Below are 57671 nucleotides of genomic sequence, written 5' to 3'. Positions count from 1 at the left end.
TTCTTGGTGGTGTAGCCCACCAAGCGGTTTTGGGCGGGCAGCAACTGCACCATCGAGCCTTTATCAAAAGCATCGAGTACCACGTAGGCGCAGTCGGTGCGCGGAAACGTGAAGCGGAAGCGGGCGGCCCGCTCGGTGGGCGCTATTTCGGTTACTACATCATAGTCAGCCAGGTACACACTGTAGTAGTAAGGGCGGGCCACCTCCGTTTTGTGCGAAAACCAACTGGCGCGCTCGTCCTCCCCCACCTTGGTGCGGCCGGTGCCCGGCATCAGGGCAAACTGGCCGTAGTCGTTCATCCAGGGCGAGGGCTGGTGGGTTTGCTTGAAGCCGCGGATTTTATCGGCACCGTACTGGTAGGCCCAGCCGTTGCCCATTTTGCCGGTTTGCGGCATCCAGCAGTTCATGCCCCAGGGCCGGGCGATGGCGGGGTAGGTATTGCCATTCGAGAGGTCGGGCTTGGAATCGGTGCCCATCAAGGGGTCTACCAAATCGGCCGGATTGAGGACTTGGGCAGCCACTGGCTGCTGCGCAAACACGGCGCTGGCCAAGAGCAAAGCTGCGCCTAATAGGTTCTTTTTCATGGTGAAATACTACGATTATCCCTTGCTCCTCCCTACCCCCTCCTACTCACTGAAGCCCATTTTTCAACAAAAAGCCTGGCTCTACGCGGGGTAAAGCCAGGCTTTTGCACGCAGTGCCAGCGGGCCGCGGCACTGCGACATTACAAGCAGGGCTTAGCGGCCAAAGTCGTCTTGCACCCGCACGATGTCGTCTTCGTCCGAAGGCTTATCCGCGTCGGTATGCTGCCAGATTTCGGCGACCACGCCCCAGCCGCCCAGGCCCACGAGGCGGTGGCGCTGGCCCTGGGTAAGCATTATTTGCTCGCCGGGCTGGTAGTCTTTCACCTCGCCCTCGGTGTCGGTGTCGCTGATGGCGATGCCCACGGGGCCTTCTACTACGCGCCAGATTTCGGCGCGGCGGTAGTGGTATTGCCACGAAAGGCGCTGGTGCGGCGCTACGAGCAAAATCTTGGGGCTGAGCTTGCCCGAAATGCGCAGTTTATCAACCGACAAACCGCTGAAATAGGCATCGGCAAAGGCCTGAGCTTGGCTTTCATCAAGCACAAAAAAGCCGCCCCAGGGCCGCGATTGGTCTTCTTGCACCACGGTGAAGCCTTGCTGGTGCAGCCGCTGGGCTATTTCTTCAAAAAGGGCTTGTTTTTTAACGGAGGCGTTCGCCATATTTTGCAGGGGGTTCTTAAAGTAAATTGACGTAATAATAGCAGGCGGCGGCCCTACCCCACCCCTCAGGGCTGGCGGTAGAGCACGCCGCCTTTCAGCACGAGGCGCACTTGGCGCAGGGTTTCGACTTGGTGGGTGGGGTCGCCGGCGACGGCTACCAGGTCGGCGAGCAGGCCGGGGGCCACGCGGCCGCGGTCGGGCAGGTGCAGTACTTGCGCGTTGCCGCTGGTAGCGGCGCGCAGCACTTCGAGCGGGCTTAGGCCGTAGTCTTGCACCAGCAGCTCCAGTTCGCGGGCGTTGTCGCCGTGGGCAAATACGCCCACGTCGCCGCCCATCACCAGCGTCACGCCGGCTTGGCGGGCGGCTTGCACGGCGCGGTGCTTGTCGGCCACGCGCGGGGGGGTAGGGTCCTGGCCTTTTTTCCAGCCTTTATACTGCGAGGTGGCGTCGGTGGCAGCCACCGTGGGGCAAAGCGCTACCCCGCGCTGCTTCATGAGGCGAAATACTTCCGGGGTGCCGCCGTCGCCGTGCTCAATAGTTTCGACGCCGGCCAGCACGGCGCGGCGCATGCCCTCGGCGGTGCTGGCGTGGGCCACTACCCCCCGCCCCGCCGAGCGGGCCGTTTGCACGATGAGAGTAAGTTCTTCCTGCGAAAAGGTGGGTTGCGCAGTGCCGCCCAGGCCCCAGCGGTAGTCGGCGTACACTTTGATAACGTCGGCGCCGTGGCCGATTTGCTCGCGCACGGCCCGCACCAGGCCATCTACCCCATCGGCTTCCTGGGCGCCCTGGGGCAGGTTTTCGACGCCCGCCAGGTGCGGCCCGTAGCTGCCGGTAGCTACCAGCGCCCGGGTAGCCACCAGCAGCCGCGGGCCGGGAATAATGCCTTGGTCAATTGCTTGTTTAATACCCACATCGGCGTAGTCGGCGCCTTCGGTGCCAAGGTCGCGGGCGGTGGTGAAGCCGGCCAGCAGCGTGCGCTGGGCGTGCACGGTGGCGCGGGCCACGCGCAAGGCTAGCGGCTCGGTGAGCACCTGGTCGTTCCAGCTGGTTTCGTTGTAGGGGTGCAGCAGCAGGTGCGAATGCCCTTCGATGAGGCCCGGCAGCAGCGTAAGGCCCGGCAGCTCCAGGGTGCGCGCGCCAGCCGGAGCTTTCAGCTGGTCGGCCGGGCCCGCGGCAGTGATTTTGGTGCCTTCTACCAGCACGGCCCAACCGGGGTGCAGGTCCTGGCCGTCGAACACGGCGGCGGGGCGCAGCAGCAGAGCCGCGGGTGGGGCTTGGGCGCGGCTAGCTAAGGGGGGTAGTAGCAGGCAGCAAAAGCCCAGGATGCGGCTGATTTTCATGTAGTCAATTACTTTTAAACCTTGTCATACGGACGAAGGAAGCAGCTTCTCAGGTTCGCTCAGTCGGGCAGATGAGGCGACCAAGATGCTTCCTTCGTCCGCATGACGCGCTTTTTTGCTACCCTTTCACGCTCACTTTTTCAGCCCCTACTCGCCGGGGTGGTAGGTGCGCTCGGCGTGCTTCTGCACATCCTCAGGGTAAAATAGCACGTCTTTAAACTGGCCTTCGCAATACAGCGGTGCCTGGTCGGTGAAGTGCGGCGAGTCGGGCCGGCTGGCCTGGCCGCCCGTCACGACGGAGCGGGCCACCACGCGGGGGCCAAACTCCACCACCGCCACAAAGCTGTTGCCTACCCCCCCGTAGCGCTTCTTGGTGCCGGGGTAGGTGTGCGCGCCAAACGCCGCCAGCGAGCCCCAAGCCGACGACGTGAACGCCACCGGCCTGCTCGGCTGCTGGTCGTCAAACGTTTCGTTGATGCGGCCCGTCAGGCGCTGGTAGCGGTTTACCTCGCCCCAGGGCAGCTGCCAGCGGCCAAAGTCGCGGGTGAGCTCGGCCTGGGTTTCGGCCAGCGCGTTGAGCTTTTCTTCGGGGGTAGTGTGGGCGATGGTGAATGCCGTGAGGCTCAAGTAATCTAGCGCCTGGCCGGCCGGCACACGGCTGCGCGCCAGCCGCTGCACGCGCTCGCCCCAATAAATGGCCAGCGTTTGGGCCACTGAAGTAGTACTGTAGTTCAGGTCCCAATTGCGCAAGATTTCAATAGCTGGCCCTACCCCCCGGGGCACCTCGCCGCCCGCCGCATCGAGCGTGGTTTGATAATCGGCAAACAGCGCGGGCAATAGCTCCTCAAAGCCCGCCAGGTGCGGGTCGTTGGCCGCGGCGATGAGCGTATCGAGGGTAAACGCCTTTTTGCGGCTCAGCACCCGCACCGCGTTTAGGCCGCGGTAGTTTTCGGCATCGGGCGCCATGTAGCTGGGGTACTGCTTTTTATCGGGGCTGCTACCCCCCCCTGCTACGGTGAAGGGCGTCGAGTTACAATTTTGGATAAAGCCGCTGGCCGGGTTGCGCACCTGCACCAGTTCCTCCACTTTGTGCAGGCCCTGCCACTCGGTGGCGGCGGTGCTGCCGTCCACGGGCTGGCTATAGTCGTAGCCGGCCGGGCGGCGGGGCATAAAATTGCCGTGCCAGTAGGCAATAGTGCCCGTGGCATCGGCAAAAACGGTGTTGTTCGAGGCGTTGCCGTTCAGGCGCATCACCTCCCGAAAACTGGCGTAGTCGTGGGCTTTGGTGCGCAGGTACGACTGCTCCAGGGCTTGCAGCGGCGTGTCCATCATCTTCACCGTCAGCCACTTTTCGCCCACTTTGCCCACCACTGGGCCGTGCGGCGTGCGGTAGGTGGTGAAGCGCCGCCGCAGCCGCTGCCCATCCTTCAGGTAGCGCAGCGAGAGCGTATCGGTGAGTACTGGCAGCTGCTTGCCCGCATACTGGTAAAAGAACTTGCCGCCCTGTTCGCTCACCGTCTCCAGGTACTCATCCATCGAGTCGGCTTGGCTGGAAGTATGCATCCAGCCGCATTTCTCGTTAAAGCCTTGGTAAACAAAAAACTGCCCCCACGTTACGGCGCCGTAGGCGTTGAGGCCCGCGGCGCTCGTCATCTGCACTTCGGAGCGGAAGTAGAACGACGTATGCGGGTTGATGAGCAGCAGCGCGTGGCCGCTGGCACTTTTGGTGGGCGCAATGGCGAAGCCGTTGGAGCCCACCGGCTCGCGCTCGGCCTGTTCAAAATCGGGCCGCTGCCACGACGTGCCTTTTTGCTGGCTATAAAACGCCTTGAGGCGCTCGAGCGGCACTACGCTCACGTTGCCGCCAATGCTACCCTCGCTAAACAGCAGCGGCATCCAGGGCTGAAACCGGCGCAGCAGCCGCGGCTGCACCGTGGGGTGCGTGGCCAGGTAGTAGTTGGTGCCATCGGCGAAGGCATTCAGTAAGTCCTTCATCCAGCGCGGGCTACGGGCGTAGGTGGCCACGGCGCGCGTCGAATCCATGAACAGACGCTGGCGCAAATCCTGGTACAGCAGGGCCTCGCCGTCTACCTCAGCCTGGCGGCCCAGGGCGTTGATGTAGTTGTCCTCGACGCGCGCAAAATCGTCTTCGCACTGCGAGTAGAGCAGGCCAAACACGGCATCGGCATCGGTTTTGCCCGTTATGTGCGGCACGCCCCAGTTGTCGCGCACAATACTGACGCGCTGGGCCTGCTGCCGCCAGCGGGTTACTTCAGCCGGGCTAAAGTATTGGGCCTGAGCCTGGCTCCCGGCCAGCAGCCATAACAGTAGATACAAGTGTCGCATCAGGTAGCGGGCCGTTTACTTCCTTTTGGCAAAGGCCGGTCCTGGCGCAAGTTAAGATGCGCGGGCTACTCTTGGCAGCGCCCAATTTGCAGCGCAGCGCAGGCCCTGCGCGCCCGCGCTACTACCAGCTAGCTCCTTCTGGGCGCAGCCAGCAAGTTCTTTTTAATGTAGGCGGCGCTTTGGGCGATGCTCTGGTAGGCATTCATTGCAAAGTTTTCTTGCTCCATAAACACGTGCTTCAGCCCGGCCACCCCCGCGTAGGCCATCAGCTTTCGGTAGTCAATCGAGCCTACCCCCACCTCGGTGTTCAACTCGGGGTGGGCCTTGTCCATGTCTTTAATATGCCACAGCGGAAAGCGCTTAGGGTGGGCTTGCAGCAGCTTTACGGGGTCCTGCCCGGCCCGCACTACCCAGTACACATCCATCTCAAAATCCACCAAAGCGGGGTCGGTTTCTTTCAGCATGACGTCGTACAAGGTGGTGCCGCCCAGCACCTTAAATTCAAAGTCGTGGTTATGATACGCCAGCTTCAGGCCCGCCGCTTTGCACAGCGCCCCCGCCCTGTTGAGCCGGGCCGTCACGGTTAGGAAGTCGGCGGCAGTGGCGCGCACGTTTTCATCGAGGTGCGGCACCACCACATACGTTTGCCCGCAGGCCCGGGCCGCTTCGATAATCGGCTGGAGGCTCGCCTCGTTGCCGTCGTGCATAAACGCCCCAAATTCATAATGCCCGCTGGTAGTGCGCAGGCCGTTGGCCGCCAGCACCGCCTTAAACGCGGCGGGCGTCAAGCCCCAGAAGTGCTTTTTAGGGCTGTAGCCGTAAGTTTCTACCTCTTTGTAGCCGGCACGGGCCACTTTAGCCAGCACGCCCTTCACATCCTGGCCAATGTACTCGCGCAGGGTGTAGAGCTGCAGGCCCACTGGCAGGGGGGTAGGCGCGGCTAGTAGCCACGCTGGCTGGGCCCAAGCAACGGTAGAAAGCAGCCCTATTTGCTTCAGAAAATCGCGGCGTTGTGGCATGGTTATCAATATTTTGACAAGATAGCTGGGCACGGCGGGCGGCGCCTTACCCCCTCGGCAAAAGGCAAGGGGGTAGGGCTGCTACAGGTTTTGCTTTTTGAGTTCGCCCACGGCGTGGTCCACGGCGCGGGCCGTGAGGGCCATGTAAGTCAGCGAGGGGTTTTGGGTGGAAGTCGAAGTCATGCACGCGCCATCCGTGACGTACACGTTAGGGCAGGCGTGCAGCTGGTTCCACTGGTTGAGCAGCGACGTTTTGGGGTCGCGGCCCATGCGCACGCCGCCCATCTCGTGGATGTCGAGGCCCGGCGCCTGGCCCGTGTCACGGGCCTCTATATTGGTGAAACCCGCCTGGGTAAACATGTCGGTAAATTGCTCGAAGAAGTCCTGCTTCATCTTGGCATCGTTATCGTCATAAGCTACTGATACCGACAGCAAAGGCATCCCCCATTCGTCTTTGCGCGCAGGGTCGAGGCGCACGTAGTTGGTTTCCTTCGGAATGGTTTCGCCCATCATGCCCGCAGATATTTTCCAGGGGCCCAGGGCCGGCCGCTCCAACTGCTGCTTGAGGCTGGCGCCCAGGCCGTGCCCGGGCTGCACCGACCCGCGCGAGGCGCCAAAACTGGTAGCGTAGCCGCGCAAAAAGTCCGTTTCTTGCTTAAATACGTTGCGAAACCGGGGCAGGTAGCCGCCGCCCGCCGGGCTACGCCCATCGGTGGTGAAGTTTTGCAGGCCCTCATACTCCGCGTTCATCTTGGCGCTGTAGTTATGAAAGGCCACGAATTTGCCCAGCATCCCGCTGTCATTGCCCAAGCCCGCGGGGAAGCGGTGCGAAGTAGAATTCAGCAGCAACAAGTTGGTATTCAGCGCACCCGCATTCACAAATAATATGGGCGCATAATATTCCGTCGTCGCTTTGGTATGCGCATCCACCACCCGAATGCCCGTGGCCCGGCCCTGCTGTTCATCAAACAAAATGGTCTGCACCACTAAGTTAGGGGCCAACGTGAGGTGGCCCGACTTCAGCGCCCACGGAATGGTAGACGAATTGCTGCTGAAATACCCGCCGAATGGGCAGCCCCGCTGGCACAGCACCCGGTTTTGGCACTGCACCCTACCCTGCTCATAATGAATGGGCTGGGGCTTCGACAAGTGCGCGCAGCGCGCACTGATGACGTGGCGGCCGGGGTGGCTTTTCTGCAGCTGCTGCCGAAAATGGTCTTCCACGGCATTGAGGGGGTAGGCGGGCAAAAATTCGCCGTCGGGCAGCTCGGCCAAGCCATCTCGGTGGCCACTAATGCCGGCAAACTTCTCGACGTGGCTGTACCAGGGCGCCAGGTCGGCGTAACGAATGGGCCAGTCTACGGCAAACCCGTCGCGGGCCGGGCCCTCAAAATCAAACGCGCTCCAGCGCTGGGTTTGGCGGGCCCACAGCAGCGACTTGCCGCCCACCTGGTAGCCCCGAATCCAGTCAAACGGCTTTTCTTGCACGTAGGGGTGCTCGCCATCCTTCACCACAAAATGCATGGCGTCCTCCTTAAAGACGTAGCAGCGGCTCGCGATGGGATTGGCGGCTTGCACATCGGTGGGCACTTTGCCGCCGTGCGCAAATTCCCAGGGCCGGAGGTTGGTGGTGGGGTAGTCTTTGTTGTGCTGCACGTTGGGGCCACGCTCCACCACCAGGGTTTTCAAGCCTTTGTCGGTAAGCTCTTTCGCGGCCCAGCCCCCACTCATGCCCGAGCCAATCACGATGGCGTCGAAGGTGCGCGCTTTCACGCTATCGATGTTAAGATTGGCCATGGCTCGGCTTTGCTACGCGTAGGTTGCTCACGGGAAAATAGCCGTTGTAGCGGCCCGGCACCAGCTCATACACCACTTGCTTGGTCATGAAATACTTGCTGCCGGTGTAACCGTCGATGGTTAGTTGCCGCGCCGAGCGGTAAAAACCTACCACTTCTTTCGAGAACTGTTGTGGCTGCTGGTCAATGCGTTGCAGCAGGGCCAAGCGCTGCGGCGCGGTACCTTCCCCGAAGGCCTGCCCCATTTGCTGCTGGCAGGTCTCCTCCAGCTGCCGCAAGCCAGCCAAAAAGAGTTGCTGCTCCTTAGCCGGCGTGCAGTCATCAAGCATTTTCAGTACGTAGCGGTGCAGGCCCAAGTCTTTTGCCCCAGGCGTATCGGTCTTAGGAATAAGGGTTTCGCATACCTCCGCCAACAGTTGCTCTTCGGGGGCGCTCACCGCCACGTGCTTGAGGGATACCGTAGCTGCTTGGTCCGATTTGGTTTGCGACAGGCAGGCGGGCAGCAGGGTGGCTGCGCCAACCAGCAGCGAGAGGTTTTTAACAGCTAAGCGCCGGTTCATACTACGGTGGGGAAAGAGAGCGTAGCGCAAATTACAGTTTTTTCTGTATTTTGAAATACCCAGCACCGGGCGCCCCCAACCATTTTCTCCCTTCGCAACTGGTAGCTATTCGCCCTGAAAACCAGCGCAAACCAAGCGTTCTCATGCGCCGCTGGCCATGCCCCACCCCCACCAAGCAGCCTCAGCCAGCTCGTTAGGCAGGCAGCTTGTATCCGTTTTAGTAGGGGCAATACCTCTCAAAAAGTTAAGCTTTAACCCGGCAGAAAGGCACCTATAAAACCAGCATACTGGCAGTAGGCGCTACTTTTACCCTTCCTTATTGGGCGCCGTAAGCTTCGGCAAGGTGTTATTAGCTTACCCGCGGGGCATGAAAAAAGACCTATCCCAGAGGGATAGGTCTTTCCAACCAAAACACCTTAAAAAACTATTCTTTCACGGATGCACTAACAAGCTTAGAGGCAAAAAATTCCGTACTTTTCATAAAATAATTAATAGATTTTTACAACAAACTGATTTTCAAAGGCGAAAAAGTCTCAGTATGTCTTTAGATTCCCCTCAGCCTAATCCGGCGTTCATGCGCGAAGCCATCCAGCTATCGCTCGAAAAAATGCAAGCTGGTTTTGGCGGCCCCTTCGGTGCAGTCATTGTTAAGGATGGCCAGATTATCGCCCGTGGCTTCAACCAGGTCACCAGCACCCTCGACCCTACCTGCCACGCCGAGGTCGATGCCATCCGCAAGGCCTGCCAGGTGCTCGGCACGTTTCAGCTCGACGGCTGCGACCTCTACACTAGCTGCGAGCCGTGCCCCATGTGCCTAGGGGCCATTTATTGGGCCCGCCCAGCCCGTGTGTTCTACGCCAATACCAAGGCCGACGCGGCCGCTATTGGCTTCGACGACCAATTCATCTACGATGAAATTGATAAGCCGCTGCCCGAGCGGCGCCTACCTATGCAGCAGTTCCTGCGCGACGAAGCCCTGGTATCATTCGAGGCCTGGCGCGCCAAAGAAAGCCGCACCGATTACTAGACCCCGGAGTAGCGCGGATTTTTTAGTCGGCAAAAAATGGCCGCTACTTACCTGTCACAACGAAAAAGGCCACCCTATTGGGTGGCCTTTCTTGCGTACACAAAATCCGTAGAATCCGCGGTCTTACACGTCGAGCTTAGCGTACTTGGCGTTCTGTTCGATAAAGTCGCGACGGGGAGCTACTTCATCGCCCATCAGCATCGAAAAGAGGTGGTCGGCCTCAGCTGCCGAGTCTACCGTTACGCGCTTCAGGGTGCGGGTTTCGGGCTGCATGGTGGTAGTCCAGAGCTGCTCGGCGTTCATCTCGCCCAGGCCTTTATAGCGCTGCACGTTCACGGTTTCGGGGCGGCCGCGGCCTAGCTCGTCGGTAGCGGCGGCGCGGTCGTCCTCGGTCCAGCAGTAGCGCTCCTCCTTGCCCCGCTTCACGAGGTAGAGGGGGGGTAGGGCAATGTAGATGTAGCCGTTGTCGACTAGCGCCCGCATGTAGCGGAAGAAGAACGTGAGGATGAGCGTGCGGATGTGCGAGCCGTCAATATCAGCATCGGTCATGATGATGATTTTGTGGTAGCGCAGCTTATCAAAGTTCAACGGGCCGGTTTCGTTGCCCTCGTCATCGGTGCCAAACGCCAACGACTTGCGCTCGTTGAACGTGACCCCGAGCGCGGTAATCATGTTCTTGATTTCCTCGTTTTCCAGAATCTTGTGCTCCTGGGCTTTCTCTACGTTCAGGATTTTACCGCGCAGCGGCAAGATGGCCTGAAACGCCCGGTTGCGCCCTTGCTTGGCGGTGCCACCGGCCGAGTCGCCTTCGACCAAGTACAGTTCGCACACTTCGGGGTCCGAATCGGAGCAGTCGGCCAGCTTGCCGGGCAAGGAGTTAGAGCCCAAGATATTCTTGCGCTGCACCATGTCCTTAGCCTTGCGGGCCGCCATGCGCGCCTTAGCCGCCAGAATCACTTTATCCATGATTCGATTGGCCTGGTTGGGGTTTTCCTCTAGGTACTGCGCCAAAATCTCACCTACCACCGAGTTCACGGCGCCACTCACTTCGGAGTTGCCCAGCTTGGTTTTGGTTTGGCCCTCAAACTGCGGCTCCTGCACTTTTACCGAGATAACGGCCGTGAGGCCCTCGCGGAAGTCGTCGCCGGTGATTTCTACCTTGGCTTTTTCAAACAGCTTGCTCTTGTCGCCGTAGGCCTTCAGCACCCGCGTCACGGCCGAGCGGAAGCCCGCCACGTGCGTGCCCCCCTCGATGGTGTTGATGTTGTTGACGTACGAATAGACGTTTTCCTGGTACGAGGTATTGTACTGCAAGGCCACCTCTACCGGCGTGCCGCCCTTCTCGCTTTCCACGTAAATGGGCTCGGCGAGCAGCGAGGGACGCTCGGTGCCATCGAGGTACTTCACGAAATCGCGCAGACCGCCCTCCGAGAAGAACTCCTCGTAGCGGAAGCCCTCGGCGTTGACGTGGCCCGCGGCGCCGTCGCCCACCGGCTTTTCGCGGCGGTCGGTGAGGGTAATGCGAATGCCTTTATTGAGGAACGACAAGTCGCGCAAGCGCCCCGCGATGGTGGCGTAGCGATACTCCGTTTCGGAGAAAATAGTGGGGTCGGGCAAAAACTGCACCTGCGTGCCATGCTCTTCGGTATCACCAATTTCTTTTACCGGGTAGAGCGGCTGGCCAATGCTGTATTCTTGCTCGTAGAGGTGGCCTTTGCGGCGCACGTTCACCTTGAGGTCGATGCTCAGCGCGTTTACGCAGCTCACGCCTACCCCGTGCAAACCGCCCGACACTTTGTAGCTGTCTTTGTCGAACTTGCCACCGGCGTGCAGCACGGTCATCACCACTTCGAGGGCCGAGCGGCCTTCCTTAGCGTGCCAGTCCACGGGAATACCGCGGCCATTGTCGCGGACGGTAATGGAATTGTTTTCGTTAATGGTAACCTGAATTAGGTCGCAATGGCCAGCCAGGGCCTCATCAATAGAGTTGTCAACCACTTCCCATACCAAGTGGTGCAGGCCTTTGATACCCGTGTCGCCGATGTACATGCTGGGGCGCTTGCGCACCGCCTCCAGCCCTTCCAGCACCTGGATGCTATCGGCCGAGTAATCGGCAGGGGCTTTCTTTTCTATTACTTCACTCATGCGAGAGGGGGTTAAACTGACTGAAAAACCAGTCAGGAAGAGAACATCCAAAAGTACCTTTTTTATTCCATTTAGCCTACCATTTGCCCAGTTTTTTACTGGTATTTTAACGTATTAAAAAAGCCTTTGCCAGCACTGGCAGAGGCTTTTTTTTGGACTAGTAACCCAGTTTTTAGACCCAAAAAAAATACCCCTACTTTTATTCCTTTGAGTAGTTTTAAAACGCTTAATAAGTTTTAATCAATTCACTACGAACCTTATACCTTTTTAACACTACGCCTACTAGAGGCGATTTTTGCACCATCAGTCGCTTATTAACTAGTTATGAATCAATGTGTAATAATTCTAAAGCAACATAAATTTGAAGCATGTATCTTATTTTCATAATGTTATCTATTCGCCCGCTAGCCGCTCCCTCGTGAATTTTTTAGTATTTGCTCAACCTGCCGGGGTTGCCAAATAAGGGTGGCAACCCCGGAATTTACGGCGCTTATCGTTCTACAAGCCAGGCTCCTACATTCCGTGCTGGCACGGATGCGGGCTGCCGACTAAGGAATCATCTTGCGCATGTCTACAAGGCAGGGTTACTGACTGGCGCTGGCGCCTGCCGAAGCCCTTTACTTGCCTGGTATTCGCTCGTCAACCTCGCTACAGTATGTCTCCCTTGCTCGCTCGTCTGGCTTTCCTGCTGCTGGCTTTGGCTTGGATTAGTGCGGCCGCTCAAACCGCGCTCACCTTCACTGCCTCCGGTACCCATCAGATGGCGGACGCTACGGCATGGGCTACTGCCAAGACCAACGCTACTTCTACATGGTAGGGGCGGCAGTCCCGTCACGGCCTACACCAATGAGCTTTTTCGCTACGACCCCCTGACTAACAGCTGGGGCGGCGGGCCCCTGAGCAGCGGGCAGATGGGGGCACACCGCCTAGGCACAGCGGCGCTGCTCAGTCCCGTTTTGGGTGCCAGCTCGCTTTACGTGCTCAACGGGGCTACCAGCACCGGGCCGCTGCTAACTATGCCCAGCCTGCGCCCGAGCGATGGGGTACTGGCAACCAATTTCAGCAACCCCCTACCCGCCGCCTCGGCGGCGGTAGCTGTTTGGAATGGCCTGCTCTACGCCTACGGCGGGCAGCTGGCCAGCGGCGCCTACACCGACCAGCTCCGGGTTTTCAACCCCACGACCAGCACCTGGACGACCCTGGCCCCCGCCCGAGGCGAAGACCACGTACGGAGCCGCCGTCAACGGCAAGCTCTACGCCATTGGTGGCTACAACGGGGTGGTGAACTCGGCGCGCGTGGATGCCTACGACCTGGCCACCAACCAATGGCAGGCGCTGGGCACGCTGCCCACCACCGTTTCTAACCAAGCCGTAGTGGCCCAGGGCGAGTGGCTGTGGCTAGTCGGAGACTTCACCAACCAAGGTTACCTAGCTGCTTACAATACCCGCACCGGCCAGCTGCGCTCGTTCACGTCCAACCTGCCGCCACGCCGCAATGCAGCAGCCGCTATTTATAACAATAACCTCTATGTGTGGGGCGGCAACACGGCCGCGTCCAATGCCTCTACGCTGGCCGACATGTGGGTGGCCAACGTGAGCACGGTGTTGGCAGTGGACCCGGGCAGCGCCTCCCCGCAGGTGCACATCTACCCTAACCCTAGCTCCAAGGGCCTCGTAACGCTGGCGCTGCCCGCTGAGGCCCAGCAGGTAAGGGTACTTGACGGCCTAGGCCGGCTACTGAAGCTGGCGCCGCTCCCGGCCGGGCTCACGCGCTACGCCTTGGATTTGCGGGAACAGCCGGCGGGCCTGTACGTGGTGCAAGTACAGACGAAGAGCGGCCGCGTGGCAACGTGCCGGCTCGTGCAGCAGTAAGGCTTGGCCAAAGCTTTTTAGAACCCACTGCTTAAGCTGGCAAATCGGGCTTTTCACCTCAATAGCAAGAGCCCACTGCTACCGAAACCGATACCGGCGAAAAGCTTGCGCGCTGTAGCGCTCGGCCCATTTTGCTGGGTAATGAAGCAAAAGTGAAAAAATAAGTTGCTTTTCTGAAAAAGCGGCCCTTACCTTTGGCGAACCAACCCCCTGCTGACGACAGGATGGTTTTTATACAGAGGCGCGGAGAGACAGGCTCGATGAACCGCCGGCAACCCCCACCGTGTGGAATGGTGCCAAGTCCTGACCATATAAAAACAAGCTGCCGTGGATACTATCCTACTCCCCCAAGTTTCGCCTACCCCCCTGGTTACGCTGCGGCCGTGTTGTCGGCCGCTGGCTGGCGCATGTATGCGCTAGGCAAACCGGAGGTGTAGAGCGTCGTCTGTTTTTCATTTCGGGTTTGCCGTTTTTCGCGCTTCAGCTAGTTTGGCTAGCTGCAGTGCGCCTGCGTCGTGCAGGCAAGTAGCTGCTAGCTAAGATGTTTCGTCCGAAGCAGTAGCGTCCTTTTTTTGCGGGTAGACTCCTAAGCCCAGCCGGCTGCTTGTGCACGAGCGGCGTCGGGGGATGCGTCCGCCTGCTTTTTTCAACTGGTCTGGTCCCTCGCAAGCGGGCTAAGGAGTGCTGCTGTAGCAACCCGGGCCACGCCTTGCCTAGCCCACGCCGATTGCCGGCGCGGCCAGCATTCAACCCTTTTGGCTTTATGAAAAAAACTACCCTTTCCCTGGGGCGGGCAGCTGTGCTGGCCCTCTGCCTGGGCCAGGCTAGCCTCGTGGCGGCCCAAACTACCGGGGCGCCCCCGGCCGCTGGCACCGTCACCGACGGCGACAGCCATACCCCGCTACCGGGGGCTACGGTGGTGGTAAAAGGCACCACCCAAGGCGCTTCGACCGATGCCGATGGACGCTTTTCGCTGCCTGGCGTGGCCCCCGGAGCCACCCTGATTATCAGTGCGGTAGGCTATGCCAAGCGCGAAGTGAAGGTGGGGGCCGGTCCGCTCGACGTGACGCTACCCACCGACGTGCAGCAACTCAACGAAGTAGTGGTAACGGGCTACAGCGAACAGAACCGCCGCACGCTTACCAGCGCCATTTCGACCGTGAAGGGCGATGCGCTCAAGGACGTTCCGGCCGCCAGCGCCGACCAGCTCTTGCAGGGCCGCGCGCCGGGCGTGCAGGTATCGGCCAACTCCGGCGTGCCAGGCGGCGGCATCTTTATCCGTATCCGGGGTAGCAACTCGGTGAACGCCAGCAACGACCCGCTCTACGTGGTCGATGGGGTGTTTATCAATAACACCAACCTGGTGGCTACCGGCCTGGGCAACCAGGTGTCGTCGAATCCCATTGCCGATATCAATCCGGCGGATATTCAAAGCATTGAAATCCTGAAGGACGCCAACGCCACGGCTATTTACGGCTCGCGCGGGGCCAACGGGGTAGTGCTCATCCAGACCAAACGCGGCAAGGCTAACACCAAAACGCGCATCACTTTCGATACGTATCAGGCCACCTCGAAGGCGCCCAAAACCTACAACCTAGTGACTGGGCCCCAGCTAGCGACGCTGGAAAACGAGCGCTTTCTGAACGACGGCGGCAGTGCGGCACTGGTGCCGTACCGCTCGGTGGCGTCGGGGGGTAGGGGCACGCCCGAGGAGCAGCCCACCTACGACCGGCTGAACGACGTGTTTCGGCGTGCGCACACCCAAAGCTACCAGCTGTCGGCGGCGGGGGGTAGCGACAAAACGCAGTTTTACCTGGCGGCAGGCTACTTCCGGCAGGAATCTATTGTGCGGCCCAGCAATTTTGACCGTTTCAGCTTCCGGGTGAACCTGGATAACGCCGTAACCGACAAGCTGCGCATCGGTACGAGCACTGCCCTCACGCGCACCCAACGCAACGTGAGCAGCAACGATAACAACCCGGTGGGCGTCATCAACTCGGCCCTGTTTCCGCGCACCAACCTGCCGATTTACAATACCGACGGCTCATACGCCAAGTACGGCAGCTTCGATAACCACCTGGCCCTCATCAACAATCTGAACAACGACGCGGTGGGCACGCGGGTAATTTCGAACGTATACGCTGAGTACAAACTGTTGCAAAACCTAACCTTGCGCACGAGTTGGAGCATCGACTTCAACGACATGTACGAAAACAATTTCAACAACACGCTCATCTTGGCCGGGCAACCGCGGGGCACGGCTACCTCCTACCTCTCGCGCGACATCACCTTGCTCAACGAGCAAACGCTGAACTACCGCACCACCTTCGGCGAAAACCACGCCCTGCAAGCGGTAGTGGGCAACACCTTGCAGCGCAACACTTTCCAGCGCACGAGCTTAGCGGGGCAGCAGTTTCCGAGCAATGACTTGACGACCATCGCCTCGGCGGCGACCCAAACGGGTTCGTCGAGCCGCTCGCTGGCGGGGCTGGTGTCGTTTTTCGGCAAAGTGACGTACAGCTTTAAGGACCGCTACACGGCCGATGTAAGCGCCCGCGCCGACGCTTCCTCGCGCTTCGGCACCAACAATAAATGGGGCTATTTTCCGGCCGTGGGTTTGGGTTGGCGCCTCGGCGAAGAGCAGTTTATCAAGGACTTGGGAATATTTGATGAGCTGAAGCTGCGGGCTAGCCTCGGCCGCACCGGCAACCAGAATGGCATCGGCGACTTTGCCGCACGGGGCCTGGTGCAAGGCGGCGCCAACTACCTCGACTTGCCCGGCACGGCTCCTTTCCAGCTCGCCAACCCCAACCTGAGCTGGGAAACTACTCGGCAGTGGAACGCCGGCCTCGACGTGGCCGTGCTCAAAAACCGCCTGGCTTTGGAGCTGAATTACTACGACAAATCCACCACGGGCCTGCTACTGAACGTGCCAGTGCCGCGCAAAACCGGCTTCTCGTCGGAGCTGGAAAACTACGGGGCCGTGAGCAACAAAGGCATCGAGGCGCAGCTAACGGCCAATTGGGTCAATAACAGCACGGTGCAGTGGAGTACCACCTTCAATATTGCCCGCAATGTGAACCGGGTAGAAAAGCTGGCCGCCCCCATCACGGCGGGCTCGCGCGACATTTTCCGGCTCGAAGAGGGAGCCCCCCTCTACTCGTTTTGGCTCTACCACCAAACCCGCGTGAACCCTGAAAACGGCGATGCTGAATACCAGGACGTGAACGGCGACGGGCAAATAACGGTGGCCGACCGCCAGCTGGTGGGCAACGCTTGGCCCAACTACTTCGGCGGCGTCACCAACACTTTTAATTGGAAAGGGGTCGATTTTGGCTTCAACCTGTACTTTGAACAGGGCGCTAAAATCATGAATATGAACCGCTTCTTTCTGGTGCACGGCGGCACGCAGAGCAACATTGGCTACTTGAGCGACCAGCTCAACCGCTGGCAAAAGCCGGGCGACGTGACCGACATTCCGCGCCTAACTACCAACGCGGCGAGCAACAACTACGGCGGCGTGGTGCAAAACCTGAGCGACCGCTACCTAGAGGATGGCTCCTTCATTCGGCTGCGTACCATCACCTTGGGCTACACCTTGCCCAAAACGCTGGTTGGCGCGGCCCATCTCAACTCGCTGCGCGTGTACGTGCAGGCGCTCAACCTCTTCACTATCACGCCTTACTCGGGCCTCGACCCGGAAGTAAACTCCCAGAGCGGCGTGGCCAATACCAAAAACATCGACTGGGCCACCGTGCCCCAGCCGCGCACCTTCCAGGTGGGCCTGACGGTCGGATTGTAACCCTTATCAAGCTCATGAAACACTATTTTCTCCGCCTGCTCGTGCTGCTGCCCGCCTTGGGGGGGGTAGGCGGCTGCTCCAACCTGCTCGACCCCCAGCCCGTGCAGCAGCTCGCCGACGACCGCGCCATTACCGATGCCGCCAGCGCCCGCGCCGCCACCCTCGGGGCCTACGACCGCGTGCAGAACTACTACCAGCTCGACTGGCCTACTCTAGGGTTTTTGCCCGCTGACAACGTGCGTTTTAATGGCACGTTGAATCAGTACCTGCAAATCGACCAAAATGCGCTGAGTGCTGACAATGTGGTGATTGCTGAAACTTGGACTTTTATTTACCAAGCCATCAACGGGGCCAATAACTTACTGGCCGGCCTACCCGGCGTCAGTGACCCGCAGCTGACTACAACGGAGAAAAACCAGCTGCTGGGCGAAGCCTACTTTATCCGCGCCTTGTCGTACTTCGACTTGGCACGGGGCTGGGGCGGCGTGCCGCTGGTGCTCACGCCCACCCGTAGCAAAGAAAACGGCCAAGGCACCCGCCGTGCTACCCTCGCCCAGACCTACGACCAGGTGCTGGCTGACCTTACCCAGGCTGAAACCCTGCTGCCCGATGCCACCACCCGCAACCGCGCCGTGAAGGCTACTGCCCGGGGCCTGCGGGCGCGCTTGCACCTCTACCGCCAGCAGTGGCCCGACGCCGAAACTTATGCCACGCAAGTACTGAGTAACAGCGCCTACGCCCTGGTATCGCCTTACCGGGCCTTCTCCACGGCCCCGTTTCTGACCTCCGAATCGGTGCTGGAAATCAGCTACAGCAACGCCGACGCGAATACGATGTGGAACAACTGGTTTCCGAGCGCGCTGGGCGGGCAATACAATTTTCAGCCCGTGCCGGCGGCCATCACCCTGCTCAACGACCCGGCCGTGGGTGGCGGCCGCTCGGCGCTGCTAGCCAGCACGACTATCAACGGCGCGGCGGCCATCTACGGCAACCTCTACAGCCGCTCGGCCCAGCGCGACGACCCCAGCTACGTGCTGCGGGTGGCCGAGCTGTACCTGATTCGGGCCGAGGCCCGCGCTCGCCAAGGCAAGCTGAGCCTGGCCCTGGCCGACCTCAACGCTGTACGCATCCGCGCTGGGGTGCCCGCGAGCACCGCCGCCACCGCGGCCGACCTGCTGCTGGCCATCGAAAACGAGCGCCGCGTGGAGTTTGCCTTTGAGGCCGACCGCTGGTTTGACCTCGTACGCACGGGCCGCGCCGGCGCCGTGCTTGGCGTCACAGACCAGAAAAAATGGGTGTTCCCTATCCCCTACAACGACCTTGTGGCTGACCCAGACTTAGAGCAAAACCCAGGGTATTAACATACTAACTGCCAAACCAAAAAGGACGTTGTGCAGCGCTAGGGCCGTTTTTTCCTATTCTGGGTGGAACTTGAGGGGAATGAATCACGGTAGCTGAGCGCGGCATAACGGACTTTTTGGGGGTAGGCAGCGCTTCTTTTTCTTAAAAAAACAAACGCACATGTTTAAGCACTACCTAACTGCTGGGCTGCTAGCCGTGGGGCTGGCGGCCGGCGCACCCGTAGCGGCCCAAAGCCGCTACTTTTTCCCAGCTGCCAAGGCCGAAGATTTTGACCCGGCCATCCCAACGCCTGAGCAATTTTTGGGCTACCCGATTGGCTCGCATTATACCCGCTCTGACCAAATTGTGGCCTACCTGCGCGAGCTGGACCGCGTGAGCGATAAGGTGAGTACCCGTGTCATTGGCACTACCTATGAGGAGCGCCCGCAACTCGTGGCGACTATCACCTCGACTGAGAACCAGCAGAATTTGCCCCAGATTCATGCGCAGCGGCGGGGGCTTACCGACCCTACCCTACCCGCGCCCGCCTACGCCAAGCTGCCCGTGGTGGTGAGCCTCAACTTTGGGGTGCACGGCAACGAGAGCAGCAGCAGCGAGGCGGCCCTGCTGCTGGCCTACTACCTCACGGCCTCGCGCAGCCCCGAAACACAGCGCTGGCTGCGCGAATCGGTAGTGACCATCGACCCGCTCGAAAACCCCGACGGCCGCGACCGCGCTACCCACTGGTTTGACCAAAATAAGTCGTGGCCGGCCGTGACCGACCCGCTCGACCGGGAGCACACCGAGGCCTGGCCCGGCGGCCGCACCAACCACTTCTACACCGACCTCAACCGCGACTGGCTGGCCCTAGTGCACCCCGAAAGCCGCGCCCGCATGGCTTTTTACCACGAGTGGTACCCCAACGTGCTCATCGATTTTCACGAGATGGGCACCAACGGCACGTACTATTTCGAGCCCTCCAAGCCCCACAGTACCGAAAACGACCTGGTGCCGCGCTCGACGTATGAAGTACTCAACGTGCACCTGGCCAAGTACTTTGCCAGCGCCCTCGACCAGCTCGGCTCGCTCTACTGGACCAAGGAGCAGTTTGATAACCTCTCGCCCATCTACGGCTCTACCTACCCCGATTTTGAAGGGGGGGTAGGCATTACGTTTGAGGTGGGCAGCTCGCGCGGGCTAGCCCAAGAGGGAAGCAACGGCGTGGTGAAGTTTCCTTTTACCATCCGCAACCACGTGGCCACTGGGCTGGCCACCGTGCGCGGCGCGGTGGAGGAAAAAGAGTTATTCCTGAAAGCCCAGCGCGATTTCTTTACTTCGGCCCTCACGGAAGCCCGTAAGTTTCCGACCAAAGCCTACGTGTTTGGCAGCGCCCAAGACCCTACCCTCACCAACAAGTTGCTCGAAACGTTGCTCTTGCACCACGTGCAAGTGCACGAGTTGGGCCAGAACGTGACGCTGGATAAGCAGACTTTTACCAAAGGGGCGGCCTATGTAGTGCCCACCGTGCAGCCGCAGTACCGCATTGTCAACTCCATTTTTGAGGAGCTGACGGCCTTTCACGACAGCGTATTTTACGACGTGACGGGCTGGGCCCTCGCCCACGCCTACGGCCTGCCGGTAGCCAAGCAGAAAGCGGCGACGCTGGTGCAAGGCGCACCCATTTCGGCTACTAAAGCCTTGGCTGGCAACGTTGTGGGCGGCCAGTCGAGCTACGCCTATCTGCTGCCGTGGTCTGATTATAATGCACCAAAGGCACTGGTGGCTTTGCAGCAAGCGGGGGTGCTGGCTAAGGTAGCCTTCAAGCCTTTCGCCGCCGGCACCAAGGAGGGCGGCAAAACCGATTTTGGCTACGGCACGCTGGTAGTGCCGGTAGCGGCGCAAGCGCTGCCCGCCGATTCGGTATTTCGGGTGGTGAGCCGGGTGGCGCAACGCGCACAGGTCACGTTTACGAGTGTAAGCACGGGTTTTAGCGTGGGCGGTATTGACCTGGGTAGCAACAACGTGCGCACCGTGCCCGAGGCCAAGGCGGCCCTGCTAGTGGGTACTGGCACCAACGCCTCGGAAGTGGGCGAGGTCTGGTTTCACGCCAGCCAGCAGCTGGGCTTGCCGCTGAGTAAGATTGAACTAAGCAACTTTGGCCGGGCCCCATTGGGTCGCTACTCGGCGCTGGTGCTGGTGGGCGGCGTGTACACCGCCCTCGACCGCCCTACCGTGGAGCGCTTGCGCCGCTGGGTGCAGGAGGGCGGCACGCTCATTACCATTAAAAATGCTTCAGAATGGGCCCTTAAGCAAGGCTTGGTAACTGAAAAGCTGCTCATCCCGGCTGGCACGAGCTGGGCCGATACGGCGGCTACCAAAGGCTCCGTTGCCACGCGCCGCGCCGACTTCGTAACCCAGGAGCAGGAAGGCACCCGCGCCATTGCGGGCTCCATCTACCGCGCCGACGTGGACCTGACCAACCCCATTGCGTTTGGCCTGACCAGCCGCAACTTATACGTATTCCGCAACGGCACTACGTTTTTGAAGCCTAGCCGCAACCCGTACACCACGGTAGTACGCTACACCGCCCAGCCGCTGGTGAGCGGCTACGTTTCGAAGGGCAACGTGCAGAAAATCAGCAATTCGGCTGCTGTGGTAGTCAGCAAGTTAGGCGCGGGGCGCGTGGTGCTGTTTGCCGACGACCCGGTTTTTCGTTCCTACTGGCACGGCACTGCGCGCCTGCTCAGTAATGCCTTGCTGCTAGGCACGCTGCTGAATGTGCCCGAAGGTGCGGCTGCGCCTACCACCGCCGAAGAAGCAAATTAATAGGTGCTGTCAGCACCGGCTCTTGCCCGGTAAATCAGGCTTCGGGCAAAAATTAAACTGCATTTGCCACGCGACTTTTGAGGGGGTAGGCCAACGCGTGGCCTACCCCCTCATTCCGTATTTAGGCAGTAGCCAACCCACTGCTACCTAAATCAGGTCGAACGCTCGGGCATACTGGCCCAGTTCGAAGGCGGTGGTGGCCCCCAGTTTCTGGCGCAGATTGCGGCGATGCGTATTCACGGTTTGGTCCGAGATAAACAGGGCTTCGGCGATTTCGGACGAGCTTTGGCTAAGGCTAAGGCGCGCTAATATTTCGCGCTCGCGCGCCGTGAGGCGCGAGAAAGTAGCGGAGTGCTGGCGCAGGAAATCGTTTTCATCAATCAGACGCTGCACTTTGGCCGCGAAATGGTTGTCGGGATGCAACGGAACAGCCATCCCCATCACAAGCAGCGGATTGCCCTCCGCGTTGGTGAGCAGCCGGCGCATGGCAGTCAGGTACCAGCTCCAGCCGGGCCGTTCGGTGGTGCGCACTTGCTGGTAAAACGTGTGTACATCAGGGACTTCGTTTTCGTACATCAACTGAAATACGCGGGCCATGTACTCATCCGACTCCACCGCATTGAAATACGTGGGGGAGAAATCAGGCCCCAGTGCTCGCAGTTTCTCCAGCGTGGCACCAAGCAGGCGCAGGCCCCATTCGGAGAGGTAGCGCACAGTGCGCGTAGGCACATGGTGGATAATAACGACGGCGGGATACTGGTCGGCGGTAGCAGCGATTTCGGCAATCTTTTGGTCGATAAGCTGTTCGTCCGTCATGTGAAGCAGTGAGGATAGAAGGGCAAAAAGAATCCTACGACCAGTTGCCGTAGGAGCTGCTACGTCGGGGCCGGGCCAGATGCTACCTGAAAAATTTAGCTCAAGTATACTTATTTATTAATCAAAAACTCACGCATTAAACTACCTTCCAGGCCACCGCACTTCGCTAGTAACCAGCTAGGTGGGCACTACCAGCTGCGGATATAGGTGTTCAAATCTACAGTGCTAGGTATTAGATGCGATTAAAGTATAAAATCCTCGTATCCTCTGACTAGCTATTAGTTAGCTTATTTATTTAAACTCACACGCTAGTTTAAGGCCGATACGTGGTCGCTCACGCAGCTCAAGCAGGAGCAAGTAGTTCACAACGAGCTACCCGCGCCAATTCGGCACAGTGCTAATACAGAGGCGGGAAATGCTTGACCGCGAACGGGCTAAAGTCTTCGTTACTCTAGCTGGCTGCCGCTAGCAGCGTGCCCGCCTTGCTAATTGCTAATAGCAGCACCGCCGTTTTGGCTACCTGCGCTAGCATGCTAGGGGTAGTACCGGACTGGGTAGTCAGGCTAGTCGCGAGGTTTAGCGTACTGTGCTAGGCACTGCCTACCACCAAGCGGCGCACGGGCGACTAGATGGCTGCGGCCTCCGGGTAGACTTGTCGCTGGCAGTACTAGACCGGCAGTACTAGAACAAAGTAGCGCCGACTGGCGGCATAGGCTTGAACTTAGCACTTGCGAGCGGCCGATTAGGGGTGTAGCTTGCCGCTGAGTTGCCCGCAGTGTATTGCTACTGCCCTACCTTACTTTTCCCGCCCCTACTCGCCCTATGCCCCCCTCCGCTCCTGACGTTTTCGTGCACCACGTCTTGTTTTACACCCCCGCCACGGCCAGCGACGCCGACCGCGCCCAGCTACTGGAGGGCCTGCAACTACTACGCGGCATTCCTTCCATCAAGCTGGCGCACATTGGCACCCCCGCCGCGACCGACCGCTCCGTCATCGACCGCACGTATACCTACTCGTGGCTGTGCTTTTTTGAAAGCGCCGCCGCGGAGCTCAACTATCAGCAGCACCCGCTGCACGACGAGTTTCGACGCCAATATGCAAGCTACTGGGAAAAAGTAGTGATTTATGACGCGGTAGGCCCGATGTCCTGAGGCATTCGGCCGCGGGGGCGCCGGCGCTCGGCACCCCAGTTTCTTCGTGCCGTTTGCTGAAGGCCTGTTTGATAGCTACTAGACGTGCCCTACCAGCAGGGGCTGCCGCTGGCAAAAAAGCCAGGATGCGCTGGTTTTTTGCTCACCCTCCTTTTTATGGATGCTCCTGCTGCTCCTATCTCTTCCTCCTCGTTGTTCACTGGGCTACCGGCTGACCTCGTCCTGTCAGCATTGCTGCAGCAGTTGCCCAATGGGGTTGTGTACTACCTGCCCGTTTACGCAGCAGATGGCACCACCGTAACAGATTTTCACTTCAGCTACCTCAACCCCGCTGCGCAGCGCATGCTGGGCCTGCCCGAGCAGCCCGCTACCACTTACCTCGCGCAATTTCCGGGCAGCGTGGCCAGTGGCGCCTTTGCCTTCCACCGCGACGCCTTCGAGGCCAACGGCGCGCTGGCTATACTCGAGCAATTTTACCAGGCCGACGGGTACGACAAGTACATTCGCGCGCAGGCGCGCCGCTTGGACGCGGGTTTGCTCGTCAGCTTTACCGATGCCGAAGACCAGCCGCGTACCCTCGTGGAAATAGCCCTGCGCGAGGCTCAAGCTGCTGAGCAAGCGGCCCGCGCCGAAGCCCAGGCCCAGCGCCAGCGCTTTTACGAAGTACTGATGGCGCTACCTGCCCAGGTAGCCACCTACTACGGCCCCAACCACGTCTATCAGTTCGTTAATCCCGCTTACCAGCGCTACTTTCCGACCCAATCTTTGCCTGGCCGCTCGCTGCGCGAGGTGCTGCCCGAAACGGAGCGGCAAGGCGTGCTGGCCGTGATGGACCAGGTGTACCAAACCGGTGAGCCCAGCTACCAGCAGGAGCTGGAAGTGTGGCTCGATTTGGCGGGTACCGGCCAGCCTCGGCAGCTGTTTCTCAATTTGTTTTTTCACCCCTTGCGCAATGCACAGGGCCAGATTGAGGGCCTGCTGGACTTTTCCTACGACATGACGGAGCAGGTGCAGGCTCGGCGGCAAGTCGAGCAACTTAACCACGAGTTGGAAACTCGCGTGCGCACCCGCACGCAAGAAGCCGATGCTGCTCACATGGAGGCTGAGCGCCAGCGCGCGCGCCTGGCCCGACTGTTTGAAGAAGCGCCCGCCGGTATTTGTATGCTGGATGGGCCGGAGCTAGTTTTTAAGTTCGTGAACGCCGGGTTCCAGGCGCTATTTCCCGGCCGGGAGTTGATTGGCAAGCCCGTGCTCGGAGCCATGCCCGAGCTAGTGGGCCAGCCCGTGCCGGCCATGCTACGCGGGGTATACGAAACGGGGATAACCTTCGAAGGGCGCGAGGTGCTCATACAGTTTGTGCGCCCTACCGATGGCGTGCTGGAAGACCGGTACTTCAACTTTGTCTACCAGGCCCGCTACGATGCGGCCAATTGCATCGATGGGCTCATCGTTTTTGCGTTTGAAATCACGGAGCAAGTGCGGGCCCGCCAGGCGGTCGAAGCCAGCGCCCACCGGTTGCGGCTGCTGACCGATGCGCTGCCCGTGCTCATTGCCTACCTCGACCGCACCTTAACCTACCGGTTTGCCAACCAGGCTTATGAATCTTGGTTTCAGCGTTCTCCCGCCGACATAGTTGGCCTTACCCCACCCGAATTGGTGTCGCCGGCCGCCTATGCGCAGGTGCACCCGTATCTGCGGCAGGCGCTGGCGGGCGAGCGTGTCGAGTTTGAGCTGACTATGCCCTACCGGCCCGACTTTATCAAGCATATCCACGGCAGCTTTATTCCCGACATCCAGCACGGCGTTGTGGTGGGTTTTTACAGCCTATTGTCCGACGTGACGGAGCTGGTGAACGCGAGGCAGGCGGCTGAAGCCAATACCCGGCAGGCGCAGACCATGGCGGCCGAGCTGGCCAGCACGAACCAGCAACTCACGCACACCAATGTGGACTTAGATAACTTCATCTACACGGCCTCGCACGACCTCAAAGCGCCCATTGCTAACATCGAAGGCCTGCTGCTGCTCTTGCGCAAGCAGCTACCGACCGCCGCCCAGCAGACGGGCCTGGTGCCGCGGGTGCTAGGCATGATGCAGGAATCAATCGAGCGCTTTCGCCTCACCATCGCTCAGCTCACCGACCTCACCCGCCTGCAACAGGTGCGCACCGAGCCCAACCAGGCCGTGGATTTGGCCACCATTGTTGAGGCCGTGCGCCTAGACTTAGCCCCGCTGCTCGAAGCCACGAGCGCGCAGCTGACGGTGGCTATCGACGCGGGGGCGACCGTGCAGTTTGCGCCGCAACATCTACGCTCTATTCTCTACAACCTACTTAGTAACGCCGTCAAGTACCGGCACCCCGCCCGCGTGCCCCAGGTGCAACTGCGCTGCCACCACGAGGAAAACAAAGTCGTCCTGGAAATTCAAGACAATGGGCTGGGGCTGAGCGTGCCGCAGCAGGATAAGCTGTTCACACTATTTCAGCGCCTGCATGCGCACGTGGAGGGCTCGGGCGTGGGCCTGTACATGGTCAAGCGCATCGTGGAGAATGCGGGTGGCACCATCGCCGTGCACAGTGAGCTGGGGAAGGGCTCCACCTTCACAGTTTCGTTTCCTGCCTAAACTCCTAGTAGAGGCATCTCGCGTAAAACGCCAGCAGGCGCACTTCGCTAGTGCCTAGTAGTGCGTTTTCCTGTTTACTTACCCAGGCCCATCCGCGTAGGTAGGGCTCAGCCTAGCTGCGTCAGGCAGCCACTCGGCCCTGCCTACTACCGCCTTGTTTCTTGATTTGCCAAGGGCGCTAATTGAGGTTTAAGCCAAACAGGAGCCCAAACCAAGCCTTGCGTTGGTAGAGCCAATAGGCCGCGTCCGGCCCCAGCAGTTGGTCTACGCCGACGGCCACGCCCAGATTAAACACGTGGGCATCATAAATGGCGGCGGCCCCGCCATGCACCACAAAGCCTTCGTACTCTACTGTGGCATGCTGCCGCGTCAGGTCGGCCGTAATAAAGGAGGAGCCCACGCCCGTAAACAGCCCGTAGCCCAGGCCCACGGTGCGAATCAGGGGCGTCGTGCGCCCGGTGGGTAGGCGGTGCCGGATGAGGTGATAGCCATCGAGCCGGCGGCCGACGTAGAGGGCCGCATTGAAAGTCGTGTTGAGCTGCACCGGCACCCCTTCCCGGCCGGGGCGCACTTTGAAGGGTAGGGTAAAAATATCAAAGTCAAATTCGCGGTGCAGCAGCAGTACGTGGTGCTGGGGGCGCAGGCCGTAGCGGACAGGGGGCGCTAAGGGGGTAGCGGGTGAGTAGAGCAGCAGGGTATCGGGGGTAGGCTGCTCGATGTAGAAGCGGCGCCCTGGGCCAGTTGCCACGGCCCGCGTTAGCAACGAGTCGCTGGTGCGCCCGAGTTGGTAGTAGCCGGCGTCGAGTTGCGGAATACGCCCCACCGAGCAGCTACTTAGGCCAGCCAAGGTTAGTGCGCCGGCCAGTAGGGGGTAGCAGCGCCTAGACCAGGAAATAAGGGGAGCCCACGCCATGGTGCAAAAGACGGCTATACGCTCCGACTGCACAACGGGTGAGGCGGGGAGCTAATAATCTCTTCCGAAAGGCTGCGCCGCCCCCCGCACCTCGGCGCACATTAGAGGAAGCTCTAAGGCATATTCTTCTAGGTTCTTATCATAACGGCAGCGGCTTCTCCCCTACCCCCGCGTCCGCCCCGAGCAACAACTCGTTGCCAAAACTTGGGTATTGGCTGGCGCAACAGCATCAGCCCACGCTACCTCATCAACACTGTTTTGGGCGGGCACTCCTACGCTGCCATGCAGCCTGACAACGCCTAGCATTTAATCCACATCCAGCAAATAGCTAGCAGGCAAGGCATTGGGTTCATTGAACAGTTTTTGTATTTTTGATAAACAGCCGATTATCATGTACGCATTCGCTTCAATCACCTGGTTGCTGAGTCTGTTATTCTTGGCATACCAACCGGCCACCGCGCAAGATTTAGCGCCCGCCGAGCGCCGGCAAATGCTGGAAACGGCGAGCAAACTTCTCCGGGAACGGTACGTTTTTCCCGATATGGCCCAGCGCCTAGCGCAGCAGGTACGCAAAAAACAGCGTACCTACGAAGCCATCGCCGATGGCCAGGCCCTGGCCCAGCGCCTGACTGCGGACCTCTACGCCTTGGCCCACGACAAGCACCTCAACATTGGCTACCACCCCGAGGGCGTGCCCACCGACCAAGTCTGGAATGCTAAGCCCACCGCCGAGCAGGAAGCCCAGCAGCTGGCCGCCATGCGCGAAGGCATGCGCCGCGAAAATTTTGGCATTCTCGACCTGTCAGTGCTGCGCTACAATATTGGGTATCTGAACCTGAAGTATCTGGCCAGCCCGGCCGTAGCCGGCGACTCCTACGTGGCGGCCCTAAACTACCTAGCCCATACCGATGCCCTGATTCTGGATTTGCGCCAGTGCGGCGGGGCTACGTCAGAATTTGCTATTCCGCTGCTGTGCAGCTACTTCTTTACCGCGCCTACCCACCTCAACGACTTATACTGGCGCGAGGGCAACCGCACGCAGCAGGCGTGGACCTACACCCAGGTGCCAGGCCCGCGCTACCTTACCCAGCCCCTTTATGTGCTCATTGGACCTAATACGTTCTCTGGGGCTGAAGAATTGGCCTACGACCTACAAACACAAAAGCGCGCCACGCTAATCGGCCAGGCCAGCGGCGGCGGGGCCAATCCGGGCGGTACGTTCCGCCTCAGCGAGCATTTCGACATTTTCCTGCCTGTGGGCCGGGCCATCAACCCCATCACCCACACCAACTGGGAAGGCGTGGGCGTGCGGCCTGATACGACGGTCATCCTGCCGCTGGCCCTGCCCGCAGCACAGGCGCTGGCGCTGCGCGCTATCGCTACCTCCCCTGGCACGCCGCCCGATTGGCGCGGCGTGCTCCAGGGCCAACTGCAAGAATGGGCCCTGCACCCGCCGAAGCTGGCTAAGCAACGGTTTATGCTACAAGGCGAGCCCCAGGCCAAGCAAGTTTCGGTAGCTGGTTCGTTCAACAGCTGGTCGGCCACGGCCACCCTGCTTACGCGCCAGGGCAATGCCTGGGTAGCCGAGGTAGAAGTTGAGCCCGGCCCGCTGCAATACAAGTTTGTGGTAGATGGCCGCTGGTTCACCGACCCGGCCAACCCGCGCACCGAGGGCGTAGGCGACCGCGCTAACTCTGTGCTGAACGCAGGAAGCAATTGACAAGCCATTTCTATACATCAGTTTTGCTCAGCCTTAAGACGTAGCATTAGGCAGCGGGCCTGTGCACTTTCCCACCAGAAGCCACCCTCTGCCACACCTGCTATTTCGGTGTCTCTTGCTCCTTGTCAACTTCAACACACCACGGCCGCTAAGCCAGCAGTGTCTACTAGAAGTAGCTGGCTATCAAGGTTACTCTCAATTCTTCCATCGGTTGCACACCGTCCTACCCCCTCTCCTTTTTATGACCTCTTTACCCTTCACTCCCACAGCCATTGTGCCGGCCGGCACGGGCCGCCGGCTCAACGTGCTAGGCGACCAGCAATGTATCAAACTAACCGGCCAGGATACCAACCAGCAGTTTACCCTCATCGAGCAGCTCAACGTGCCCGGCACGGGTATTCCCCGCCACGTGCATGCCCTCGACGATGAGCTATTTCAGGTGTTGGCGGGCGAAGTGGAGTACGAAACTGCCGACATGGTGAAAACCCTGAGGGCCGGCGACGTGCTCTTTGCGCCCCGGGGCATTGCCCACAGTTGGCGCGTGGTGGGCACCGAAAAAGCGCACGTTATGCTGTCGGTATTTCCGGCGGGGGCCGAGCACATGTTTGAGGAATTGGCCGCGCTACCAGCTGGCCCGCTCGACTTCGCCATCGTAGCCGAAATCTGTGGGCGCTACGGCATCACGTTTGGGTAAGCACTGCGTTCACCTCAGGCAGGGCAATATAGCCGCGCCGATTGCTTTGCCTAAAGCAAGCACCAGGCTAGATAACCTCTACTTGGTTCTGCTTGGTGAAGCTCGTGGATGTGTATCAATGTTCATGAGGGATAAGCAATAAGTAAAGCAGTTTTTATCTTTTGCGAAATACCTCGCAATTGCTCAATATCCGCTGTCCTTTTCACCGCCCCCCAATGCAACTGTCTCATCGCCGCACCGCTTGCTTGCCTTACCAGCACTTGCTTTTGGCTTTTGTAATCTGGGTGGGAGCGTTGCTGAGCACGCTGACCTGCTTGGGGCAAGCCACCCCGGCGCAACTTCAAACCGCGTATGACCAGTTGCAAAAAACCACCCTTTACGGGCGCAACCCTAAGGCCGGGAAGTTTTATGCCCTTCGAGGCTTTAAAATGTATTGTGAGGTATATGGCACGGGCAAGCCTCTGTTGCTAATCCACGGGAATGGCAGTAGCATTAAGGCCTTTGCCAAGCAAATTCCCTATTTCGCCCAAACCTATAAAGTTATTGTGGCCGATAGCCGAGCACATGGGCAGTCCATCAACAAAATTGATTCGCTCTCTTACGAAATGATGGCCGACGACTACGCGGCCCTGCTCACGGCTATGCATATCGACTCTGCCAATGTCATCGGCTGGAGCGACGGCGGTATCAATGGCTTGCTATTAGCCATTAGACATCCGGCGAAAGTCAAAAAACTAGTTGTAACGGGGGCAAACCTGCAACCAGATTCTACCGCTGTAGACCCGGCAGTCCTCCAACGGGTCACGAAGACCTATAATATGCTGGGTGGGTGGTTTAAGGAAACACGGCCCAAGACGCCCCTTGACTCGATGGTGTATAAGTACTTCAAATTACTCAAAGAACAACCACATATTTCCCTGGCTGACTTGCACAAAATTATGGCCCCTACCCTCGTAATTGGGGGAGACCACGATGTGGTACGCCCGCAGCATACACTCCTAATTGCGGAAAACATTAAGCGGTCGTACTTATGGATACTCCCCAATTCGGGGCATAGCACACTCATCGCTTACACCACCGAGTTCAATCAAAAGGTGACGCAATTTCTGCAAACGCCCTACCGGCTTATAACAGATAGAGCCCGCGAGTTTTAAATTATTCATTCGTGCGCCTATAGTAGTACTGCTCAGGTAGGTTAGTCGTAGAGCAAGTAAGCATAGTGAAAAGCACTTCTCCAATAAAGCAATGGTACACTACTGGTTTTCGAGCGCCTATCACCGCATAATTTCTACGGGCAATTAGGCAAGATGTGGGTTTTTAACACCAGTAAAAACAGCACTTAGGTGACTAATTGTACTGCCTTAAAATTCGGGATTTCGGAGGTAATAGTAGGCAGCTTTTTCCCTATTGTCCCTTGCAGTATCATCCTGACCGATGAAACAGTAGCTGCTTTTTACTACCCCTATTTTAATTCGTAAGCTGATAAATAAATTCTTCAATCTCAGCTTGTCGAGCATTTGCAAACCCTGTATCTTTTCCGATTTTTACGAAGCCACCTTTCTCTAATACCTTTTGTGAGCCAAAGTTGTCAAAGGCAACACGCCCAAATAATGGCCTGGTTTGTTCGATTTTTAAAAACATTTTAAGGGCATTCGTGGCAATACCCTGCCCCCAATATTTTCTGTTAATCCAGTAAGTAAGCTCAGCGTTATTTTCCAGGACAAATTTTGCTATACTGCCTACAATTTCATTGTCAGCTTTTATGGTCCGCATAGTTATTGTTGGGTCAGCTAATAGCTTTGAATACTTAGCCATGTAAGCAAGTTTATCAGTCGGGTCTTTAGGAGTAAACGCGGCTAAATAAATTGCTTTTTTATCAAGCTGAAATTGAAATAAGTCATGCAAATCTTCAGCTGTTGTTTCCGACAAGGTTATCTTGCTGTTTGTCATGTTGAAATCTTATAACGTGTTAGCTTAAGGATATTTTTATTTGACCAAGCTCAGCTCACTGGCTATGTAATGGTCGCTATACTGCAACGCGCCGGGCGGTTTGGTCGGGCCAGGACCTAACGCCTACAGAGATTTTCAAAGGCAACAAAAATAGAGCGGCCTACCCCCTAGGCGCGTGCCCACGCTAGCACTTTCAGCGCGCCACTGGCCCCGGCGCCGCGCTACTAAAACGGGCTTTCCTGGCTGTTTCTGATACGAATAGCTTCTTCGGTGCTGGGAATAAGAAAGTCGTGTAACATGGTTAGGGCGGTGGCTTGCGTTTCCTCTATAAATGGCCGCAAATTTTGGTTGTACGCTTGAAAGGCCGAGTCAAAATGGCCATCGTATTTTTCCAACGCCTCCGCAACGGCGGCCGCGCCACTCATGGCTAACGAGGCACCTATTCCTGCGGCGGGCGAGGCGCAGTAGGCGGCGTCACCCACCAAGGCCACGCGGCCTTTGGTCCACGACGGCATTTTGATTTGACAGAACTTATCGAAATACGAAATATTGGCCTGTTTTACTTCGTCTAATAATTCGGCCGTTCGCCAGCCTTGGCCAGTAAATTGTTTCGCAATAATGCTTCGTTGCTGGTCGGTATCTCGGTAATCATACGAAATTTCTTGTTCGGAAAAGAACCAGAAAATGATGTCGGTTTTTCCGTTGTACGCATTCAACATTACACCCTTGCCCGGCGTGCTGTACAGCTGGGCAGTATTTTCTTTTATCAACAAGTGGTTGACGATGGTGAGCGAAGAATAATGCTCCAAAGAATGGGCGTATTCGGCTTCGTGGCCAAACCATAATTGTCGAATCCCCGAGTGTAACCCATCGCACCCGAATACGAGGTCAAACGCACGGGTCGAACCATTTTTAAACGTGACGTGGATAGCGTCCGCTGTTTCGTGCAAAGCGATGACGCGGCTGTTGAACAAGAAATCAACTTTATCCTCTACAGCCTCTACTAAGATGGTTATTAGTTCAGCGCGCTCAATTTCGATTTCGGCAATATCCTCGTCCGCCAGAGGTATTTCCTCGTTTTGCAGCATCGTCGAGCCGACCGTCACATCGTCGGCGGTTTTGAATTCCAACCGTTCCAGCTGCAAGCGGTGGGCTTTTAAGCGCTCAAAAATGCCCATCCGCTTCGCGCTGGCTAGCGCATCCCCTTGCACATTAATAGCCGCCCCGCCCTTGCGCGGTTCGCTTGCCAGCTCCACTACCGTAACGTGGTAGCCTAGTTTACTCAGCCAATAAGCGGTGGAAAGGCCGGCGATGCTGGCGCCCGAAACAAGTACTTCTTTTCTGTTTACCGATTCCATTTTTAGTAGATTTTGTGAGGCAATCATGCGCGCATGATTGCCTCACAAAATTCTGGAACGCACCGGCCTTAGGCTAGAATAAACGCGACAAAATCAGTGCTGACCGCCTGTTGCCAGTGCTTGGCTTTGCGCGCAAAGGCCGCGGGCGTAGTGCCGCTGTAACGCTTAAATTCTCGGCCAAGGTGCGCCTGGTCTGCATAGCCCAGGTCCTGCGCCAGGCTGGCCAAGCTAGCTGCCGGCTGCAGCCAGATGCGGAAGCGGACCTGCTCAAAGCGCATCAGCGAGGACACGTCTTTCACTGTATAGCCCGCTGCCTGTTTGAACTTTCGCTCTAGGGTGCGCACTGTGGCATGAGCCGCTGCCGCTACCTGGCTGACTGGCAAGGTGCCACCGGCGGCCCGCATCGCATCGCCCGCTTGGCTGAGTAACCGGTCACGCGCCACGCCCACCTGGGCAGTCAAGAAAGCCTGGGTCACCTCAGCCAGTGCTTCGGCTACCTGGCCCGCTCGCATCCACTCCGCTAAAGCCGCCTGAAGTTGCGCAAGGGGATGTGCCAGGGCACGCACGCCATCTTGCCCGGCCGGCAGGCCGAGCAAGTCGAACACAGCCCAAGGAAAGCATCGAATGCCAATAAGTTCTAACCGATTTTGCGCAATAAAAAGCGCCGGCTGGTTGAGCAGCCCCACTAGAAACGGGGAGGGTAAGGGCTGCACACCGCCCGCAGTGGAGATGCTACAACCACTGCCGAAATGAAAAATGATTTCCGCGTAGCCATCTGGCACGACCTCAAAACGCGCGGGCAGCTCCCCTAAATCCATTCCCGTGTACCAAAAACTCTGGATGGTATCGCGTAGCGCTTGAGGAGGTTCAACTTCTTGGTGCTGCATGGAGAAAGATAACTTATAGAGCCGGGCGGTTACCCTGGACAGGTCAGCTTCCTACGCAACGTTCGGTCAAGAAGGCAGGTAGCAACATGACTAGCAAGGACTTCGCATAACTTTTCGCCCCACGTAAGCGCGATTAGTACTTAGCGGTAGTCGTAGAGCTGAATTAAGCTTTAGCGAGGCTGCTCGATAGGTTATCGGCGCTCGCGTTGCGCTTGCTCGTAGCGAGCACGTTTACAGTTAAGAGAGAAGCGCGACCGATAGGGCGATTGAACCGTGCTCAAACCGTCAGCTCCAGTAGGTTGCCGTCGGGGTCTGCCACCACGCTCTCGTAGTAGCCATCGCCCGTCGTGCGGGGCTCGCTGACTACGAGGTAGCCCGCCGCGCGCAAGCGCTCGGTCAGTTGGTTTACCTGCGTGAGGCTGCCAGTAGCAATCGCCAGATGGGCGTAGCCCAGCCGAGGAGCACCCGCCGCTAGCAGACCCGGCTGCTGCATCAATTCGAGCCGCGCCCCGGAGGCAAAAGAGAGAAAGTAAGAAGTAAACTCTCGCGTGGGATTGTGGTAGCGCGGGCCGGCAACAGCCCCGAAGAAAGTAGTATAAAAGGTGCGGGACCGCTCCAAATCGGGCGTCCACAACGCAATGTGGGCTACGTACATAGAAACTTGACGAAGGAAATAAACGGATTACGAACGGCACGGGGTAGCAGTGAAGCCACGGGCAGCGCAGAGGTCCGGTTGCTACCGGGGCCCGGCTAGGCCGCCGCTGGCGTATTTGCGTCCCCGATTGCTTACTATGCTTGTCGGTGGCCATTAGCCACCTACGCGCGACTCTACCCTAAAATTAGAGCAGGAATAGCTCCTTATGTTGAATGAAAATTTTATCCGGGCTTTTCGCCACGCTGCTACCATCTACTGCTTAAGCAGCGCAGCAGAGACCTGGAGCGGGCTTTTGCGCTGGTGTGGGGGTAGGCCAGCGGCTTATCAAACAACGAAGGGAGCTATTAATATCTACCAGCAATTACAGTGAAAACCGCAGGTGGTGCCCCCTACCCACCGGGTTTGCGGTTAGGCATCAAATAGTTTGCCGCGCCCTTTTGACTAAAGCAAAGGGCGTTTTGGTTAAACCTGCCGGGCAGGCAAAGACGACCTTTGTAGCGTCAATTAACCAATACTAGTTTCCTTATGAAAGCGGTCAGAATTCATGCCTTTGGCGGACCCGAGGTTCTGCAACTAGAAGACGTAGCACGCCCGGTGCCGGCGGCCGACGAAATTCTCATCAAGCTGTATGCCAGCGGAGTGAACCCAGTAGATTGGGTAGTTCGGGAAGGCGGCAATGATGCGCTGCGGGCGTATCTGACTTTGCCGATGACCCTAGGCTGGGATGCCGCCGGTGTGGTGGAGGAGCTAGGCAGCGCCGTAACCGGGTTTCAGAAAGGCGATGCCGTGTATGGCGAGCCGAACTTTCCCGGCAATGGCAGCTACGCCGAATATTGCGCAGCCAAAGCCAGTCAATTTGCCCTGAAGCCCAAAAGCCTCAGCTTTACCGAGGCGGCCGGGGTGCCGCTGGCCGGCCTCACGGCCTGGACGGCCCTCTTTGAGCATGGCAAACTGCAAGCTGGCCAACGCATTCTCATTCAGGGGGCTTCGGGCGGCGTGGGAAGCTTCGCCGTGCAGTTTGCCAAGGCCAAAGGGGCGTACGTTATCGGTACTGCGTCGGCGGGCAACCTAGACCACCTCCGGCAGCTGGGGGCTGACGAGGCCATCGACTACCGTAGCCAGAACGTGGAAGAGCTGGTGCGCGATGTGGACGTAGTGTTAGAAGCCTCGCCGGTGCGCGATAACGCGGCGCGGGTGAAAGCTATAACCGTTCTGAAGGAAGGCGGCACATTCGTCAGCGTCAATGTCGATTTCCCCTTCGATGAGGCCGTGCAGGCGGCCCTGGCCCAAAAGAAGGCCACGGGCGAGTTGTCGAACAATCAGCCCCGGCAGGAATGGTTGCAGGAAATTGCCCAGCTGATTGATGCTGGTAAGGTGCGGGTATTCATCAGCAAAGTATTTCCGCTGGCGGAGGTGGCCGAAGCCCACCGCGAAAGCCAAACTTGGCACGTGCAAGGTAAGTTGGTGCTGAAAATACGCCCCGACGGCGAGCCGGCATGAGACGCTTTACCACGATAAGCGAGTTTCACGAGTTTGTGCAGCTGCCCAAGCCTCAGCATCCGCTGCTCAGCGTAATAGATGTGGGCACCGTGCCGCACCGCTATGGCCAGGAGCCGACGAGCATGGTGTTTGATTTTTACACCATTTCTGTCAAGCGCATGCGCAATGTCCACATGAAATACGGGCAGCATTCGTTTGACTTTAAGGAAGGCATTATGTCCTTCATGGCTCCCAACCAGGTGTTTAGCATGGCAACTGCCGACCCCGACGAGGAGATTGAGAAATCAGGGTGGGTAATCTACATTCATCCTGATTTTCTGTGGAATACGCCGCTGGCCAAAACCATCCAGCAGTACGATTTTTGGGATTACTCGCTCAAAGAAGGCCTGTTTCTTTCCGCCAAAGAGGAGGCGACCATCCTGGCTATTATCCGCACTATTGAGCAAGAATATTGTTCGACCATCGACCGGTTCAGCAAGCAGATTATCGTCTCGCACGTGGAAAGCTTGCTGCACTATGCCGACCGGTTTTATCATCGCCAGTTCCTCACCCGCGAAAAGGCTAACCACGAGGCGCTCGAACGCTTGGAAACCCTTCTGCAGGATTACTTCAACAGCGATAACCTAGTAGAACGAGGCTTGCCGACCGTTCATTACGTAGCCGAGTGCCTGCATCTGTCGCCCAAGTATTTAAGCAGTTTGCTACGCGTCGTAACTGGGCAAAACACGCAGCAGCACATTCATGCTCGGCTGATAGCCAAAGCCAAGGAAAAGTTGTCCACGACTAACCTGACCGTCAGCGAAATTGCCTACGAGCTAGGGTTCGAGCATCTACCCTCGTTCAGCAAGCTATTCAAGGCCAAGACGAACTTGTCGCCGCTGGAGTTTAGGGCCTCTTTTAACTGACAAAGAAGTGGCCGACTAATTCGCGCTGCTTCTGCTCCTCTGGCGTCCGCTTGCCGAAGCATCTTAGCTGTTTCATCCAAGCCGTCCAACGGGGCGGTAGAGCTGCTTCGACAAGCGGACGCCAGAGGAGCAAGACAATTCTAAATACGCTCTAAGCAGGAAGGCAACTCCTAGCCTTTCGTTTTTGGTCAATTCGATTTGCGGAAATGGTCAGCAGCGCCGCTCGGAGGGGGTAGGAACTTTGTGCGGTATTCCAACCACATTTCCCTCAAAGCTTATGTTCCTCGGACATTTCGGCGTCGGCTTCGGCGCCAAGACACTGCAACCTCGGGTGTCGCTAGGCACCCTTTTCCTGGCCGCCCAACTAGCTGATTTGGTGTGGCCCACGCTACTGCTGCTGGGCATTGAGCGGGTCCGCATCGTGCCGCATGCCACGGCGACCAACGCGTTCGATTTCGTCTATTACCCCTTCACGCACAGCCTGGTGGGCGAAGTGGTGGCAGGCCTGCTACTGGGGCTGGCCTACTGGCTGCTGCGCCGCAATGTGCGGGGCGCGGTAGTGGTGGGCCTGCTAGTACCCAGCCACTGGCTGCTCGATGTGGTCGTGCATATCCCCGATTTGCCGCTTTATCCTGGTCCCTCGCCGCTGCTCGGCTTTGGGCTGTGGAACCACCTAGGGCTAACGCAGGTGGCCGAATTTGTGCTGTTGGGCGCTGGCCTATGGCTTTATACGCGGCGTACCCAAGCCCGCAACGGCGTGGGGCGCTATGGTTTGGTGGGGCTGGTGGCTTTCTTAATTCTAGTACACCTAGGCAGCCTGTTCAGTCCGCCACCGGCTTCGATTACGGCGCTGGGGTGGTCGGGCCAGTTGTTTTGGTTGACTGTGCTCCTGGCCTATTGGGTCGACCGCAATCGGGCGGTTAGCGACCACCCTAGCGGCGAAATGCCCCGGGCGTCTGCCCCGTCCATTTCTTAAAGGAGCGCACAAATACGCTCGGCTCGGAGTACCCGAGCAAAAAGGCGATGTCGGTGGTGCTGAGGTGGGGCTCGCGCAAATGGCGCTCCGCTAGGTCGCACCGCACCTCATCTAGCAGCTGCTGATAGGTGTGCTTGGCCGCTTTGAGTTTGAGCTGCAAGGTTCGCACGCCCAGATGTAGGCGGTCGGCCACGGTCGCCAGCGTGGGCACTTCCCCGTTCAGTTGGTGCACTATTTCGCGGCGCACCTGCTCGACTAAGGTGGGCTGCTGGCTGGTAGGCAGTTGGGCGAGCAGAGCGGCCGCGTGCTGCTCAAATAAGGGGAATAGTCCAGGGTTGGCGTGGAGCACGGGTAGGGCCAGCGTCGCGGCATCGAACGCCACTTGGGTTACTGGCGCATCAAACGCCAACGCCGTTGTGCCGAATGCCTGCTCGTGGGCCCGTGTATCGGCTGGGCGGGGGTAGGCTAGGTGCACAGCCAGTGGGGTTACGGGGCGGCCAGTGAGCGCAGCAAAGAATGCGCAGTAAATCGACAGCTCCGAGTTGAGCACGTAGCGCGGGTAGACGATGGCCGGGCTGGTCAACTCCACCCGCAGCCAGATACCCCCAGGCCACTCGGGAGCGGGGGTTTGAGTAGTTCGCACGCCCTGGCACGCCAAATCTTGGTAGCGGCACAGCTGGGTGATGGCCGCCCCGAGCGTAGGCGTGTGCAGCAACACATACGCTAGCGTGCCCGCCGTGGTAAAATTGAGCATGCGCCCGAGGTGCACGTCAAAATAGGGGTCTTGGGTGGCCTCCATCACCAGCGGCCACAAGCGCTGAATGGTAGCGAGTGGCACGCGGGCATCGGGGTTATCAGTAAGAGCCGCGTCGTAATCGATGGCTCGACAAAGCGCCGGCACATCAGCGCCGTGCTGGCCAGCAGCCCACAGCAACAGGTTGAGCGAGGAGGCAGCTAGGGTGTCAGCAGGTGGCGTAAGGGAGACTGGCATCAAGTGCGCAAAATAAGGCGGCGCGCTGTACTACGCCAGCCAATAATGGGTTGCTGGTCAATGAACCTTCAGGAAATCTATATTTCTCCTTATTGCTCCAGCATACCGTTGTGAAGTAATCCAGCTAAGGCGCACCGGATTAAAACGTCAGAAGGGTAGCCTTGTGTCGCTTTCTTCGCTTCTCAATTTCCGTTAATGAACTAAACTTCACCTGGGTGCATAAACGAAAAAAGCCCCTTAACGGGGCTTTTATTGGGGTTTTAGTGGCCTCAATTGGGCCCGCACCTATCTACTCAGCTAGATTCGAACTACTACTAAAAGTGCCTTCTAAATGATGTAAAGGCAGTTTCATGAAAGCGAACGTCTAGATAAGTCTGGTTAGTATCAGGATTAATCGGGTAGTTTGTCCCCTATTCGTCCCCCAGGCGGGGGACAGACCGTAGTTTTAGGGCAGCTTCACTCCTACCCTCTTTATGGCCTCCGTCTCGTTCCTGCTCAAGGAGCCCAGTGCTACTAAACTTACGCCCATCTTCGCCTTTATCAGCTTCGACGGGCAGCGCGTCAAAGTGTACACCGGCCTGAGCATCCTACCTAAGCAGTGGCTAAAGGGAGAGCAGCGCGCTCAGGTACGTGGGCTGCCCGACAACGGCACGCTCAACGACGCACTGGAGTTGGCCGAGCAGCAGTTGCTTGACTGCTACCGCACGCACCGCGCCCAGGGTCAGCTACCCAGCACGGAGGAATTACGCGCGGCTGTGGTGCCGGTGCCCGCTGAGCAGGTAGCGGCGGTGGCTACGGCTGGCTTTTGACAATACGTAGAAGAATGGGTAGGCCATAAACATGCTGCTGGCCTAGCTGGAACAGCGCGCACCTATGCAACGGCAATGCGCCACCTGCGTGAGTTCTCGCAAACGCAACGCTACGCGGTGGATTTCGATACCATCACTCCTGCTTTTGGTGACAGGTTTGGCGCCTACCTCATCGGGCCGGCAAAACTTACCGACAATACGGTGGCCAAGGTGCTGGCCCGCGTCAAAGTATTCATGAAGTGGGCGGCAGCGCGCGACCTCCACACCAATACTTATTACCCACGTTTGACCTGGACCAAACGTGAGCCAGATATCATGACGCTCACAGCAGAAGAAATTGCCCAGTTGGCTACGCTGGCCCTCCCGGCTGACGGCTATCTCGACAACGCCCGCTCCTTGTTCTTGCTGAGTTGCTACACGGGCCTACGCTACTCGGACTTGATGAGCATTCGGGCTGAGCACGTGCGTGGCAATTCGTTGCGGCTGGTGATGCACAAAACTAAGGATGTGGTGACAGTGCCTTTGCGCCCCGAAGCCGCAGGCCCTGCTCGAGCGCGTGCTATCGGGCGAATTGCGACCGCTGACCAACCAAGTACTCAACCGCTTTCTAAAAGAGTTGGGCCAGCGTGCTGAACTGACAACGCCAGTGGAGATGGTACGCTACCGCGGCGGCCGGCGCGAGAGCGAGACATTGGCCAAGTGGCAGCGGCTCACGTGCCACACAGGCCGGCGCACCTTTGCTACGCTAGGGCTCGAGCAGGGCCTGCGGCCCGAGTTGGTAATGAAGATAACCGGGCACAAGAGCTGGGCCAGCTTTAAGCGCTATATCAACATTACGGCCGACGTGGTAAGCAAGGAGTTTCACCGGGTGTATGGTGGCGGTGGGATGCCGAGTTTGTAATGGAGTAGACCTCGCTATCATCCAGCCCTGGCCCAGTGAGCTCGCCCAGCAGATGCAGGCCGTGCGCGCTGTGGTGACGCAGGCAGCCGCGCCGGTCACGGTAGATAAGGTAGCTGCCTGCTTCCGCCGCACGCGGCCCGAGCGCGTGCGGCCGCTGCTCGACACGCTTACCGCTTTGGCCTTGGTACGGCCGACACCCGAGGGAGCTTATGCGGGGTAGCCAGAGAACGTTACGCAGCAGCTTTATGAGCCCAGCAGCTCTGTTAAGCCGTATGCCTCCATAATGCGCGCCCTAGCGGCCACATAATCTTGCCTCAACTTCATATGTATCTCCTTGCGCTGGTCTGTCGTGCTAGCTTCATCAAGCTGACGCTTCGTATCGCGGTCTGTCCACATTTGAATGACTGAGTGAAAGTCAACTAGCATTCTAATAATAAGCTCCTGCTTATCCGCCTCATTAAGGGCGCTCAAGTCAAACTTTGTCATCGTTCAAGTGAGTAAGTACCTAGCAAACATACAACTACGCAAACTTTTGCCAAAATTAACTAGCTTAATACTGGTGCATATCGGTTATGCTTATAAGCTGGATTGTCTACTCTTGCGCCGACAGGTGGCAAAGCTTGCAGTAGGCTAAATAACTGTTTTCGTGCATTTAGCTCATGCTAAAAAATCACGTCACGCAGACGACTGCGGTAGTCGATGGCTTGGTAAACTTGAGCGGGCAAGCGGCCCGGCGGTAGGTGCACGATAGCCCCGCAGCCGGTGGGAATACCGGCCTCTTCGAGCAGTACGCGGTAGAGGCTGATTTGCAGCGAGTACGTGTTGTGCTCGTGGTCAGCCAAGTCAGCGAACGGCCCCCACATCATGCGCCAGATGGTATCGCGGTCGGAGTTGATGGCCTTATTAGTCTTCCAGTCGAGCACGTAAAGCTGCTGGGTGGGCACGTGCCAGCTCAGGAAGTCAAGCGTGCCACACAGGCCAGTGGGCTCATGGAAAACACGTAACTCCTGCGCCACTGGCAGAAAGTCTTGCAGCCGGCCCTGGTACAGGGCTAGAAACTTTTGGCAGCGTAGCAGGACCTCCCTATCGTACTCGCAAGAAGCATTGGCATCCTGGTAATAGGCCTCGATATACTCGTGCGTTTTGGTGCCTACCCAGTTACTACGCTTCCATTCAGCTAGCACCTGCTCGGTGGTAAGGCCACGCTTAGCGGCCGTACGCGGAGCCTGGGCCTGCGCGTCGAAGGTTTCTTTGTATTGCTTAATCCACTGGCTCCAGGACGTGAGCTGGCGCTGGTCGAGGTGGTACTCGTGTAGCTCAGCATTGAAGCGCAGGCGGGGGTCAGCAAACAGGCGAAGGCGTTCGTAAATCCAGTCTGGTATCATGGGTTGGGCGAGCCCGGTGCTGCTTGAGGTAGTTGTTAGTAAACTAGGCAGTACTCGGGCACGAAGTTCCAGAAGCGCGAATCTTTCAAATTATGACAAGCAGCTTCTGCCCTACTTACTGAGGGTACGTGGAGTTAATCGCTTCGTTAACGATGCTGATTTAGGTAGTATCAGCCGTCGCAAGGGACTGGCTGGGCGTAGGTAGGCTTGTAGCTCTTCAAAGGTGAAGTCGGGCCCGAACCGCCCATTATAGTCCTTCGCGATAAAGTCCGACAGCAGCTCATAGCTAACCTGATAGGGAAAAGACACGAAACCATCTACCACAGCTAGCTGCTCAGGATCAAGCACAAATTCCTGCTCCCGTAATCCCGCTACATCGTCCTCGCTCAGCAGCGGCTCCTTGCTTTGCGGGCCACGTTCTTCGATATATTCCTCGATTTGCTGATGCAGTCGCCAATTGGCTTCTAGTTGAAAAGCTGCTTCTCGGCGTGTATCCAGTTCATTGGGGAAGTACACGGGTTGGCCTGTACACAAGTCCAGTGTCTGCGAGCTGTAAGACGCATGCACACTGGCACCTACCATCTCGCTGCTTAGGTGCAGGCCTAACAAGTTGTGGCCAAAGTAACTCACCTCGCAGGCTTGCGTACCTGCGTCGCCGTCAATAGCTGCTAATTCACCCCGTAATACCCGAGCAATAACGGCATCGAGCGGCTTATGGCCTGTAGTGATAGTAGGCAAGATGCGTCGGGGCTGCTGGGTGAGCCCCGCAGGGGGGCAGGTGGCTGGCTCCGGCCCTTGAGTCGGGTGCAAGAGCACTGGTAGCAGCGGCTCCCCTGCCGTCGTGGGCTGTGCCTGTCAAGTGCCTCGCAGGCTGCCATCTGAATAGGGCGTAAGGGTGAAAATACCGCTGAGCATCTCGAAGCCACCTCCATCAGTGTACTCCATCAGCAGCAGCTTGCCCTTGGCATAGGGAGAACCCTGTAGGGTAATTTCACCCTTTTCCTTATGATAGTAGTAGGTGGCCGCCAGCATGTTCTCGGCATCGATATTGAAGAAATACAGGTGCACGGATAGCTTGCCGTTAATCGTGCCTTCGTAGTAGTGAACTAGGTGCGGCGCGCTGGGCACAGCGGATGCGATAGCCTGCGCAGCAGCTCGGTGGCTCAGGCTGGCAAGTAGCAAGAACAGTAGCCAGCGCACAGTGGGTAAGAGATTGACGGGGGACGCGGAGCAACGCATGGCACAAAGAAAAGCTCTACCGCAGTGGGTGTGGCCCTGCACGACCCACTTAGCCGCTCGCTTCCGTCGTACCCGTCCAGAGCAGATACAAACGCTTCTTGATACGCTTATCATGAAGCCAGTGCACTCAACGCTAGAAGGCGCTTATGTGGGTAAGCTAATAGCATGAGTTCTGTCAGTAAGCTACATTTTACGCAGTTGAATAGGCCTGTAGATAACATTTAAGTAGGTTCTATGTCACATGGGAAATAGATTACTAATAATGAAAGGCCCACTACTTTGTGATAGTAGTGGGCCTTTCATTATTAAGTAATTAACCTTTTTTATCTTCTAATACAATGCGTCGCTCTGCCTTATGATACCCTGATATTGTTTGTACTGCGCTATGTTTTAATAATAGCTAGTGGATCTAAATCAATCGCATGTAATTAATAGAATACTTACAATAGTCACTGTATTACCAATGTTTTAAAAGCATTGATATAAGATTTAGTTGTAATTAATGCACTAACAAAATTGCTATACTAATCTAAGCTCAATTCTGAAACAAGAATGAATATATTTTATAATTATACCAATATTTATTTGATATTTAAAATAAAAATGGCGAAAAGTGGCACATAGATGGCGAAAAGTGGCACATTTTGGATAAGCAGCATTTTATGTCGCCAATCTTTGGTGCGTTATCAACACCCCAGCCTTTTCTAGTGCCAAACGCTATCTATAAGCGATTATAATCATTTAACAATCGCTTAACTCCTTACTTATATGTCTCCACAATTGCTTAAACGCTTGTGCCTTTATGTGAGGCAATTCTTAATGGCCGCGCTGATAAAAAAATTTGCACTAGCTCTTGCAAAGCACATTATAGCCGTCAGCGGGTTGCACTCACGTCATCTTTTTCTGCTCTAACTCTTACTAAGGCTTTGTTGACTTACTCACTACAACATGTGCTTGATGATGAGCACGACTCTATTTGCTCACTTAATTGTCGCGAGCATTACTATTTAGTGCGAAATCATCAAGTCAAGTACGATTGCCTTCACGACAAGTATGCCACTATCATGGAATACTTTTTACTGGGTGAATACGACAGCCTTAACAGCGAGCACGACAAGGCTAATGCAGAAGAATTTGACTATCAACTTCAAGAAGTAGGAAAATTTAAAAAACGCTATCTGGACCACCCAGGTTTATCCTTTCCCGGTCATTTAGCTCAGCATCGATTAAGTGACTTAGGTTTAGTCTACCGGTATATGTGGGAGATTCGAGAGCGTAAGGAAAGCCTTATAGCGGCATACATGCCTACTAACAATGAGCAGTCACACTTACTGAATAAGTATAACCACTTATCTAAAAGGCAGCTAAAGCACTTATGGGCAAACTTATTAGGCGTTAAGTAGCCGCTTATAAGCGGTTACACTATCTATGCTTCCAAGAAATAATCGCTTATAAGCGGCTATACTACTTACAGTGCTACACTGCGCAATGTGTGTAGCTATTATTTATGAGTAGAAGCCGTGAGCCTACTGTCCTACACCCAGCTCAGTGGACGAGTCTATTTAAGGAAGATGGTGGTGCTCAGCGCAGGGACGCGATGTAGGCGGAGTGAGAAGTGAGGGGGGCCGTAATTACGTGGCCCAGCTTGTCAGAATGGTACAGGCGCTAGTGGAAGATAAGCCCTATTTAGGGTAGGGCTATTGGTCTTCAGAGGGGAGATAGATGGCCTCACCCAGCTTCCACATGAAATCCACGTCACTTAAAAGCACCTGAATACGCTCTTCGCTGGAGTCACTAACTAATTGCAAGGCTACTGAGTCATTAGATGCTATGCGCCGCAATAGTGTTTTACCACCTTTCAATGCTAGCATAACCTCAACGTCCTGCGCGACTTCTCCCGGCTGACGGGGCGAGGGCCCAGTGAGCTGGGCCAGATGCTTACCGAGAATTACGCCGAAGCCCTGACGGCCCTGCTCAGCTGCGCCGTGCGCCGCTTCGTGCCCGCCTCGGCCCTGCCAGGCGGCTTCTCCCAGGACGATGCCGGCGACTTGATTCAGCAACTCCCCCCGACTGAAGCCCGGACGCTGGCCGAAGCCATCACGGAAGCCATCGTGTCGCCAAACCCTTTGATGGCCGCGCTGACGGCGACAGTCGCGGCCCGCAACCAAGCCCGCCAGATGCCCGCCGCGAGTGGGACGCACACCTCGACTTCGCCCTCGGCGAGCTAGGGCTGCACCCCGCCATTTTCTGGCAGCTCACCCTGGCCGAGTTTGACCGTATGTGCCGCGGCTACCATCGGCGCCAAACCGAAGGCTGGCGGCGCACCCGTCTGCTCGCCACGGTGCTGGTCAACCTGCACCGCGACGCCAAGACGCCCGCGCTCAGCCCCGAGGAGCTGCTGCCCTTACCTGGCGATACCCTGCCCGAGGCAGCTCCCGACCTCACGCCGGAAGACGTCGAAGCCCTGTGGGCGCTGCTCGACGAACGCGACGCCGCCATTCTCACCTAATCAATTAGCCAGGCCAAATCTCCGCCACTGTGCCGGGGGTTTGGCCTCTTTTCTATCCAGTATTCATTCGTCTTATGTCCGATATCCTTGCTTCCGTCAGCGTCGTTTTAGGCGCTGAAATTTCCGGCTTTCGCGCCGCCATGGCCGATGCCCGCAAAAAGCTCAAGGGCTTCGTGCAGGCGGGGGAAGCCGTCAAGGATATCGGCAAAAGCCTGATCACTTACGTGAGTGCGCCGCTGGCAGTCTTGGGCGCAGCCTCCCTAAAGGTGGGTGGTAACTTTCAGGCCGCCTTCAACCGGGTGGAAGCGGCCACGCAGGCCAGTGGCGCGGCCTTGGCCTCCTTACGCGACAAGGCGCAGGGCATTGCTCTCGACCCCAAGCTCCAATTCAGCTCCGTACAGGCCGCGCAGGCCCTGGAAGCGCTGGCCAAGAACGGCTTGAGCACAGCCCAAATTCTGGGCGGGGCTGCCGACGCCTCCACGGCCCTGGCCACCGCCACCGGTGCCCAGCTGGCCACGGCCGCCGACATCACCACGGACGTGATGAACAACTTCGGCAAGTCGGCCCAGCAGGCTGCGGGCCTGGTGAGCACCATCACGGGCAGGTTCTTTGCACACCAGCATCCTCTATTGACTAGCTAAAGATTTTCTTTGTGCAATGGACCAGCACGAGAAAATAGAGCGCCGCACCTTCAGCGGCCCTGGCACTAACAACGCCCTCGACGGTTACGCCGGCTTCCGTGTGGGCCAGAGCTACCAACTGCGGTGGACGGTGCTGGAGAATAGCGACGTGAGCATTGCCATGGACCATGTGGAACGCACCGACCTTGCGCCGGCGGTGATGACGGCCGCGCGGTTTAAGGAATGGTTTGCAAAATAATTTATGAAATCATAAATTCATCTATGATTTACGAATTCCGAGACGTCGGCTTTCATGGCAAAATAGTGCGTTTTATAAAGCCGCTTAATTTTAATAGTGATGGCCCAGAAGTCGCACCAATTGACCAACTCGTCAAAATCGGAGAGGCTATAGAGCAAGCCGAGCCAGCCACCATCGTGGTTATTATGTCTGGTCAGGGCGACACTGGCTTTAATCATAAAATCCCTGGGCGCGTAGAATTCATGGAAGAATTTTGGCCCAGCTACCGCCGCCTACCTGATGACTATTATGATTGGGATTCAGTTGAGTCTGAATAAAAAAAGCCCGACCTGACCAGTAGGGCTTTTTCATGCCCATCCCTCCGGCAGCCGCACTCCATGCGCATAATCCTCCAGCGGCACGCTACTGCGGAAGCTGCGCAGCACCACGGCTTGGCCCCGTTCCTCATCAATGCCCACCTCGACAAAGAAGCCGCGGCCGTCGTCGGGCAAGTGGTAGAAGGTCTGGGCCTTTTCTCCCATTGTTAGGCTAGGCACATGCAAAAAGGCCCCACCCTTGCAGGTAGGGCCCTTCGGCAATCGGGCTGTTCTTTATTCTATACCTAGGCGAGCAGTCTGGCTGCCACTGCGAACCAAGTAGACGCCCGTAGGCAGCCCAGCCGGCAAGGCCAGCGCGGCAGTACCAGTTGCCTCTGCGGTCGTAGTATATACCAGGCGGCCTAGCGCGTCATATACCTGCACTGTAGCGCCGGCTTTGGCTCCCACCAGGGTAGCTGCCGTGTGCGTTGGATTAGGATAGAGAGCGAACTCCAACGCGCTATGGGGCATAATTATGCTACGCACGGGCGAGTAAGTGGCGGTGCCATTGAAGTCGACTTGCCGCAAGCGGTAATACAGGATACCCGTGCCGGGCAGCGTGGCATCCGTCAGCCCGTAGGTGTGCGCTGTGGGGCTGTTGCCAGCGGCTGGCACCTGGCCAATCTGGCTGAAGGATATTCCATCGAGGCTGCGCTCTACCTCGAAGCGGGCGCTGTTCAATTCGGAAGCGGTAACCCAAGTCAGGCGTACTGCCGCGCTACCTTGGGCAGTAGCTGCAAAGCTAACCAGCTGTACCGGCAGCGGGGCAGCGGTGAGGCCGGCCGTGAAGTCGGAGAAGCCCGTTAGGTCGGTGCGGCTGAGGATGGGCGCAGTGTTGGAGCCGGCGGTAGCCACGGCGCTGCCCACCAGGGCCCAGTCGGCGGTGGCATCGGCGCGCTTGAGCAGCAGCAGCTTGCTGAAGTCGCTCACGCCGCTGATGCCGCTGAAGGTGAACGTGGCGGTGTAGGTGCCGCCCGTCAGGCCATCGGCAGCGGTGAAGTGCCAGTAGCCGTCATCGGAGCCTTTGGTGGCCGTGTTGCCGTTTTCGGTGAGGGGCAGGCCCTGGCTGCCGGCGGGGCTGGCCACAAACTCGGCCATGAGCGTGCCGCCCGCCGTGGGCGCGGTGGTGTAAGCGATGGTAGCCGGGCGGCTGGCCGTTGCCAGGCCCACCGGGAAGTCGCGGCTGCCCGTGCTAGCGGCTATCCAGCGCTTCAGCGGCCCGGCCACGCGGCCGGTGTTGGTGGCGGTGGCATCAAGGGTGCCGGTGGTGGTGGCCGTGGTGCCCAGCGTGAGCAGGTTGGTGGCGGTAGTCGTCACGATGCCCTGCCGCAAGCTGAGCGTGCCCGGCGTGGTGAGTGCCTGCGAGAGCGTGACGCCGGCCGCATTGTTAAAGGCCAGCGTAGAGGCAGCGCTGAGGGCCGCCGGGGGGAAGCCCGTGCCCGTGACCTGGGCCACGATGCCGTTGAACTCGAAGCTGGTACCCGCCGCGAAGGTGCGGGTGCCGGTGCTCTGCACGTTGCCGGTGGCCGTGCCGCTGGCGCTGATGCCATCGGGGCTGCCCAGGCGGAGCGTCGCGCCGGCCTGCGTAACGAAGGTGCCAGTGCCGGTGAGGGTGCTGGTGCCCATGTCCAGGATGGTGGTGCCGGCCACGGTAGTATTCACCAGGCCCGTGATGGTGCCGGTGTTACTGAAGGTCTGCGCGCCGGCGGTGCTGGCTTTGCCGAAGAGCAGCTTCTGGGTGGTGCTGGCCGTGTTGCCGGTGCTCACGGTGCCGGCGTTGCTGACGTTGCCGTTCAGCGTCACGTTGCCGCCCACGTAGTTGATGGCCGGGCCGGTGGCCGCCGACAGCAGATTGAAGGTGGCGCCGCTGGCCACCGCGAAGTCGCCGTTTACCGTGAGCGGGGTAGCGCGAAGCGAACCGGTGGCCGTGCTGGTGGGCTGCGCCGCCGCATACGTGCCCCCGTTGAGCTGAAAGCCGCCTTGCACCGTAATGGGGGTGCCCGTGGTGGCATTGCTGCCGCCGAAGCTGCCCACTACGCTGGTGCCGGCCAGCTGCACGTAGCCGCCGGTGCGGGTGCCGCTGCCGTCTACGGTACCCAGCGTGAGGGTGCCGGTAGTGGGCGCGTTGAACAGGCGCAGGGTGCCCAGGCCGGTGCTGCGCACGGTGAGGGTGCCGGTCACGGTGGTGGTGGCGATGGCCGTGAACAGGTAGGGCGAGGCAGCCGTCAGGGCACCGGCGGGCAGGGTTGTCAGGTTCACGTCCAGGTTTTGCAGCGTCTGGTTGACGGTGACATACGTCTGGTTGAGGATGCCCCCGGCCAGTTCCAGCGTCGAGCCGGCGCTCCAGGTAGGTGCGGGCATGGATAGGCTAGTTGTCGTCGCATACTGCACCACCCGGCCGCCGTTGCCGATGGTCGTGGTCGCGGTATTGATGCCCTGGGTGGCCGGCGTACTGGTGCCTGTGTTCAGCACCAGCGTACCGTTTACCAGCAGGGCATTGGCCCCGGCTACGCTAATAGTGCTGATGTTGGTGCTGGTACCCGTCACGCCATCGGCCCCGCTCAGCCGGCCGGCGGACAGCACCCCGCCTGCGTTCACGGTCATGGTCGCGCCGTTGGGGATGGTCAGGGTAAAGCCGGTCAGGGTGTTGAGGATGCCGCCGTTTTCGACGGTAGTCGTCTTGGTGCTGGTGGCGGCGGCCACGGTCACGGTGTGGCCGTTGCGCACGTTCACGGTGCCCACGTAGCTGCCGCTGGGGGCCACCGGGGCCGCAAACCAGCCGGTGCTGCCGTCATAAGAGGTTTCCCAGGTAGCGGGGTTGCTCCAGGTGCCGGTGGCCACGCTGCGGAAGTAGGTGGGGGCCACCACGGCCTGCACGGTGTAGGTGCGGGTGGCGTTGCCGTCTTCTGACGTCAGCACGACGGTGGCGGTGCTGCCCACGCTCAACGCGCCCGAAGCCGCGCCGCTGGTCACGGCCGTGCCGTTCACCGTGATGTTGGTGTAGCCGTTGCTGGCCGTCGGCATGAGGGTGTAGGTGCTCGTGCCAGTGGGCACGTACAAGGTGTAGGCCAGGGTAGCGGTGGCAAAAGCGGGCGACAGCTGGCCTGCCGAGGCCGTCAGGTTGGTCAGCAGCGCGTCGGTGCCGATGGTGTGGGTGGTGGCGGTGGGCGAGTAGTCGCCCTGGCCGGTCACGCTGGCTTTTTCGGCCCGCACCCGCATGTAGTAGTTGGTGCCGTTGGTGAGGCCGGTGACCGCCACGCTGGTGCTGCCGTAGCCCGAAACGGGGAACGAGGTAACCCCCGAGGCAAAGGTGCTGGACGCGGACACGTCGAGCACGTAGCCCTCCACTGCGCCGGTCGCCGGGGTCGCGCCGTTGAGGAGCGGGGCCATCCAGCTGGCCGTGAAGCCGGTGCCGGTGCTGGCCGAAGCCGCCAGGCCGGTGGGTTGCAGCAGGGCGTAGCTTTCCACCCAGTTGCTGGTGGTGTTGCCGTTGGTCAGGCTAAAGTTGGTGAGCGTGCCGGTGGCGCCGCTGGCCGATTGGTCGGTGAGGGTGGTGTAGCCCGCGTTGTTGCCGTAGGCCGTGCCCTGGTCGAAGTTATAGTACGCCACTAGGCTGGCTGGCACAGCAGGGCTGGTACTGGTCATGTCGACCTGCACCTGGGCCGGGGTCAGAGCCGTGTTATAGATGCGCACCTCGTCGAGGCGGCCGTTGAACTGCTCGGTCGAGGTGAGGGGCGGAATGCGCTTGCCGATGTTCCAGTCGAAGCCGGTGGTGTTAAAGGCCCCTTGCGCGTTGCTGACGTCGAGCACGCCGTCCACGTACAGCTTCAGGCTGGTGCCATCACAGGTGGCCGCCACGTGGTGCCAGTGCCCGTCGTTGATGACCTTATTGCCCTGCAAGTCGTTGTTTTCGCCTACGTAGTACAGGTGGCCGTTGATGAGCAGGATGCCCGAGCGCTGATTGCTGGTGGCCGTGCCGTAGTTGACGATAACATTGCTGCCGCTCGCTGTCGTCAGCACCCAGGCTTCGAGGGTGCGGGCGGCGTTGCCCTGGGGCAGCTGCGGATTGTTGCCGGTCACGTAGTCGTCGCTGCCATCCAAGGCCAGCGCGTTGCCGGGCGGCGTCATGGGCGTAAAGGGGGCCCGCGTCCCAATGGCGCTGTACGCGCCCTGGCCGCTCACGCTGCCGGCCTTGTCGGCCCGCACGCGGTAGTAGTAGGTCTGGGCCGGGTCGAGGCCCGTCACGGCCTGGCTGGCGCCGGCCGCCGTGATGGGCGAGCCGGCCACCAGCGCAGCCGCCGCGAAAGTGTTGCTGGTAGCCACGTCGAGCACGTAGTTGGTTATCGTGCCGATGGCTGGGGCCGTCCAGTTGGCCGTGAAGCTGGTGGCGGCGTTGGCAGTGGCAGCGGCCAGCGTGGGCACCACCAGGGCGTAGCTTTCTACCCAGTTCGAAACCGTGCTGCTCAGGGCGAAATTGTTGAGGGTGCCGTCGTACAGGTTGCCGCTCTGGTCGGTGAGAGTGGTGCTGGTGGCGTTGCTGCCGCCGGCCGTGCCGTGGTCGAAGTTGTAGGCGGCCACCAGGCCAGACTGGGGCAGGGCGGGCTGGTTGAGGTAGGCCGCCTGCACCTGGGCCGCCGTGCGGGCCACGCTCCATATGCGGACTTCATCGAGCAGGCCATTCCAATAGAGCGTATTGCCCCGGGCACCGAGCGTAATGGGGCTGGTGCCCGTGGGCACGGCCCCGGTGGCGGCCCGGCTGTTTTCCAGGGTGCCGTCCACGTAGAGGCGCAGCGTGCTGCCGTCGTAGGTGCCTACCACGTAGTGCCAATGGCCATCGGCCAGGTTAGTGCGGCCATAGAGCCAGCCGCCGCTGTTGGTCGACACGTTGTTGAGGAAGAAGGAAGCCCGGCCAGCGGCCCCGCCGGCACCGTTCAGGGCCAGGTACCACGAGTCTTCGCCCTTGGTGGTGATGTACTGCTCGCCGGGACTGGTGGTATTCACCCAAGCCTCCAGCGTAATGGCCGCCGGGAGGTTGAACGCCGCATCGTGCGGAATGCTGACCCTGTCGTCGCTGCCGTCGAAAGACAGGGCATTGCCGGGCGGGGTCAGCCCGCTGGCCGTGCGCACGGTGCCGCTGGTGTAGGCACCCTGCCCGGCTACCGCGCCGGAGGTTTTGTCGGCCCGCAAGCGGTAATAGTAGTTGCGGTTGGGCAGCAGCCCGCTCACGGCTTGGCTGGTGGCCCCGGCCGGCGGGCTCACTGTGCCGGCCACGGTGGCGAAGGTGGGCGACAGCGAGTAGTCCAGCACGTAACCGGTGACGGTGCCTACCAGCGGAGCCGTCCAGTTGACGGTGAAGCCCGCAGTCGTAACGGCGGTCGTAGCCGCGAGCGTGGGCACCACCAGGGCGTAGCTTTCCACCCAGTTGCTGGTGGTGTTGCCGTTGGCCAGGCTTAAGTTGTGCAGCGTGCCGTCTTGGTAGTTGGGAGAGCGGTCGGGCAGGGTGGTCAGGCCGGTATTGGCGCCGCCGGCCGTGCCCGCGTCGAAGTCGTAGGCGGCCACCAGCCCGGCCTGGGGGGCCGCGGGCCAGCTGGTGTAGGCCGCCTTCATTTGAGCTGCCGAGCGGGCCACGTTCCAGATGCGTACCTCGTCGATGCTGCCGTTGAAGTATTCGTAGCCGCCGCCCGGGCTGGGGCCGTTGGTGCAGCCAATGCGCAGGTTGCTGGGGCTGGGCACTGTGTGGCTGCCGGGCGTGTCGCTGCCTACGGCCACCCCGTCGAGGTAAATAGTGCGCGTCGTGCCGTCGAACGTGGCGGCTACGTGGTGCCAGTGCCCGCTCAAGTCGGGCGTCGTCACCACCAGGTCGGGCCCCCACCAGTAGTTGATGATGCCCGTCGGCGACAGCCGCAGCGCGTTCACCTGGTTGCCGACGCCCCAGTTGCCCCAGCCGATGATGCCCTCCACCCCCATCGCATTGGGCTTAATCCAGGCTTCAAGGGTGTAGGCGCTGTTGCCCGTGGGCACGGGCGTTGTGTTGGGCAGGGCCACGTAGTCGTCGCTGCCATCGAAGGCCAGGGCGTTGCCGGGCGGCGTCAGGCCGCTGCTGGTGCGCAGGTTAAACACGTCGCGCGAGTAGGCGCTCTGGCCGGTCACGCTGGTTTTGTCGGTTTTCAGGCGCAGGTAGTAGGAGGTGTTCACGGTGCGGCCGGGCACGGTTGCGCTGCTGGCCGAGCCGGCGGGCGTGAGCGTGGTCACGCCCGCCGAGAAGTCGGCCGTGGTCGAGACGTCGAGCACGTAGTTGCTCACGGTGCCCACCGGCGGGGGCGTCCAGGTCACGCTCAGGCTGGTGCCGCTGGCGGCGCTGGTGGCGGCCAGGTTGGTGGGCTGCATCAGGGCGTAGCTCTCAATCAGGTTGGAGGTGTTGCCGCTCAGGGCGAAGTTGTAGAGCGTGCCCACAAAGGTGGGGCAGCCGCCACAGCGGCGGGGCACCGGGTTGGGCTCGGTGGTCTGGCCGGCGTTGTTGCCGCCGGCGGTGCCCCGGTCAAAGGTGTAATTCATCAACAGTCCTGCCTCCGTGGGGAGCACTGTGTTGTTGAAGAAGGTCTTGATTTCGGCCGCCGAATGGGCCACGTCCCAGATGCGCACCTCGTCGATGCTGCCCTGCCAGGGGTCTTGATTAATCTGGAGGCTACCGATGTAGGTCGACGAGAAATTGGTGTAGCCCCCGGTCCGAGAGCCCTCGGCCACGCCATCCACGTACAAGGTCATGTTGTAGTTGATGCCGCCCCCCATCACGGCCGCTACGTGGTGCCACTTGCCGTCGTTGAGGAGGGTGGTGCCCACCAGGTCATAACTGGTGTTAACGGTGTTGTAGGACCGAAAGCGGGCCTTGCCCCCATACATCCCCACCATGAAGTTCGGGTAGTTCGAAACAATGGTGCCGCCATCGCCGGTGGCGGCGTTGGTGGTGCGCACCCAAGCCTCCACGGTATAGTTGAAGTAGCCAGCGGAGTTCGACGTGACGATGTAGTCGTTCATGCCATCGAAGTTTAGGGCGTTGCCGGGTGGCACCTGGGCCAGGGCGGGCAGGGTGCTGAGTACTAGCAGCAAGGCCAGCTGCCGTAGCCAAGAGAAAGTAAAAATACTCATAAGGGAGAAAATAAGATAGGTAACCCCCTTGAGTATGAATTATACTTTAATAAGATACAGCAAAGGCCTAGCAAAGGTACAAATCGACTTGTATGCCATGCTATAGCATAAACATGCTAGGTGAAAAACAGAGAATTTTTTGCATTATTTCATCATGAAATTTGGTGGAAAGCGTTTTTTCTCAGCTATAGATCACTTCGTGCTTTGGAGTGCTTAAATTAAGTGTGTGTATTGCGAGGCAACAACCACGCTGACTGTAGTACTACCAAATTGGCACCCATTCGTCAGTTATAGTTAAGACGGTAGTTGTCAGCTTGTTCTTAAGATGTGCCGCACCCGGTACACAAGGCTCCTGGTCTTGCACTCTTCAGTCATAGTCGACCTGAGCCGCGCCTGGGAGGACAGCGCCGCGCGGCAGGATGATTTCCGCGCGGATGCCAGTTCGCAGTAGTTGGTACCAGGTCAAACCCAGCGACTATTCGGGTTACGGCTTCGACCGCGGGCACCACTGCCCGAGTGCTGACCGCAACGGCTCGGTGGCCGATAACTCAGCCACGTTTTTGATGAGCAATATGATGCCCCAGGCCCCGAACAACAACCAGCAGACCTGTGCCAACCTGGAAGAGTACACGCGCTCGCTCGTTGATGCGGGTCAGGAAGTGTATGTCATCTGCGGCTCCTATGGCAAAGGTGGCACGGGAAGCATGGGCTACCAGACTACGATTGCCGGGGGTAAGGTGACGGTGCCGGCTCGCTGCTGGAAGGTAGTTGTCGTGTTGCCCACTGGCAGCAACGATGTGAGCCGCATTACGGCGAATACCCGGGTGATTGCCATCAATACACCCAATGACAATGCCGTAAGCTCTAGTTGGGGTAACTACCGCACCAGCGTCGATGCGATTGAGGCCGCGTCGGGTTTGGACCTGCTCTCAGCTTTGCCCCTGAGTGTGCAGAATATGGTGGAGGCTAAGACCGATACAGGTCCTTCTAACTAAGGAAATTGCGTGCCCCAACACTTGCTGCATATGTAGCAAGTGTTGGCTAGAAGGGTAATGGGGGCAATAAAAATCTTCACCTGATAGGGCGGGGAGGATGCTGGCCTGACAGTTGGGAGACTGACCAGTACAGTATACCGGTTGAATTGATTCGATTGCTGTGTAGATAAAGGAATAATTAAATTCAGTTTTAGTAACTTCGTTTGTAATGGGCAAGTAGGGGCAATCTCTTTGCTATTGGTGCAATTTTGCATCTCATAAAAAAGCACAATTTTTAACATGTTTAATTATGAAAAAAACACTTACTAAATACTGTTGCGCGGGTATTTTATTAGCTTTTAACTACTTGCCTTTCAGTTCTGTTGCGCAAGTGTCATTTGCCCCAGTAGCTACTTACACAACTGGAGCGGACGGTTTATATAAAACTACCGTAGGCGACATTAATGGAGATGGCAAGTTCGACCTCATCGACACTAATGCCAACGGAACAATTGGGGTGCTTCTAGGTAGCGGCACAGGGACATTCTCTTCAGCAACTACCTATAGTACAGGCTCCTTTACTAAGCCTTATGGCATCGCATTAGGCGACGTCAATGGAGACGGTAAACTAGACGCCATTACTTCCAATGATGGCAGTAGTGTGAGTGTCTTGTTAGGGACAGGTAATGGGGGGTTCTCAACTGCTAGCCTGTACTCAACAGGGGCCAATACTCAACCGCAAAGCGTTGTGCTCGGTGACGTGAATGGCGACAGAAATTTAGATGTAGTTATAGCAGCCTTTAATGGCACTATAGTGGTGCTCTTGAATGATAAGAATGGTCATTTTTCTGCTCCTACTGCTTATTCACTCGGTGATCAATACAGTCGCCCAGAAGATGTGGTCTTGAAGGATTTCAATGGGGATAGCTACCTGGATATAGCGGCTATCTCTTCGCCTTCTATTTCGGTAAACCTAGTAGCAGTTTTACTCAACAATGGTAATGGTAGCTTTCTATCACCAATTACTTATTCCACCGGCGCGGATACAGCCCAGCCCCTTTTTTTAGCTGCTGGTGATGTAAATGGAGATGGTAAGCTAGATATCGCAACCAGTAATGTCTTGAATGGCTCCGTTAGTGTGTTAGTAAATAATGGCGTCGGTGGCTTTGCTACAGGTGTTGTTTATAACGCCCGGTTAGGGGCAGACGATCAGATTGGCATTATTGCCATGGATGATATAAATGGTGACGGCAAACCTGATATTGTCGTTCCAAATCAAAGCAGGGGTTTAATCAAGATTTTACTCAATAACGGCAATGGGATCTTTACCCCGCTAACAACCACTTTTGCAACAGGAGTAGCCAAGAGCAATCCAGCCTCCGCCGTGATAGCAGACCTGAATGCTGATGGAAAGTTGGACGTGGTGACTACAAATTATAATAGCAAAAATCTAGGTGTTTTACTGAATACAAGCAGCAACCCGCTGGCCGCTACACCTGCTTATAGCGCGCTTGCTGTTACTCTTTATCCTAACCCAGTAAAAGCCACTACTACGATAGAGCTGCCAGTTGTGGCAGGAGTTACACAGGCCACGATACAACTAAATGACGCACTGGGCCGCGTAATAAGTACAGCTTCAATACCCTTGGGCAAACCCTATGAGTTGGACGTGCGTAGCTTCAAAAACGGGATCTACTTTCTGCAACTTCAAATAAAGGATCTGTTGATTGTAAAAAGGTTAATTGTTGACTAGTAAATATTTGTAAATTAAATTACAAAAAACCCCGACCATATGGTTGGGGTTTTTTTGTTGTATTTACTCCTAATTACCTGCTATACTGAGCAGCATATGTTGTTTGGCAGCATGAAAAAGACGTTACTGCTTACCCTTCTTCCCCTTTCGCTACTTGGTACTGGTGGTTGCTCGAAAAAAGAAGACGACGCCACGCCTACTGCTCCAACCCCCGCGCCCGCACCTACTTATAAGGAGCTTATTATTGGTAAATGGAATATCACGAGTAAAGATTTTCTGTATACCCCACCTACTGGCGCGCCCTATACGCGGTCGCCCAAGTATACAAAGGGGCTTTATACCAGCGTTTTTACAGCCACTACGGTGGAAGAAACGCTTGCTGGACTCTCAAGCGGAGTCAATACGTATAGCCTTTCCGGCACTACGTACACGACTGCCGGCTTTTCAACGTACACCTACAAAATTCTAGAGCTGACCACCACGCGGCTTGTCACGAGTACTTCCTTTGACACGGGCACTAATGACAATTCACAAGTAATTGTGGAAACAACGACCTTGGAGCACTAAAGAACTTATTCTATTTCCCAAGCGGTGTAATTAGCTTGCCTAGTTTCTCATCCACAGTACCTGTAAAGTAGAGGGCGCGGATTAGGGGTAGAGGCGTAATTATTTGCCTCGAACCAGAATAGATGCATCAAAGAATTGCGTCCGTTGTGCGGTTCCTATCTCTCCCGTTTTGTCTTTTGGAATGAAATAGAGTTGGTAGATTCTTGTATTCGTTGTTAATACACGCACATACTTGACTCCTGAGCTGCCATCTACTGTTAAGGTGCGGAGCTTGACGGTGAAGCTATCTAGCTCTGGCGTGGTACTAACCGTTTGTTCCAGTAGCTCGCCGTGCAATTGCGCAACCATTAAGGGAATGCCTCGGCTTTTATAATAGGCTTCTCTTTCGGAGGTAGTACCTATGTGTGGTTGAGCGGTAAGCAGGGGAATACTCACCAGAATGTAATTCGCAGTCGCGTCTTCTACGCGAAAGGCTTGCGAAGTTTGTACCCGTAAACTGTCTCTGCTTGGTGAGTTATTTGCTGCCATTGTCGCTGACACATCTAGCTGCTGAGGAGGCGCAGGAAACCGGACAGTAAGCTGCTGGTCGATGGGGTAGGCCTGCCAAACTCGTTGCTGTGCAGTAGCAGGCCAGTGCAGCAGTAGGCAGCATAGTAGCGCATAACAATAATTCATGCCCGCTAAGCTACACAGTGCTAT

The 57671-nt window shown here is 58.1% G+C and carries 50 protein-coding genes, 1 pseudogene and 1 riboswitch (1 of these 52 running past the window's edge); of the genes and pseudogenes, 28 read left to right on the top strand and 23 right to left on the bottom strand.

Annotated features, from left to right (window positions below):
• The 7 genes from GO988_RS02680 to GO988_RS02650 form a co-directional block, all read right to left on the bottom strand.
• Positions 1–584, bottom strand: the 5' portion of a protein-coding gene (locus GO988_RS02680; RefSeq protein WP_157561982.1) for a GH92 family glycosyl hydrolase. The gene continues 1705 nt to the left of window position 1, outside the view; only the first 584 of its 2289 coding nucleotides appear in the window; its start codon is at positions 582–584; its stop codon lies beyond the left edge, outside the window.
• Between the two features lie 153 nt (positions 585–737).
• Entirely contained in the window at positions 738–1244 is a 507-nt protein-coding gene (locus GO988_RS02675; protein WP_157561981.1) for a cupin domain-containing protein, read from the bottom strand.
• 65 nt (positions 1245–1309) lie between these two features.
• The gene (locus GO988_RS02670) at positions 1310–2584 is read right to left on the bottom strand and encodes a metal-dependent hydrolase family protein (RefSeq protein ID WP_157561980.1); all 1275 of its coding nucleotides are present in this window, start codon (positions 2582–2584) and stop codon (positions 1310–1312) included.
• Between the two features lie 147 nt (positions 2585–2731).
• Positions 2732–4930, bottom strand: coding sequence for a penicillin acylase family protein (locus GO988_RS02665; protein WP_157561979.1), 2199 nt, complete (start codon positions 4928–4930; stop codon positions 2732–2734).
• A 128-nt stretch (positions 4931–5058) separates the two neighbouring features.
• Entirely contained in the window at positions 5059–5949 is an 891-nt protein-coding gene (locus GO988_RS02660) for a sugar phosphate isomerase/epimerase family protein (protein WP_157561978.1), read from the bottom strand.
• An 81-nt stretch (positions 5950–6030) separates the two neighbouring features.
• Positions 6031–7746, bottom strand: coding sequence for a GMC oxidoreductase (locus GO988_RS02655; protein WP_157561977.1), 1716 nt, complete (start codon positions 7744–7746; stop codon positions 6031–6033).
• Positions 7733–8305: a gluconate 2-dehydrogenase subunit 3 family protein gene (locus GO988_RS02650; protein WP_157561976.1), complete on the bottom strand. Its 573-nt coding sequence runs from the start codon at positions 8303–8305 to the stop codon at positions 7733–7735. Before GO988_RS02650 ends, GO988_RS02655 begins: the two co-directional genes overlap by 14 nt.
• 538 nt (positions 8306–8843) lie before the next feature.
• Here GO988_RS02650 and GO988_RS02645 point away from each other — a divergent pair.
• Positions 8844–9332 (top strand): nucleoside deaminase, encoded by a 489-nt coding sequence (locus tag GO988_RS02645; protein WP_157561975.1) that lies wholly within the window; start codon positions 8844–8846, stop codon positions 9330–9332.
• 123 nt (positions 9333–9455) lie between these two features.
• Here GO988_RS02645 and gyrB read toward each other — a convergent pair whose 3' ends face one another.
• Positions 9456–11477: a DNA topoisomerase (ATP-hydrolyzing) subunit B gene (gyrB, locus tag GO988_RS02640; protein ID WP_157561974.1), complete on the bottom strand. Its 2022-nt coding sequence runs from the start codon at positions 11475–11477 to the stop codon at positions 9456–9458.
• Positions 11478–12132: 655 nt separating this feature from the next.
• On the opposite strand from gyrB, the gene GO988_RS23715 reads away from it, so the two are divergent.
• The 6 genes from GO988_RS23715 (at position 12133) to GO988_RS02615 (ending at position 21318) form a co-directional block, all read left to right on the top strand.
• Positions 12133–12294 (top strand): hypothetical protein, encoded by a 162-nt coding sequence (locus GO988_RS23715; protein WP_198172481.1) that lies wholly within the window; start codon positions 12133–12135, stop codon positions 12292–12294.
• Positions 12295–12388: 94 nt separating this feature from the next.
• Positions 12389–12841, top strand: a complete 453-nt coding sequence (locus tag GO988_RS23710; protein ID WP_198172480.1) for a Kelch repeat-containing protein — start codon at positions 12389–12391, stop codon at positions 12839–12841.
• Complete coding sequence (locus GO988_RS24530) at positions 12756–13349, top strand: T9SS type A sorting domain-containing protein (RefSeq protein WP_198172479.1); 594 nt, start codon at positions 12756–12758, stop codon at positions 13347–13349. The genes GO988_RS23710 and GO988_RS24530 overlap by 86 nt, the downstream gene beginning before the upstream one ends.
• Before the next feature lie 228 nt (positions 13350–13577).
• Positions 13578–13667: riboswitch (SAM riboswitch) on the top strand.
• A 445-nt stretch (positions 13668–14112) separates the two neighbouring features.
• A complete protein-coding gene (locus tag GO988_RS02625) occupies positions 14113–17151 on the top strand; it encodes a SusC/RagA family TonB-linked outer membrane protein (protein WP_157561971.1) in 3039 nt (1012 codons plus the stop codon).
• Between the two features lie 14 nt (positions 17152–17165).
• Positions 17166–18512: a RagB/SusD family nutrient uptake outer membrane protein gene (locus GO988_RS02620; RefSeq protein ID WP_157561970.1), complete on the top strand. Its 1347-nt coding sequence runs from the start codon at positions 17166–17168 to the stop codon at positions 18510–18512.
• Between the two features lie 160 nt (positions 18513–18672).
• On the top strand, positions 18673–21318 hold the full coding sequence (locus GO988_RS02615; protein WP_157561969.1) for a M14 family zinc carboxypeptidase: 2646 nt from the start codon (positions 18673–18675) through the stop codon (positions 21316–21318).
• 147 nt (positions 21319–21465) lie between these two features.
• On the opposite strand, the gene GO988_RS02610 is transcribed toward GO988_RS02615, so the two are convergent.
• On the bottom strand, positions 21466–22134 hold the full coding sequence (locus GO988_RS02610; protein WP_157561968.1) for a LuxR C-terminal-related transcriptional regulator: 669 nt from the start codon (positions 22132–22134) through the stop codon (positions 21466–21468).
• An 822-nt stretch (positions 22135–22956) separates the two neighbouring features.
• Between GO988_RS02610 and GO988_RS02605 the strand changes: the two genes are divergently transcribed.
• Both GO988_RS02605 and GO988_RS02600 read left to right on the top strand, forming a co-directional pair.
• Positions 22957–23286 carry a Dabb family protein gene (locus GO988_RS02605; protein ID WP_157561967.1) on the top strand — a complete coding sequence of 110 codons (330 nt, stop codon included), beginning with the start codon at positions 22957–22959 and terminating at the stop codon, positions 23284–23286.
• Positions 23287–23442: 156 nt separating this feature from the next.
• Positions 23443–25905, top strand: coding sequence for a PAS domain-containing sensor histidine kinase (locus GO988_RS02600; RefSeq protein ID WP_157561966.1), 2463 nt, complete (start codon positions 23443–23445; stop codon positions 25903–25905).
• Between the two features lie 178 nt (positions 25906–26083).
• Here GO988_RS02600 and GO988_RS02595 read toward each other — a convergent pair whose 3' ends face one another.
• Positions 26084–26752, bottom strand: a complete 669-nt coding sequence (locus tag GO988_RS02595) for a hypothetical protein (protein WP_157561965.1) — start codon at positions 26750–26752, stop codon at positions 26084–26086.
• A gap of 372 nt (positions 26753–27124) precedes the next feature.
• Entirely contained in the window at positions 27125–27328 is a 204-nt protein-coding gene (locus tag GO988_RS23705; protein ID WP_198172532.1) for a hypothetical protein, read from the bottom strand.
• A 31-nt stretch (positions 27329–27359) separates the two neighbouring features.
• On the opposite strand from GO988_RS23705, the gene GO988_RS02590 reads away from it, so the two are divergent.
• The 3 genes from GO988_RS02590 to GO988_RS02580 all read left to right on the top strand — a co-directional run bounded on the left by GO988_RS02590 (position 27360) and on the right by GO988_RS02580 (position 30386).
• Positions 27360–28538, top strand: coding sequence for a S41 family peptidase (locus tag GO988_RS02590; protein ID WP_232341342.1), 1179 nt, complete (start codon positions 27360–27362; stop codon positions 28536–28538).
• 241 nt (positions 28539–28779) lie between these two features.
• Positions 28780–29232 carry a cupin domain-containing protein gene (locus tag GO988_RS02585; protein ID WP_157561963.1) on the top strand — a complete coding sequence of 151 codons (453 nt, stop codon included), beginning with the start codon at positions 28780–28782 and terminating at the stop codon, positions 29230–29232.
• Between the two features lie 266 nt (positions 29233–29498).
• Positions 29499–30386, top strand: coding sequence for an alpha/beta fold hydrolase (locus tag GO988_RS02580; RefSeq protein ID WP_232341341.1), 888 nt, complete (start codon positions 29499–29501; stop codon positions 30384–30386).
• Between the two features lie 313 nt (positions 30387–30699).
• Here the strand turns inward: GO988_RS02580 and GO988_RS02575 are convergent, their stop codons facing one another.
• The 4 genes from GO988_RS02575 to GO988_RS02560 all read right to left on the bottom strand — a co-directional run bounded on the left by GO988_RS02575 (position 30700) and on the right by GO988_RS02560 (position 34082).
• Entirely contained in the window at positions 30700–31182 is a 483-nt protein-coding gene (locus GO988_RS02575; RefSeq protein WP_157561962.1) for a GNAT family N-acetyltransferase, read from the bottom strand.
• A 224-nt stretch (positions 31183–31406) separates the two neighbouring features.
• Entirely contained in the window at positions 31407–32567 is a 1161-nt protein-coding gene (locus tag GO988_RS02570) for an FAD-dependent monooxygenase (protein WP_198172477.1), read from the bottom strand.
• Positions 32568–32608: 41 nt separating this feature from the next.
• A complete protein-coding gene (locus tag GO988_RS02565) occupies positions 32609–33427 on the bottom strand; it encodes a helix-turn-helix domain-containing protein (protein WP_157561961.1) in 819 nt (272 codons plus the stop codon).
• A gap of 277 nt (positions 33428–33704) precedes the next feature.
• The gene (locus tag GO988_RS02560) at positions 33705–34082 is read right to left on the bottom strand and encodes a VOC family protein (RefSeq protein WP_157561960.1); all 378 of its coding nucleotides are present in this window, start codon (positions 34080–34082) and stop codon (positions 33705–33707) included.
• 525 nt (positions 34083–34607) lie between these two features.
• Here GO988_RS02560 and GO988_RS02555 point away from each other — a divergent pair.
• The 3 genes from GO988_RS02555 (at position 34608) to GO988_RS02545 (ending at position 37463) form a co-directional block, all read left to right on the top strand.
• Positions 34608–35582: an NADP-dependent oxidoreductase gene (locus GO988_RS02555; protein ID WP_157561959.1), complete on the top strand. Its 975-nt coding sequence runs from the start codon at positions 34608–34610 to the stop codon at positions 35580–35582.
• Complete coding sequence (locus tag GO988_RS02550) at positions 35579–36487, top strand: helix-turn-helix domain-containing protein (protein ID WP_157561958.1); 909 nt, start codon at positions 35579–35581, stop codon at positions 36485–36487. The genes GO988_RS02555 and GO988_RS02550 overlap by 4 nt, the downstream gene beginning before the upstream one ends.
• Before the next feature lie 277 nt (positions 36488–36764).
• Complete coding sequence (locus GO988_RS02545) at positions 36765–37463, top strand: hypothetical protein (RefSeq protein ID WP_157561957.1); 699 nt, start codon at positions 36765–36767, stop codon at positions 37461–37463.
• On the opposite strand, the gene GO988_RS02540 is transcribed toward GO988_RS02545, so the two are convergent.
• A complete protein-coding gene (locus tag GO988_RS02540; protein ID WP_157561956.1) occupies positions 37420–38454 on the bottom strand; it encodes an AraC family transcriptional regulator in 1035 nt (344 codons plus the stop codon). The two genes, GO988_RS02545 and GO988_RS02540, sit on opposite strands and share 44 nt — an antisense overlap.
• A gap of 473 nt (positions 38455–38927) precedes the next feature.
• Between GO988_RS02540 and GO988_RS02535 the strand changes: the two genes are divergently transcribed.
• The 4 genes and pseudogenes from GO988_RS02535 (at position 38928) to GO988_RS02520 (ending at position 40384) form a co-directional block, all read left to right on the top strand.
• On the top strand, positions 38928–39263 hold the full coding sequence (locus GO988_RS02535; RefSeq protein WP_157561955.1) for an Arm DNA-binding domain-containing protein: 336 nt from the start codon (positions 38928–38930) through the stop codon (positions 39261–39263).
• Between the two features lie 15 nt (positions 39264–39278).
• A pseudogene (locus tag GO988_RS02530) lies at positions 39279–39896 on the top strand (tyrosine-type recombinase/integrase); the annotation flags it as partial.
• On the top strand, positions 39880–40164 hold the full coding sequence (locus GO988_RS02525) for a site-specific integrase (protein WP_232341340.1): 285 nt from the start codon (positions 39880–39882) through the stop codon (positions 40162–40164). The pseudogene GO988_RS02530 and the gene GO988_RS02525, both read left to right, overlap by 17 nt.
• Positions 40165–40216: 52 nt before the next feature.
• On the top strand, positions 40217–40384 hold the full coding sequence (locus GO988_RS02520) for a hypothetical protein (protein ID WP_157561952.1): 168 nt from the start codon (positions 40217–40219) through the stop codon (positions 40382–40384).
• Between the two features lie 23 nt (positions 40385–40407).
• Here GO988_RS02520 and GO988_RS02515 read toward each other — a convergent pair whose 3' ends face one another.
• The 4 genes from GO988_RS02515 to GO988_RS02500 all read right to left on the bottom strand — a co-directional run bounded on the left by GO988_RS02515 (position 40408) and on the right by GO988_RS02500 (position 42749).
• Entirely contained in the window at positions 40408–40650 is a 243-nt protein-coding gene (locus GO988_RS02515; protein WP_157561951.1) for a hypothetical protein, read from the bottom strand.
• Positions 40651–40826: 176 nt separating this feature from the next.
• Entirely contained in the window at positions 40827–41549 is a 723-nt protein-coding gene (locus tag GO988_RS02510) for a hypothetical protein (RefSeq protein WP_157561950.1), read from the bottom strand.
• 111 nt (positions 41550–41660) lie between these two features.
• Positions 41661–42287, bottom strand: a complete 627-nt coding sequence (locus GO988_RS02505) for a hypothetical protein (RefSeq protein WP_157561949.1) — start codon at positions 42285–42287, stop codon at positions 41661–41663.
• Positions 42288–42404: 117 nt separating this feature from the next.
• On the bottom strand, positions 42405–42749 hold the full coding sequence (locus GO988_RS02500; RefSeq protein ID WP_157561948.1) for a hypothetical protein: 345 nt from the start codon (positions 42747–42749) through the stop codon (positions 42405–42407).
• A gap of 1103 nt (positions 42750–43852) precedes the next feature.
• Here GO988_RS02500 and GO988_RS02495 point away from each other — a divergent pair.
• From GO988_RS02495 to GO988_RS02470, 6 genes are all read left to right on the top strand, one after another.
• Positions 43853–44191 carry a hypothetical protein gene (locus GO988_RS02495; RefSeq protein ID WP_157561947.1) on the top strand — a complete coding sequence of 113 codons (339 nt, stop codon included), beginning with the start codon at positions 43853–43855 and terminating at the stop codon, positions 44189–44191.
• Between the two features lie 531 nt (positions 44192–44722).
• Positions 44723–45016, top strand: a complete 294-nt coding sequence (locus tag GO988_RS02490; protein WP_157561946.1) for a hypothetical protein — start codon at positions 44723–44725, stop codon at positions 45014–45016.
• Positions 45017–45066: 50 nt separating this feature from the next.
• A complete protein-coding gene (locus GO988_RS02485) occupies positions 45067–45297 on the top strand; it encodes a hypothetical protein (RefSeq protein ID WP_232341339.1) in 231 nt (76 codons plus the stop codon).
• 74 nt (positions 45298–45371) lie between these two features.
• Positions 45372–45938, top strand: a complete 567-nt coding sequence (locus tag GO988_RS02480) for a phage tail tape measure protein (RefSeq protein ID WP_157561944.1) — start codon at positions 45372–45374, stop codon at positions 45936–45938.
• Between the two features lie 16 nt (positions 45939–45954).
• The gene (locus GO988_RS02475; RefSeq protein ID WP_157561943.1) at positions 45955–46176 is read left to right on the top strand and encodes a hypothetical protein; all 222 of its coding nucleotides are present in this window, start codon (positions 45955–45957) and stop codon (positions 46174–46176) included.
• Between the two features lie 23 nt (positions 46177–46199).
• Positions 46200–46493: a hypothetical protein gene (locus GO988_RS02470; protein ID WP_157561942.1), complete on the top strand. Its 294-nt coding sequence runs from the start codon at positions 46200–46202 to the stop codon at positions 46491–46493.
• 30 nt (positions 46494–46523) lie between these two features.
• Here the strand turns inward: GO988_RS02470 and GO988_RS02465 are convergent, their stop codons facing one another.
• Together GO988_RS02465 and GO988_RS02460 are read right to left on the bottom strand one after the other, a co-directional pair.
• Complete coding sequence (locus tag GO988_RS02465) at positions 46524–46697, bottom strand: hypothetical protein (RefSeq protein ID WP_157561941.1); 174 nt, start codon at positions 46695–46697, stop codon at positions 46524–46526.
• Between the two features lie 69 nt (positions 46698–46766).
• Positions 46767–53678, bottom strand: a complete 6912-nt coding sequence (locus GO988_RS02460) for a LamG-like jellyroll fold domain-containing protein (RefSeq protein ID WP_157561940.1) — start codon at positions 53676–53678, stop codon at positions 46767–46769.
• A 434-nt stretch (positions 53679–54112) separates the two neighbouring features.
• Between GO988_RS02460 and GO988_RS02455 the strand changes: the two genes are divergently transcribed.
• The 3 genes from GO988_RS02455 (at position 54113) to GO988_RS02445 (ending at position 56972) form a co-directional block, all read left to right on the top strand.
• Entirely contained in the window at positions 54113–54673 is a 561-nt protein-coding gene (locus GO988_RS02455; RefSeq protein ID WP_232341338.1) for a DNA/RNA non-specific endonuclease, read from the top strand.
• A 289-nt stretch (positions 54674–54962) separates the two neighbouring features.
• Positions 54963–56405 carry an FG-GAP-like repeat-containing protein gene (locus GO988_RS02450; RefSeq protein ID WP_157561939.1) on the top strand — a complete coding sequence of 481 codons (1443 nt, stop codon included), beginning with the start codon at positions 54963–54965 and terminating at the stop codon, positions 56403–56405.
• Positions 56406–56501: 96 nt separating this feature from the next.
• A complete protein-coding gene (locus GO988_RS02445; protein WP_198172475.1) occupies positions 56502–56972 on the top strand; it encodes a hypothetical protein in 471 nt (156 codons plus the stop codon).
• Between the two features lie 99 nt (positions 56973–57071).
• Here the strand turns inward: GO988_RS02445 and GO988_RS02440 are convergent, their stop codons facing one another.
• Positions 57072–57647, bottom strand: coding sequence for a hypothetical protein (locus tag GO988_RS02440; protein ID WP_157561937.1), 576 nt, complete (start codon positions 57645–57647; stop codon positions 57072–57074).
• Between the last annotated feature and the right edge of the window lie 24 nt (positions 57648–57671).

The sequence above is a fragment of the Hymenobacter ginkgonis genome (genome assembly GCF_009755225.1).
GTDB lineage: Bacteria > Bacteroidota > Bacteroidia > Cytophagales > Hymenobacteraceae > Hymenobacter > Hymenobacter ginkgonis.
The sequence above is the reverse complement of the archived record's forward strand: the minus strand, read 5'-3'. Positions and strand labels throughout refer to the sequence as shown.

Bases quoted from the DNA above. Each gene is read 5' to 3' on its own strand.
- GO988_RS02645 (WP_157561975.1), top strand. From the start codon at position 8,844: ATGTCTTTAGATTCCCCTCAGCCTAATCCGGCGTTCATGCGCGAAGCC.
- GO988_RS02465 (WP_157561941.1), bottom strand. From the start codon at position 46,697: ATGGGAGAAAAGGCCCAGACCTTCTACCACTTGCCCGACGACGGCCGC.
- GO988_RS02520 (WP_157561952.1), top strand. From the start codon at position 40,217: ATGCAGGCCGTGCGCGCTGTGGTGACGCAGGCAGCCGCGCCGGTCACG.
- GO988_RS02555 (WP_157561959.1), top strand. From the start codon at position 34,608: ATGAAAGCGGTCAGAATTCATGCCTTTGGCGGACCCGAGGTTCTGCAA.
- GO988_RS02605 (WP_157561967.1), top strand. From the start codon at position 22,957: ATGCCCCCCTCCGCTCCTGACGTTTTCGTGCACCACGTCTTGTTTTAC.
- GO988_RS02460 (WP_157561940.1), bottom strand. From the start codon at position 53,678: ATGAGTATTTTTACTTTCTCTTGGCTACGGCAGCTGGCCTTGCTGCTA.
- GO988_RS02625 (WP_157561971.1), top strand. From the start codon at position 14,113: ATGAAAAAAACTACCCTTTCCCTGGGGCGGGCAGCTGTGCTGGCCCTC.
- GO988_RS02600 (WP_157561966.1), top strand. From the start codon at position 23,443: ATGGATGCTCCTGCTGCTCCTATCTCTTCCTCCTCGTTGTTCACTGGG.
- GO988_RS02510 (WP_157561950.1), bottom strand. From the start codon at position 41,549: ATGATACCAGACTGGATTTACGAACGCCTTCGCCTGTTTGCTGACCCC.
- GO988_RS02550 (WP_157561958.1), top strand. From the start codon at position 35,579: ATGAGACGCTTTACCACGATAAGCGAGTTTCACGAGTTTGTGCAGCTG.
- GO988_RS02585 (WP_157561963.1), top strand. From the start codon at position 28,780: ATGACCTCTTTACCCTTCACTCCCACAGCCATTGTGCCGGCCGGCACG.
- GO988_RS02660 (WP_157561978.1), bottom strand. From the start codon at position 5,949: ATGCCACAACGCCGCGATTTTCTGAAGCAAATAGGGCTGCTTTCTACC.
- GO988_RS02540 (WP_157561956.1), bottom strand. From the start codon at position 38,454: ATGCCAGTCTCCCTTACGCCACCTGCTGACACCCTAGCTGCCTCCTCG.
- GO988_RS02480 (WP_157561944.1), top strand. From the start codon at position 45,372: ATGTCCGATATCCTTGCTTCCGTCAGCGTCGTTTTAGGCGCTGAAATT.
- GO988_RS02560 (WP_157561960.1), bottom strand. From the start codon at position 34,082: ATGTACGTAGCCCACATTGCGTTGTGGACGCCCGATTTGGAGCGGTCC.
- GO988_RS02670 (WP_157561980.1), bottom strand. From the start codon at position 2,584: ATGAAAATCAGCCGCATCCTGGGCTTTTGCTGCCTGCTACTACCCCCC.
- GO988_RS02445 (WP_198172475.1), top strand. From the start codon at position 56,502: ATGTTGTTTGGCAGCATGAAAAAGACGTTACTGCTTACCCTTCTTCCC.
- GO988_RS02565 (WP_157561961.1), bottom strand. From the start codon at position 33,427: ATGCAGCACCAAGAAGTTGAACCTCCTCAAGCGCTACGCGATACCATC.
- GO988_RS02535 (WP_157561955.1), top strand. From the start codon at position 38,928: ATGGCCTCCGTCTCGTTCCTGCTCAAGGAGCCCAGTGCTACTAAACTT.
- GO988_RS02545 (WP_157561957.1), top strand. From the start codon at position 36,765: ATGTTCCTCGGACATTTCGGCGTCGGCTTCGGCGCCAAGACACTGCAA.
- GO988_RS02665 (WP_157561979.1), bottom strand. From the start codon at position 4,930: ATGCGACACTTGTATCTACTGTTATGGCTGCTGGCCGGGAGCCAGGCT.
- gyrB (WP_157561974.1), bottom strand. From the start codon at position 11,477: ATGAGTGAAGTAATAGAAAAGAAAGCCCCTGCCGATTACTCGGCCGAT.
- GO988_RS02490 (WP_157561946.1), top strand. From the start codon at position 44,723: ATGCTTACCGAGAATTACGCCGAAGCCCTGACGGCCCTGCTCAGCTGC.
- GO988_RS02590 (WP_232341342.1), top strand. From the start codon at position 27,360: ATGGCCCAGCGCCTAGCGCAGCAGGTACGCAAAAAACAGCGTACCTAC.
- GO988_RS02650 (WP_157561976.1), bottom strand. From the start codon at position 8,305: ATGAACCGGCGCTTAGCTGTTAAAAACCTCTCGCTGCTGGTTGGCGCA.
- GO988_RS02575 (WP_157561962.1), bottom strand. From the start codon at position 31,182: ATGACAAACAGCAAGATAACCTTGTCGGAAACAACAGCTGAAGATTTG.
- GO988_RS02485 (WP_232341339.1), top strand. From the start codon at position 45,067: ATGTGCCGCGGCTACCATCGGCGCCAAACCGAAGGCTGGCGGCGCACC.
- GO988_RS23710 (WP_198172480.1), top strand. From the start codon at position 12,389: ATGGGGGCACACCGCCTAGGCACAGCGGCGCTGCTCAGTCCCGTTTTG.
- GO988_RS23715 (WP_198172481.1), top strand. From the start codon at position 12,133: ATGTCTCCCTTGCTCGCTCGTCTGGCTTTCCTGCTGCTGGCTTTGGCT.
- GO988_RS02495 (WP_157561947.1), top strand. From the start codon at position 43,853: ATGGAATACTTTTTACTGGGTGAATACGACAGCCTTAACAGCGAGCAC.
- GO988_RS02475 (WP_157561943.1), top strand. From the start codon at position 45,955: ATGGACCAGCACGAGAAAATAGAGCGCCGCACCTTCAGCGGCCCTGGC.
- GO988_RS02620 (WP_157561970.1), top strand. From the start codon at position 17,166: ATGAAACACTATTTTCTCCGCCTGCTCGTGCTGCTGCCCGCCTTGGGG.
- GO988_RS02615 (WP_157561969.1), top strand. From the start codon at position 18,673: ATGTTTAAGCACTACCTAACTGCTGGGCTGCTAGCCGTGGGGCTGGCG.
- GO988_RS02470 (WP_157561942.1), top strand. From the start codon at position 46,200: ATGATTTACGAATTCCGAGACGTCGGCTTTCATGGCAAAATAGTGCGT.
- GO988_RS02655 (WP_157561977.1), bottom strand. From the start codon at position 7,746: ATGGCCAATCTTAACATCGATAGCGTGAAAGCGCGCACCTTCGACGCC.
- GO988_RS02440 (WP_157561937.1), bottom strand. From the start codon at position 57,647: ATGAATTATTGTTATGCGCTACTATGCTGCCTACTGCTGCACTGGCCT.
- GO988_RS02570 (WP_198172477.1), bottom strand. From the start codon at position 32,567: ATGATTGCCTCACAAAATCTACTAAAAATGGAATCGGTAAACAGAAAA.
- GO988_RS02610 (WP_157561968.1), bottom strand. From the start codon at position 22,134: ATGACGGACGAACAGCTTATCGACCAAAAGATTGCCGAAATCGCTGCT.
- GO988_RS02450 (WP_157561939.1), top strand. From the start codon at position 54,963: ATGAAAAAAACACTTACTAAATACTGTTGCGCGGGTATTTTATTAGCT.
- GO988_RS02515 (WP_157561951.1), bottom strand. From the start codon at position 40,650: ATGACAAAGTTTGACTTGAGCGCCCTTAATGAGGCGGATAAGCAGGAG.
- GO988_RS02675 (WP_157561981.1), bottom strand. From the start codon at position 1,244: ATGGCGAACGCCTCCGTTAAAAAACAAGCCCTTTTTGAAGAAATAGCC.
- GO988_RS02455 (WP_232341338.1), top strand. From the start codon at position 54,113: ATGCCAGTTCGCAGTAGTTGGTACCAGGTCAAACCCAGCGACTATTCG.